This window comes from Roseibium litorale (assembly GCF_014842915.1).
Taxonomy (GTDB): domain Bacteria; phylum Pseudomonadota; class Alphaproteobacteria; order Rhizobiales; family Stappiaceae; genus Roseibium; species Roseibium litorale.
Genome location: NZ_JACYXI010000021.1, coordinates 1 through 51,129 on the forward strand (window position 1 = coordinate 1; position 51,129 = coordinate 51,129).

The 51,129-nt window shown below is 57.6% G+C and carries 42 protein-coding genes and 1 pseudogene; 16 read left to right on the forward strand and 27 right to left on the reverse strand.

The window, feature by feature from the left end; translation table 11 throughout:
• Nucleotides 1-111: 111 nt before the first annotated feature.
• Nucleotides 112-747, reverse strand: coding sequence for a hypothetical protein (locus tag IG616_RS21415; protein WP_192150760.1), 636 nt, complete (start codon nt 745-747; stop codon nt 112-114).
• 140 nt (nt 748-887) lie between these two features.
• Here IG616_RS21415 and IG616_RS21420 point away from each other — a divergent pair, with 140 nt between their 5' ends.
• Both IG616_RS21420 and IG616_RS21425 read left to right on the forward strand, forming a co-directional pair.
• On the forward strand, nt 888-1,163 hold the full coding sequence (locus tag IG616_RS21420; RefSeq protein ID WP_192150762.1) for a ribbon-helix-helix domain-containing protein: 276 nt from the start codon (nt 888-890) through the stop codon (nt 1,161-1,163).
• 6 nt (nt 1,164-1,169) lie between these two features.
• Nucleotides 1,170-1,487, forward strand: coding sequence for a type II toxin-antitoxin system RelE/ParE family toxin (locus IG616_RS21425; RefSeq protein ID WP_192150764.1), 318 nt, complete (start codon nt 1,170-1,172; stop codon nt 1,485-1,487).
• A gap of 497 nt (nt 1,488-1,984) precedes the next feature.
• Here the strand turns inward: IG616_RS21425 and IG616_RS21430 are convergent, their stop codons facing one another.
• From IG616_RS21430 to IG616_RS21475, 10 genes are all read right to left on the reverse strand, one after another.
• The gene (locus IG616_RS21430) at nt 1,985-2,458 is read right to left on the reverse strand and encodes a hypothetical protein (RefSeq protein WP_192150766.1); all 474 of its coding nucleotides are present in this window, start codon (nt 2,456-2,458) and stop codon (nt 1,985-1,987) included.
• Nucleotides 2,459-2,478: 20 nt separating this feature from the next.
• Nucleotides 2,479-3,564, reverse strand: coding sequence for a Gfo/Idh/MocA family protein (locus tag IG616_RS21435; protein ID WP_192150767.1), 1,086 nt, complete (start codon nt 3,562-3,564; stop codon nt 2,479-2,481).
• Nucleotides 3,565-3,583: 19 nt separating this feature from the next.
• The gene (locus IG616_RS21440; RefSeq protein WP_192150769.1) at nt 3,584-6,316 is read right to left on the reverse strand and encodes an SUMF1/EgtB/PvdO family nonheme iron enzyme; all 2,733 of its coding nucleotides are present in this window, start codon (nt 6,314-6,316) and stop codon (nt 3,584-3,586) included.
• The gene (locus IG616_RS21445) at nt 6,309-7,478 is read right to left on the reverse strand and encodes a carbohydrate kinase family protein (protein ID WP_192150771.1); all 1,170 of its coding nucleotides are present in this window, start codon (nt 7,476-7,478) and stop codon (nt 6,309-6,311) included. The genes IG616_RS21440 and IG616_RS21445 overlap by 8 nt, the downstream gene beginning before the upstream one ends.
• Entirely contained in the window at nt 7,444-8,115 is a 672-nt protein-coding gene (locus tag IG616_RS21450; RefSeq protein ID WP_192150773.1) for a pentapeptide repeat-containing protein, read from the reverse strand. Before IG616_RS21450 ends, IG616_RS21445 begins: the two co-directional genes overlap by 35 nt.
• A 6-nt stretch (nt 8,116-8,121) precedes the next feature.
• Entirely contained in the window at nt 8,122-8,577 is a 456-nt protein-coding gene (locus IG616_RS21455) for a pyridoxamine 5'-phosphate oxidase family protein (RefSeq protein WP_192150775.1), read from the reverse strand.
• 280 nt (nt 8,578-8,857) lie between these two features.
• Nucleotides 8,858-10,156 carry a relaxase/mobilization nuclease domain-containing protein gene (locus IG616_RS21460; RefSeq protein ID WP_192150777.1) on the reverse strand — a complete coding sequence of 433 codons (1,299 nt, stop codon included), beginning with the start codon at nt 10,154-10,156 and terminating at the stop codon, nt 8,858-8,860.
• Nucleotides 10,153-10,593, reverse strand: coding sequence for a hypothetical protein (locus IG616_RS21465; RefSeq protein WP_192150779.1), 441 nt, complete (start codon nt 10,591-10,593; stop codon nt 10,153-10,155). Before IG616_RS21465 ends, IG616_RS21460 begins: the two co-directional genes overlap by 4 nt.
• The gene (locus tag IG616_RS21470; RefSeq protein ID WP_192150781.1) at nt 10,590-10,781 is read right to left on the reverse strand and encodes a hypothetical protein; all 192 of its coding nucleotides are present in this window, start codon (nt 10,779-10,781) and stop codon (nt 10,590-10,592) included. The genes IG616_RS21465 and IG616_RS21470 overlap by 4 nt, the downstream gene beginning before the upstream one ends.
• Nucleotides 10,782-10,850: 69 nt before the next feature.
• A complete protein-coding gene (locus tag IG616_RS21475) occupies nt 10,851-11,297 on the reverse strand; it encodes a hypothetical protein (RefSeq protein ID WP_192150783.1) in 447 nt (148 codons plus the stop codon).
• A 289-nt stretch (nt 11,298-11,586) separates the two neighbouring features.
• On the opposite strand from IG616_RS21475, the gene IG616_RS21480 reads away from it, so the two are divergent.
• From IG616_RS21480 to IG616_RS21510, 7 genes are all read left to right on the forward strand, one after another.
• On the forward strand, nt 11,587-12,315 hold the full coding sequence (locus tag IG616_RS21480; protein ID WP_192150785.1) for a hypothetical protein: 729 nt from the start codon (nt 11,587-11,589) through the stop codon (nt 12,313-12,315).
• A gap of 268 nt (nt 12,316-12,583) precedes the next feature.
• Nucleotides 12,584-13,954: an ABC transporter substrate-binding protein gene (locus IG616_RS21485; protein WP_192150787.1), complete on the forward strand. Its 1,371-nt coding sequence runs from the start codon at nt 12,584-12,586 to the stop codon at nt 13,952-13,954.
• A 75-nt stretch (nt 13,955-14,029) separates the two neighbouring features.
• The gene (locus IG616_RS21490; protein ID WP_192150789.1) at nt 14,030-15,334 is read left to right on the forward strand and encodes a carbohydrate ABC transporter permease; all 1,305 of its coding nucleotides are present in this window, start codon (nt 14,030-14,032) and stop codon (nt 15,332-15,334) included.
• A 9-nt stretch (nt 15,335-15,343) separates the two neighbouring features.
• Nucleotides 15,344-16,171: a carbohydrate ABC transporter permease gene (locus IG616_RS21495; RefSeq protein ID WP_192150791.1), complete on the forward strand. Its 828-nt coding sequence runs from the start codon at nt 15,344-15,346 to the stop codon at nt 16,169-16,171.
• Nucleotides 16,171-17,229 (forward strand): ABC transporter ATP-binding protein, encoded by a 1,059-nt coding sequence (locus IG616_RS21500; RefSeq protein ID WP_192150793.1) that lies wholly within the window; start codon nt 16,171-16,173, stop codon nt 17,227-17,229. Before IG616_RS21495 ends, IG616_RS21500 begins: the two co-directional genes overlap by 1 nt.
• Before the next feature lie 32 nt (nt 17,230-17,261).
• Nucleotides 17,262-18,710, forward strand: coding sequence for a glycerophosphodiester phosphodiesterase (locus IG616_RS21505; RefSeq protein WP_192150795.1), 1,449 nt, complete (start codon nt 17,262-17,264; stop codon nt 18,708-18,710).
• Nucleotides 18,711-18,719: 9 nt separating this feature from the next.
• Nucleotides 18,720-19,724: a LacI family DNA-binding transcriptional regulator gene (locus IG616_RS21510; protein ID WP_192150797.1), complete on the forward strand. Its 1,005-nt coding sequence runs from the start codon at nt 18,720-18,722 to the stop codon at nt 19,722-19,724.
• Between the two features lie 108 nt (nt 19,725-19,832).
• Here the strand turns inward: IG616_RS21510 and ftsY are convergent, their stop codons facing one another.
• The 5 genes from ftsY to IG616_RS21535 all read right to left on the reverse strand — a co-directional run bounded on the left by ftsY (nt 19,833) and on the right by IG616_RS21535 (nt 25,366).
• Nucleotides 19,833-21,236 carry a signal recognition particle-docking protein FtsY gene (gene ftsY / locus IG616_RS21515; protein WP_192150799.1) on the reverse strand — a complete coding sequence of 468 codons (1,404 nt, stop codon included), beginning with the start codon at nt 21,234-21,236 and terminating at the stop codon, nt 19,833-19,835.
• 126 nt (nt 21,237-21,362) lie between these two features.
• A complete protein-coding gene (gene mtaB, locus IG616_RS21520; protein WP_192150802.1) occupies nt 21,363-22,634 on the reverse strand; it encodes a tRNA (N(6)-L-threonylcarbamoyladenosine(37)-C(2))-methylthiotransferase MtaB in 1,272 nt (423 codons plus the stop codon).
• Nucleotides 22,631-23,566, reverse strand: coding sequence for a diaminopimelate epimerase (gene dapF / locus IG616_RS21525; protein WP_192150804.1), 936 nt, complete (start codon nt 23,564-23,566; stop codon nt 22,631-22,633). The genes mtaB and dapF overlap by 4 nt, the downstream gene beginning before the upstream one ends.
• Nucleotides 23,567-23,836: 270 nt before the next feature.
• The gene (gene ypfJ / locus IG616_RS21530; protein WP_192150806.1) at nt 23,837-24,724 is read right to left on the reverse strand and encodes a KPN_02809 family neutral zinc metallopeptidase; all 888 of its coding nucleotides are present in this window, start codon (nt 24,722-24,724) and stop codon (nt 23,837-23,839) included.
• Between the two features lie 108 nt (nt 24,725-24,832).
• Complete coding sequence (locus IG616_RS21535; protein ID WP_343072412.1) at nt 24,833-25,366, reverse strand: L,D-transpeptidase family protein; 534 nt, start codon at nt 25,364-25,366, stop codon at nt 24,833-24,835.
• A gap of 214 nt (nt 25,367-25,580) precedes the next feature.
• On the opposite strand from IG616_RS21535, the gene IG616_RS21540 reads away from it, so the two are divergent.
• On the forward strand, nt 25,581-26,264 hold the full coding sequence (locus tag IG616_RS21540; RefSeq protein ID WP_192150808.1) for a response regulator transcription factor: 684 nt from the start codon (nt 25,581-25,583) through the stop codon (nt 26,262-26,264).
• Between the two features lie 25 nt (nt 26,265-26,289).
• Nucleotides 26,290-26,793, forward strand: coding sequence for a Crp/Fnr family transcriptional regulator (locus tag IG616_RS21545; protein WP_192150810.1), 504 nt, complete (start codon nt 26,290-26,292; stop codon nt 26,791-26,793).
• A gap of 27 nt (nt 26,794-26,820) precedes the next feature.
• On the opposite strand, the gene IG616_RS21550 is transcribed toward IG616_RS21545, so the two are convergent.
• From IG616_RS21550 to IG616_RS21565, 4 genes are all read right to left on the reverse strand, one after another.
• On the reverse strand, nt 26,821-27,690 hold the full coding sequence (locus tag IG616_RS21550; RefSeq protein ID WP_192150811.1) for a protein-methionine-sulfoxide reductase heme-binding subunit MsrQ: 870 nt from the start codon (nt 27,688-27,690) through the stop codon (nt 26,821-26,823).
• Nucleotides 27,691-27,969: 279 nt separating this feature from the next.
• On the reverse strand, nt 27,970-28,575 hold the full coding sequence (leuD, locus tag IG616_RS21555; RefSeq protein WP_192150812.1) for a 3-isopropylmalate dehydratase small subunit: 606 nt from the start codon (nt 28,573-28,575) through the stop codon (nt 27,970-27,972).
• A 46-nt stretch (nt 28,576-28,621) separates the two neighbouring features.
• Nucleotides 28,622-29,572, reverse strand: coding sequence for an N-acetyl-gamma-glutamyl-phosphate reductase (gene argC, locus IG616_RS21560; protein ID WP_192150813.1), 951 nt, complete (start codon nt 29,570-29,572; stop codon nt 28,622-28,624).
• Between the two features lie 92 nt (nt 29,573-29,664).
• Nucleotides 29,665-30,234, reverse strand: a complete 570-nt coding sequence (locus IG616_RS21565; RefSeq protein ID WP_192150814.1) for a peroxidase-related enzyme — start codon at nt 30,232-30,234, stop codon at nt 29,665-29,667.
• Nucleotides 30,235-30,340: 106 nt separating this feature from the next.
• Between IG616_RS21565 and IG616_RS21570 the strand changes: the two genes are divergently transcribed.
• The 4 genes from IG616_RS21570 to IG616_RS21585 all read left to right on the forward strand — a co-directional run bounded on the left by IG616_RS21570 (nt 30,341) and on the right by IG616_RS21585 (nt 39,881).
• The gene (locus IG616_RS21570; RefSeq protein ID WP_192150816.1) at nt 30,341-35,152 is read left to right on the forward strand and encodes an NAD-glutamate dehydrogenase; all 4,812 of its coding nucleotides are present in this window, start codon (nt 30,341-30,343) and stop codon (nt 35,150-35,152) included.
• A 118-nt stretch (nt 35,153-35,270) separates the two neighbouring features.
• Complete coding sequence (locus IG616_RS21575) at nt 35,271-36,632, forward strand: MFS transporter (RefSeq protein ID WP_192150819.1); 1,362 nt, start codon at nt 35,271-35,273, stop codon at nt 36,630-36,632.
• 379 nt (nt 36,633-37,011) lie between these two features.
• Entirely contained in the window at nt 37,012-37,992 is a 981-nt protein-coding gene (locus IG616_RS21580; protein ID WP_246476356.1) for a dienelactone hydrolase family protein, read from the forward strand.
• A gap of 197 nt (nt 37,993-38,189) precedes the next feature.
• On the forward strand, nt 38,190-39,881 hold the full coding sequence (locus IG616_RS21585) for a methyl-accepting chemotaxis protein (RefSeq protein ID WP_192150823.1): 1,692 nt from the start codon (nt 38,190-38,192) through the stop codon (nt 39,879-39,881).
• Nucleotides 39,882-40,097: 216 nt separating this feature from the next.
• Here IG616_RS21585 and IG616_RS21590 read toward each other — a convergent pair whose 3' ends face one another.
• From IG616_RS21590 to htpX, 6 genes are all read right to left on the reverse strand, one after another.
• Nucleotides 40,098-42,206, reverse strand: coding sequence for a methyl-accepting chemotaxis protein (locus IG616_RS21590; protein ID WP_192150825.1), 2,109 nt, complete (start codon nt 42,204-42,206; stop codon nt 40,098-40,100).
• Nucleotides 42,207-42,402: 196 nt separating this feature from the next.
• Nucleotides 42,403-44,019 carry a bifunctional phosphoribosylaminoimidazolecarboxamide formyltransferase/IMP cyclohydrolase gene (gene purH / locus IG616_RS21595; protein WP_192150837.1) on the reverse strand — a complete coding sequence of 539 codons (1,617 nt, stop codon included), beginning with the start codon at nt 44,017-44,019 and terminating at the stop codon, nt 42,403-42,405.
• A gap of 164 nt (nt 44,020-44,183) precedes the next feature.
• A complete protein-coding gene (locus IG616_RS21600; protein WP_192150827.1) occupies nt 44,184-45,470 on the reverse strand; it encodes a Tad domain-containing protein in 1,287 nt (428 codons plus the stop codon).
• Nucleotides 45,471-45,946: 476 nt separating this feature from the next.
• A complete protein-coding gene (locus IG616_RS21605) occupies nt 45,947-47,749 on the reverse strand; it encodes a heparinase II/III family protein (protein ID WP_209007989.1) in 1,803 nt (600 codons plus the stop codon).
• 133 nt (nt 47,750-47,882) lie between these two features.
• On the reverse strand, nt 47,883-49,298 hold the full coding sequence (locus tag IG616_RS21610) for an RsmB/NOP family class I SAM-dependent RNA methyltransferase (RefSeq protein ID WP_246476357.1): 1,416 nt from the start codon (nt 49,296-49,298) through the stop codon (nt 47,883-47,885).
• 168 nt (nt 49,299-49,466) lie between these two features.
• On the reverse strand, nt 49,467-50,492 hold the full coding sequence (htpX, locus tag IG616_RS21615) for a zinc metalloprotease HtpX (RefSeq protein ID WP_192150831.1): 1,026 nt from the start codon (nt 50,490-50,492) through the stop codon (nt 49,467-49,469).
• 142 nt (nt 50,493-50,634) lie between these two features.
• Between htpX and IG616_RS21620 the strand changes: the two genes are divergently transcribed.
• Nucleotides 50,635-50,925 carry a DUF1674 domain-containing protein gene (locus IG616_RS21620; protein ID WP_192150833.1) on the forward strand — a complete coding sequence of 97 codons (291 nt, stop codon included), beginning with the start codon at nt 50,635-50,637 and terminating at the stop codon, nt 50,923-50,925.
• A 55-nt stretch (nt 50,926-50,980) separates the two neighbouring features.
• Here the strand turns inward: IG616_RS21620 and IG616_RS23235 are convergent.
• A pseudogene (locus IG616_RS23235) lies at nt 50,981-51,129 on the reverse strand (IS110 family transposase); the annotation flags it as partial.

Genomic DNA, 51,129 nt, shown 5'->3' on the forward strand with positions numbered 1-51,129 from the left:
GCACATGAGCCCAAAACGAAGAAGGAGAAAGCCAAGAACTTGACCGAACCCACAGACCCGTAACATACCTAAAAGGAGGGTCAATTCTCGGTGGAAATGCCGGGTTACTTCTCAATGGAAATCAACACTGATAGGGGATGATTGCTCAAATTCTTGCCGTGCGGCTTGCATGCGCGCTTCCATCTCAGCCTTTAGAGGCGCGTATTCCTCGATTTTGTAGCGGAGCTTTCGAACCGCGCCCTCGCACTTCCAAATCTCGCGCCCGAGTTGGGCGTGAACCAGCGCCTTCGTATCTCCAAGCGGATCAGCGGCAGACCTGGCAGACGCGATAAACTGTGAAGGAAAATCGCCGTTCGCATTCTGGGCGGCATCGGCGGTCTCCGAGAACGCAGCGGCAATCGTTATATTGCCGTCAATCTGATTGTTCTCGTAGCGGTGGAGTAGGAGCCCAAAACTGGCCTCAAAACGATATTTCTCAAGCGTCTCGACGATCTTTGCAGGCTCGTATTCCCAAAGCCGCGCGGCATAAGTGCCATATTCCTCAACCTCGAACATCAGACTTTGCGCTTTTGAGACCAAGGACAGGCAAGACAGAAAATCGTCTTCGCTCGGGCTCGCTGCATAGGCCTGCGATGTCATGACCAATGCCGCAGCCATAGCGATCGGTTTGAGACGCTTTGCTGTAAATCTGGCCATCTCGTTCCCCTCGAAAAGTGTTGATTTGCAATCGGCACTGATCGTCCACATTCACGGAATCCGCGTCAATACATGCCGAGCTGATTTCTGATTGCGGATCGAAATACACATATTTGCGCGCTAGAAGCGCGTTTAATTGACGTATGGCGCGCAAATATGAGAAAATGGAACGAGAATGATAGGAGATCGACATGGCGAACACACATGACACAAAGATGGTCAAACGCCTGAACACAACATTGCCGGACCCGCTTGCACTCTATGTCGGCGAGATCACTGGCAAAGGATCGCTTTACGAGACACCAAGCGAATTCATCCGCGATCTGGTCAGAAGACACATGGAAAAGACGCTGGAACAGGAACACGGCGAAATACGCGCACTGCTTTCCCAATCCTTGCGGGAGAACGACTATTCCGAATTATCGGATGACGATCTAGCCGACGCCCGTAGGGCAGCAGTTGAATAGGTTCTTATGCCCAGAATCATACGAAGCGCGCTATTCAAGCGCCAGCTCATTGACATCACATCCGGCTATCGCACACGTGCGGGATCGAAAATCGCCCTAAAGTTCGTTAACCAGATCGAAGCTGCAATCGGGTTCATCGCTGCGAAACCCTTGGCTTGCTCAGTCTACACACGTCTTGAGAGCAAGGAATTTCGCAAGTGGGGCATTCAGGATTTTCCTGTTTCGCTTTTCTTCCGGTTGGATGGTGAGGACACTATCATTCTCGAGGCACTTTATGCCCACCGCATGAATATCGCGGCGCGGTTGCCTAAAGACACCGAGTAACCCTCACTCCGCAGCATGTTCGTGCTCCTTATCACGTCCCCAAATCCGGACTGCTCTGTTTCGGAACCGGCGCTGTCTGTGCGGTCTCTCTTTTTTGACTTCTCTGGGTTCATGTCAGGTGACTCGATCAGACGCTTTACATCGCCGCGCAGTTCTCTGATAGCATCGAGATGTTGCCGACAGCAGCGCACAGGCTGCTTTCAAAGCGCAGCTAACACGCATCGTGGCCTTGCTGGACATCGGCGATGACGCAGAGAGACCATTGATCGATCTCTACCCATAATATTGGCGCAGGCTGATGGTTTCAGACATCTTTGTAAAACTCATAGTAATGAAGGACTACCAGGTCTTGGGAATTCTGACTTATCTTGTCGCCGAACTCTTGGAGAGTGGCAGCGCCTTGGTCGAGGGCCTTGGGAGTTATGTTCAAGACCGATACCGCCAATAACTGGATAAAACTAGGTCATGATTCATAAAAAATACTCTATAAACTTTATCTATATTACTTCCGATTTCCACCCCAAGAAGAAAAAAAGGCGCTCTTTAGAACCTTCAATTGGCGGAGTGACTCTGTGTCTCAAATCTGCCCGAAGTAAATTTACCTGATTTCCTTTGCACTCAACATCGTGAATGACGCCCATGTCATCCATATAGTCAAGTGTTGCTCGACCACTCAATGTACATAAAAAAAGTGGTATCGACCTAAATTCTGGCGGATCGATATGGAAATCGTAGGCTCCGCTACGATATACGTCAGACGTCCGATACCATTTCAGAATTGAAAAGTTGAATTTTAGTCCGAGCGTGTCTTCCGCGTATTCTTTTGCATCCATTATCACAGTTGGCGAACTGTCGCTATCATTAAGGAAAAACTCCAGTTTTCTGATTTCACTATTCGAAATTAGTTCAATGAGTTCCTCAAGAATTTTTTCAGGAAAAAAATCCTGATAGACTAGGCAATCTTCGGTCATCGAATCACCTCAATCCAGTTTTAAAACATCTTTGATCTTTGTGATTTCTTCAGGTTGTAATCTTTCATCGCCTTATCGAGAATCTGCAAAAGTTGAACGCCATCATCAACAGATGCGGCGTCACCAATCGAGCTATCCTTTCCGGACAATGACTTGGAGATTTCTTCAGCTAAGACACTTAGGGACTTCCTAAAAATCGAGGATCCCGGACGATTTTGATACTGCGCAATTTGCGCTTCAGTGAACCATTTTGGTTGAAGCGCCCCTTCCACGAAGTAGGATGGATTTCCAAGTCCATCAAAATAAAGGCATCCTTTAGAGCCAAGTATTTCTATCTCGAACATTCCTGGTCCGTGTGATGCAGCACTTGTTGTGACGTATCCCTCAAAACAATCGTAGTCCAATGAAGCTGAAAAGAAATTCGAGACATCGACCACCCGTTCAGTTTCAGACCCATTCGGACGACGAAGTTCGTGGACAGGATCCATGATTACGCTTGCTGTGATAGGCATTCTTCCGCTTAGAAAGTTCACAAGATCGATCAGATGTGTTCCCATGGCTAATCGGACGCCACCGCCACGATCTTTCTCAAACTCCCAGGTCCAAGGCCTGTCTGGCGAAGCGAACGCCCCCCCTCGCTGTCTAACAACGATAGAATAGACCTTACCAAAAGCGCCGTCGCTCCATTGCTTTCGAATAGCACGCAGAAATGGATTGAAACGGAGTTGGTGCCCCACTATCGTGAGCAAATCTGGTGAACGTCGGGACATCGCCTGCTGGACCTTTACAGCTTCATCAGCCGAGTTCGCCACAGGTTTTTCTAAATAGAGATGGCATTCGGTATTTGCGGCAGCGATCATGTGTTCCGCATGAAACTCGTTTGGGGACGCAACGCAGATCAAATCGAGTTCCGACATATCAAGTAGTTGATCGAAGGTCACAGCGTTAGCATCTGGCAAATGCTCATTTGCAACCACTTCGGCTCGCGCCGTTGAACTGCCAGAAACAGCCACTATCTCAAAATGGTCAGTGCTTAGTAGTGCTGGCGCTATGGTTCGAACACCATGACCTGTTCCGACTATTCCTACCTTAAATCTCTCGCGCATCACCTAGTTCTTCCCGTGCTTAAACAACCTCAGATGTTGGCCTTTCGAGAAAAATGGAAATCTCTCGTGGCAAACCTAAAACCAAGCGTATTCCATTCTGAAATCCACGATTGGCTGGCAAATTACTATTTCTATAGGTTGGAACAAGGTTCGCCGTATTCCAGTCAAAACAGCCTCCGCGCAATACTTTGCTAGCGCCTTGTGTAGGGCCGACGGGATTCTCCGATTCTATATCTGTGCGATCGGCGTACAGGTCTTCCTGATACCAATCAGAACACCACTCGCGAACGTTACCTAGCATGTCACAGATCCCCCAAGAATTTTCCCTTAAAGAACAACCAACATGGGTCGTATTCTCAGCATTTTCTGCGAACCAAGCGTAATCAGGAATAGAGGACTTCGAGAAGAGAACTGAATCGTCCTGACCGCCTGATCGGCAGGCATATTCCCATTCGGCCTCAGTCGGCAATCGACAGCCGTACCAGATAGCTGCCATTTGAGCTTCATACCATGTTACCCATATCACTGGATGTTCGGGCGACGGAGATCTGGAAGAGTCGGGGCGCCCCACTAGAAACGGAAGATCTGATACGTCTCGATTGCGCAATGTGATCTTACTAATACTATAGGTATCTAAAGAGACTTTGTGGGCGGGACGTTCGTCCACTGTCCGATCTTCTCGATCAGTTCCCATCATAAACGTACCTGATGAAATATCGATGAATTGGAGCTGTTCCTGGATGCGCTTGCGACGCTGTTCAACACTATCAAGCGCAAGCGCTTCAACAATCAGGGCCCTAGACTCCTCAGTACGGTCTTGAATAAGTATGAGCGTTGAAAGGATTTCCCAAATCACCTCTGCAGATTGTGTTCTGGGTAGAAGTTCTCTGATGGTGTCAAGAGCGACCCGCTCCGATCCCGCCTTGCCTTCCCGTTCGACAATGAGCGATCTCAGATCACGAACGAGATCTGAAAGCTCATCAGGTGTCTTTTGTTGAAGGTTTCTTGCAATCAGTGCTTCTGTCTCGAAGGGACTCTCAGACAGCGCTCGAAGTGCTAAACCGGTATTTACTTGCCACACATCTGTTGTAAATTTAACTAAGTTTTCTTCGCTTATCATTCCTGTGGCTAGTCGAATTGGTTCTTCCCATGCCTTTTGTAACGCTATTTCAGAAATGGTGGGGCCGGGATCGTTTGCAAGAAACCTGGCTACAAAGAATTCCCAAACTGTACGATGTACGAATTCAATCGATTTTCCGGTTCTCTGAAGAAGTCCAGTGTTCTCAATAACCTCTTCAAGAATAGCAGCGGCAGCTTCGGAAGGATGATTGGGGGCAGCCGAACCGTTAAGGTGACTAGACAGAAAGCCTTGAATGGCAAACAAAAATTCTTGTTCAGCATGAATTTTCGTTGGATCAATTCTGAACAGACGGTGTGCAATCACGGTCAAACACTCAACAAGCTGATCCTCTTCAAGCCTATCCTGAGTACGTATTCGCCGCCTTTCCAATACAGCTAAAATGCATTGGCTAATTAATTGAGCACGTTGCCTCGGCAACTCGACGGCTTCGCCTGCATAGTTTGCCATGAGGGCCAACATGAAAGGTACTTCGGCGAGCTCGCGTATGGGCTCTGACGTCTTGATTAACTCTCGAAGCGCAGCTGCCGTAGTCGGGTTTCCATGTTCTCCGACGTATTTAAGCGCCTGCTCGGTCGACAGCGGACTTATTCGATACAGAGTATAATCTGTCCAACGGCCCTTATCGAAAGCGCTGGGCCGCGCCGTTATGACGATGCTACAGCGAGGGTGAAGAATCTCGAATGCCTTAATGAGGCGCCGCACGTCATTTCTTTCATCTTCATCCAACTCATCAAGACCGTCCACTAATATGGTTGTCAATGTCGCAGGAAAGCAATCTTCTCCCATAATATAGTCAGAAGTTAATTTTCCTGCTGTTCTAACCATGCCCTTAATCGCGGCTTTGATCCTTTCTGATAAATCCTTACAGCCAGATTCCGATATTGACTTCGCACGCAAGATAATTGGAACTCGCAGCGAATTATCGGTATTAGCGCCGGTCATATAGAATGCGATTAAACGCGCAAGCGTTGATTTTCCGCTGCCTGGCACCCCTGTCACAAAAATACGACGACCGTCGTCTTGAAAAAGTCGGTCTACGATATCAAAGTCTGCAACAACCGACGGTATTGCCTTGCCTTTTAAAGACAAAGGCACATACGCATCAACCAGTGGCTTCTTTTCCACACCATGCATACCATTTAGAACTTCCGTAGCCTGCAATCTTTGGCGAAATTCTTTGTTGTAGTGCCGTATAGCTGCTTCAAGACTGTCGATTGTTGGGCCTTGGTACTCTGCCTCGTCAATCTGGAGAACATCGCGGAGCAACCATTCCTTTAGGGTAACTTCGCCATCAAAATTATGTATCCCCCTAATAACTTCAGGAGAGATGCAATCAACTTTGGGACCACGTAGGCGACAGATGAAGATATCAGTATTTGCACGAGAATCCCACGCACCAAGTTCACGAAAGAAGTCAGCGTCAGTTCTAGTACCGTCTGCCCAAATTCCAATTGCTATGTCTGTGTGGGGATTCGATGGCTTGGGCCCGGGATCCGCGTCGATATCAAGTGGAATGTCCAAGTCATTCAGGATGTCGGTCACTTGCGGAGCAAGGTCACGGCCTCTCTTGCAATAGAAAACACGAACCTTCCGTAAGGTCACATTATTCATCACTCAGCCCCTCGTGACCCGAAGTTTTTTGACCCAGAGACAGATTTAATGGGCCTAACTTCTTTGAGAACGCTCTGCTGAGATCTTCTTCTTGTATCGCTCCCGGATGCTTCAGTTTCTCAACTGTTGCACTCATCGCTAACGAGGCGGCCAATGAGGTTGTCATGATTTCCGACTCCGAAATCGCTAACAACAAACCAGTAAGCGTATCTCCCGCACCAGTTGGATCAACGACGGCGCTATCACTTAGTAGGTGATGATTTTCCACCACAAAGGAATTCATCCTTCCAGAGGACATGTTGAAGACCGTGACTGACTTGTGCTTCCGCAGCACAATTGTCTTTTCGCCATCTCGCATCATGCGGGCTATTCGTTCAGCGACACTTTTCTCGCGTTCGTCCCTGAGCCGGCCACCTAGAACAGCGAACTCGCGCTCGTTCAAATGAAGCAATGAAGCCGTGGCAATCACTCTTTTTGCAGCATCAGAGAGATTGTTGACCCACACCGCCCCAGGATCAACCGATATGCGCAGTGGAACATCTTTCTGCAGAGTTAATTCGATTAATTCCGCGAGCTTTTCTGTTGTTTTTACATCAAGAAACGAAGTAACATGAACTTTTGAGAAAGTAGACAAATACTCACTGATCTCATATCGCTTAATATCAAAATATTCCGCAGCTAAGCTATTAGCGCCTGTAGTCGTCAATAAAGTCCTATCCCCATCATATGAAAAAGACATTGAATTTGCGCATGGTCTATTTTCTTTTTTTAGAAAATCGACCTCAATATTCTTTTCATTTAGAAAATTCCAGTGGGGATAAGTCCCATCAACATGACCTACGACGCCAACGAAACCAAGTCGAAGCAATGCTCCCAGCAGGGCGGCCGACCTAATCGCGTTAAAGCCAGAACCACCCAACTCTGATCGGCAAGAGTCTTGCGGTAGATGGTGCAGTATTTCACTATTTTCGTCTTCCGAGATCGCGGTCTCCGAAAAGTCGACACTCTTGCCTGGTCGCGAAGCAAGAACCATATCACGAATATTTGAATCTAGTCTGGACAAGCAAACATAGTCACGGTTCATTGCGCCGATAAAACAAATGCCATTTGGCGAATTTGAAACCACCCTACCTGACATCAGCTGGTACACCCACGCAGCCAAGATAGTCTGCGCCCGATTTCGGAAACTTATTCTTGTTCATTGCAAAGAAATGGCAATCAGAGAAACGAGTCTCACTACAATGTGCTTGTGCTATATTTGAACTCTGAAAATCGCATCTAACAAAAAGGCAGCGGGAAAGATCAACTGCCCTCATTATCACACCATCAAATTTAACATCCTCGAATATTGCACCTTTGAGAGAAACGCCAACTATTTCTACACGATTTAACTCACAATTTGTGAACTGCGCCCTAGAGAGGTCCGCAGAATCCCATTTGGACTCTTCGAATATTCGACTCGTAAAATCCTGCCCCGAGAGCTTGTGATCAGAGGTTAGTTCAATCGAAATTTTACCGTCAACTTCTAGCCGATCTAGATGCTCGTTCACGCCTGACTTTAAATGTCCTGCAGCAAGATTAAGATCAACCTGCGCTTGCCTGATGCTCTCTTTGCGCTTTTCATGATCCCCTATTAAGTAGTCTACAAGCACAAATAATACTGCGGTCTTCAAACCCTCTGTACCGAGCGACAATAAAGCTTGCTGCAAGCTTATGTTTGGATCCGTATAGATTGAAAACGCAAACGATACGACGCCGACAAAAAACAAGCAGCTAAGGATAAAAACCTTGCGAGTCATTCCAAATCACCAGGTTCGATACTCAATATCAGCGATACCTGCTGCGGAGTCTGTATATTTGAAACTACTAACCTGAAAGCGGTACAAAGTGCTCGACGCAGCGCTGGAAATCAATTCAGCGACTGGTGAAAACTTTTCTAGTGACCCCTCGAATGACTTCCCATATTGAACGATATAATCACTCATTCGGCTGAAGTCTGTGATTCTACTCACTACACCCTTCAACTGTACGCCAGTTTTTTCTTTGTAGTTGCTTTCATGATCATAAACCGCAACCGCTGCTAGGCTGTTTTTTTCGAGACCAATGATGTGTTCACTTGTCGCTCTCGACTTGAAAATCAGTCCACCTTCATTGTCGAAAATGTAGAAAATTGTAGCCGCTTGAGGGGAGCCATCGGCAGCGAGTGTAGCCAAGACTCCCACACAATGACTTTGGAGAAAGTCCGCCACCTCTCTTTTCATGCCGTAAATTCCCCCATTTCGATGCTGTTATTGCAGGCCATAGTTGCAAATATGTCAACAGTGTTAAATTTGGTTATCGGAAATTTTTCTAAGCGTCTCTCTTCGCAGTGCCCTAGCCCAGAGCCGATACAAATACTCATTCATATATGAATAAATTTTTATGTAGATACCCCTAATAAGAAAATATTTCAAATTTAATTACTTCCATAAAATAATCTATATTTATAAAATCGGAAGTTTGGCAAATTACACATTTCGTATCTTGCGATATATTCTATATTTACCGTTCTAAACTAGAATCAAACTGGATTCGAGAACGACGGCGAGGTCGACTTGTCCTTGAATGAGTGGACTCTTTAGGGGCAACCTGCATTAGGCGCTTTGCATCGTCACGCAGTTCCCTAATCCCCTCGAAATGTTTCATGCGTTCCAAACGGGATTTTTCATCCTGCGCTTTCATTACGGTAAGACGTCGGTTTCTTTGGGCGCGTAATTCTTCGCGGCGGTGGTTCGCCATCTTCGCAGCTTCAGCCTTGTTGAGCTCAAGCGTTCGCTTTCGCTTGCCTGTAAGCCAGTCCCAAAGACCGGGAAGACCTTTTCTCAAACGGGCCTCGCGGATAAGTACTTCATGAGCTTGCTGCCTTCTGTGGCGCTCCCGAACGCGTACCATTTGTCGCTCGTGCTTCAATTGCAGCTTCTCTTTGAGCTCCAAAGCACCGGCGCGGTTTGAAGCAATCTCCTTGAGCTGCTCCACACGCAACGCAGTAAGGCGTTCAACGAGTTGCCGAGCAGCGCGTGTTTGGGCCTCGACCACTGAAGGCTGCCGATCTGGCGTCCCTAGCTTTTCCTGGATTTCTTTCGAAGTCTTTCCCGTATAAGTGCGTACCGCATAGACTTCGCCTCTAAAGTCAACAGCAACATGGCCGCGCTTGCCCTTGGCAAGAATATAACCTCGCTCTTCGAGAGCATGGGTAAATGCTGCTGCGGAATCCGAGATCGACCAAGCGTCTCTGAAATCCTCTTGCAGCCGATGAATATCCTTTTTGGCGCGCTTGCATTGCTGCCACTGTTCCAGCGTGAAATTGCGCGGATCTCTGTCCTTCGAGTTGATCAGACCCGGCGGCATATTAAGATCATGATGCAAGTGCAATTCGCGCGAGACCTCACGAAGCTTTCTTTTTGTGAAAGGGAGATGAACGGCTTTCATTTGATCTACGTCGATCCTGCACCACACGGCATGGGCATGAGACCGGACAACACCGTCATCGCCGCGTTTCCAGTGACGGACAATAGCGCGGGGCTGCCTTGTCAGACCAAGCTCTTTCTCAACGCGATCGGCAGCGTCAACATAGTCCTCATCCTTGATATCGGCACCTGCCGGTGGATTGATGCTCAAAGAGAATAAATGCTGCCGACAGCGTGTCGCTTTGCTGACGGCATACGATTCGACAAACGCATCTTTAAGATTGTCGGCGATGAAGCCGCGCATCTCCACAAGCTCAACCCGCTCGTTTTCCGGCTTCATAAGATGGGCAGCGAGATCACGCCCGCCGCCCCGTTGATTGCCGTGAAGGATCATTCGCCTTTGCCTTCACGCGGACCGAGAAAGGCAACAAGGTCACGGCGCATGGCGATAGCCGCAGCACAGGCTTCTTCGATTGTTTCGACAACTTCATCATCGACAGCCAAATTGCCCTTGGCGGCCAGCTCGTAGATTCTCCGCAATGAGGAATGAAGTTCCGAACGCCCGAGTTCCCTGAGTGTGCGAGCAACGATCTCAACGTCACTTCTGCGCTTCCCATTCGCTCCCGACGTTTCAGCTTCATGCCCTCGCAGCACATAGTCTTTGATGTAGGGGCCAAGCGCTTGCCCATTTGCACGTTCCTCCAATTCAGCACGTTCTGAATTCGAAAAACGGATGGACACAGGTGACGGGCGTTTCGCCTTAGAGCGACGTATGCCGACGGCAGACGCAAATGCCGGCTGCACGTTATCTACTTGAGGACGATTTTTCATAGGCCCGGCTCCATCGGCGCAGGCTTCTCTTGTTCCTCAATCCAGTATTCGAAATCACTTTGGCGAAGCTGGTGGTTCCAATCGGCAAATGTCTCGAACAATTCCTCTATCTGATCGCTGGAAAATTGTTCAAACTTTTGATCTTTGGCAGCACCATTTTTATGAAGCTTGATAAGATCCATTTTCATAGAAAATCCACTATCATTATATTTCATTCATGCGACTATAATGTCGGCATTAAGCCCTGATTATTGGCGTCAATTGGCGCAGCTTTGCGCGTCATCTAGTGACGACAGCGCCTCCAGACAGCTGATGACATCACCATACTTTCCCCTCAGTTCGGACACTTCTCTTTTAAGAACTCTCACTTGCTCTTCCGAATACTCAGCATCCCTCTTGAGATCATTCGCTATAGAAACGAGCCTATTATACTCCCCCACCAAACCATCGTAATCTTCATTTAGATTGTTGAAGTCAGACTTACAAACAAAGCCGTTGTAGTCACAAGTGTAGGAGTTGAAACAGACAGAATCATTCGCAACGCACTTCGCGAAGCTCGAACAGACCTTGTCTCCATAATCCAAACATGCACCTTCGCGCCCCCAAGGACAACTAAAGCTCTGCTGAGACTGCGCGGTCTCAACAGAACCCACACCAACAGATACTAAATAAAATAAGCAGGTAGCCGCCTTCATTATTTTCATCACCAGCTCCCATGAAGTGATTCTACTTATCGGACCAAAGGCGAAATATTCCAAGTCTAAAATAAAACATAAGCTGCCGATCCTAATCTATCAATCGCCCTTTCCAAGAGCATACAACCAAGCTCACCCGGCCCTCAGGTTGCATCCCGCAAAGTTAGGAGCGGCAACTCCGAGCCTGTCAAGTAGAGCTTCGACAGAACCGCCGCGAGTTTGTTCAAGCTTGCCGGAACTCATGAAGCTGCCTATGCATTTGCCAGAATTGTCCCTTCCCCGTTTCCGGAGCCCCCTGATGCCCTTGTCTGACGCTATTTCCCTGCTCGTTGAAGCACGCACCTCTGGCAATGTCCTGGACAGGCTGCCAGAGAGCTGCCGCCCGCAAACCAATGCGGAAGCCTACCGGATCCAGAAAGAGGTCGCAGACCGTCTCGGGCTCACGGTTGCCGCCTGGAAAACCGCTGCTGCCGGCCCGACCGGTCCCGTGGCAGCACCGATTTTCGCAGGCACCGTTCACACCGCTCCCGTTCAGTTAAAAGCCGCCGCTCTGGAAACCGAAATCGCCCTGCGCGTTTCGAAGGATCTGCCGTCCCGCCCGGACGCGCCCTACAGCCGAGAAGAGATCCTGGCCCATGTGGATGCCATGGCCATGGCCTTTGAACTGGTCGACTGGCGGCTGACCTCGCCGGACGTGAGCCCCACCGAAAAGGCCGCTGACTATTTCGCCAATGCCGGGCTCGTCATCGGCACGCCGGTCCCGATTGAAGGCGACATCAGCTCCCCGCTCGCAGACATCATCCTGACCTGCAACGGCGTGGCGGAAACCTACGTCCCCAACGAGATCGACCCTGTCGAATCCCTTCGCGCCTATGCCAGCACCGGCGGCGACCAGTTTGGTGGCCTGAAAGCCGGACAGTGGGTCACGACCGGCTCCATGACTGGCCTCCAACGGGCACCAGCAGCCGGAAAATGGCACGCAAGCTGGAAAGGTCTGACTGCTGTCGACCTGGAAATCACAGGCTAGACAACTCATATCTTAGCCTAATTTCTGCCCCCGCATAAAATCGTCGTGCATTGCAAAATTACGGGTACTTCCCCGCAGAAGACTGTCATTGCTGCAAGGCAATATCCTGCCTTGCAGCCACATTTTCCGCAGATCCCCCTGCGTCCGCAGCTGTCATCCCATCGTTGTGAAAGCACGGTAAAAGAGCTCTTGCACATATGTGCAAAGCCTAGTTACCGCCTGTTTCCGGGCCTCCGGCGACAGCGTTTCAATGAGCGGGGATACCTTGATGACCATTCTGTCTGCGAAGCTCCGGCAATCGACGGCTGCTGCCGTTCTTGCCCTCACTGCCACTGCTGTTTCCGGCGCGGCGCTTGCCAAGGACCTGACCATTTCCGTGTGGTCCGGCGGCACCAACGAAACCGAATCCTACCGTATCGAGAACATCGCGATCGCGGCTGATCTGCTGGAGCGCGAATATGCGCTGCGCGGCGAAGAGCTGCACATCAAGGTCGAAGGCAAATACGACTTCGCAGGCTGGGCCGAATTCAAGCAGGCCGTGACCCTGGCCGCGGAAGCAGGCACCGCGCCGAACATCGTCGTCAGCTCCCACCTCGACCTGGCGCCGTGGAGCCAAGCGGGCCTGATCGTGCCGATTGAAGATTACGTCGATCTGGACGCCTGGCCGCTCAACGACATTTACGAAAACCTGATCGACATCACCTCCTACAATGGCCAGGTCGTCGGTCTGCCGCAGGACGCCGAGTCCCGCCCGTTCTTCTTCTGGCGCGATACCTACAAGAAGATCGGCTACACCGATGAGCAGCTGGATGAGCTTCCGGCAAAGATCCAGTCCGGCGAATACACGCTGAAGAACGTCTTCGAAGACGCCAAGAAGGCCGTCGACATGGAGATCGTCGAAAAAGGCTACGGCTTCTACCCGCGCCCGAGCAACGGCCCGGACTACGCTCAGTTTTACCAGTCCTTCGGCGGTGAACTGATGGACAAGGAAACCGGCAAGCTGGTTCTCGACAAGAAAGCCATGACCGAGTTCTACCAGTTCTTCGTTGACTGCGTGAACGCTGGTCTGACCCGCAAGAACCACCTAGGGACCGACTGGAACCAGTGGTACAGCGAAGTGGCAACCGGCAAGGCAGCCACCTGGCACGGCGGCACCTGGCACTATGCCCGCTATACCGGCAAGGAAGGCCTGTCCGATTTCTTCGGCAAGATCCAGTTCTCCCTGATCCCGGCGGGCAATGCGGAAGGCCGTGCCAACACGATCACCCAGCCGCTGGCCTATATGATCACCAAGCAGACCGACGAAGAAGCGATGGAAATCGCCGCTCAGCTGGTGAAGATCGCTTCCGAACCGCGCCTGAACTCTTACCACGCGATCAAGTCGTCTCACCTCGGCATTTCCCATCAGCAGTCCAACATCGGGTTCTACGCGAACGACCGCTGGGCAGCTGAAGCGACCGAGCGCCTGCTTCCCTTTGCCAACGCCCAGCCGAACCACCTGAAGTACGGCCAGTTCTCCGAGCTGATGTACAAGGGCCTGGAAACCGCATGGACCGGCACGAAGTCCCCTGAGGATGCCGTTGCCGAAGTCGAAGTCGAAATGAAGGCCGCTCTTGGCGACGATCTGATCGTCCGCTAACCGCCTTCCCTGATGCCGGGTGGGTTACTCCCTTTTCTCCCACCCGGCATTCACCCTCAGCCAGGGAACAATTTCATGCGGCGCTCCCATCTGCTTGGGCTCGGCTTTATGACGCCGGCCATCCTTCTCACGCTCGCGCTCTTCATCATCCCGGTTCTTCTGACCGGCGTGTTCTCCTTCACCAACATGAGCACATCCACCGGCATCACCGGCGGCGCCTATGAGATCAACCCGCGCTCCATCCGTCTGATGAAGGATGCAGGCCTGCGCGAGGGCCTGATCGGAGATCTGGAAGAGAATCTCTACAAGGTTGACGCGGACGGTCTGGCTCTGGTGGAAAAGGACTTCGGCAAGAAACTCGCGGAAGAGATGAAGGGCGCCTATGACGGCCAGACCTTCAAGGACCGCCGTGAACTCGTCCGCGCCATCAAGGATCTGAAGTCCCGCCCCCGCTCCAGCCGCGACCTGAACAAGGCGGCCGATCTGTTCCAGAAGTCCATTCTAAATGTGCGCTACGACAGCGAAACCGCCTTCCTGAGCGGGCTGGGCAACCTGGGCATCACGCTTCAGGACGGGGAACAGGCGGAGGTCACCCGCTTTGCCTATACGGGCTGGATCTGGACGACCGGGAATTTCAGCAACATGGCGGCCATGCCCTCCACCTACCGGGCGGCCTTCAACACGGTGCTCTACATTGCCTTTACGCTGACGTTCAACATCGCCTTCGGTGTCTTCCTAGCGGTCGCCACCTTCTACCTGCCTTCCGCCGCGGCCTCCACATTCCGGACCATCTGGTTCCTGCCGCGCATCCTGCCGCACGTACTCTATGTCATCCTGTGGAAGTGGTTCACATGGGACACCGGTTTCCTGTCGCAGGTGCTGGAGCCCTTCGGCGTCACCCCGCGCAACTGGATGATGGACACGGAGATCAATGCCTGGGTTTGCGTGGTGCTGATCAACGGCTTTGTCGGCGCCTCGCTCGGCATGATCCTGTTCTCCAGCGCGATTAAGGCGATCCCCTCCTCCATGCTCTATGCGAGCGAGGTGGATGGTGCTTACCGTCTGCAACAGGTGCGCTACATCATTCTGCCGCAGTTGCGCTGGCCGATCCTGTTCACCTCGATCTACCAGACGCTCTCGCTGCTCACGTCCTTTGACTACATCTATCTGGCGACGGACGGCGGGCCCGGCAGTTCGACGACCGTCTGGGCGCTTTATGCCTTCAAGACCGCGCTGAACAATTATGGCGGCAACCTGCAATACGGCTACGGCGCGGCGCTCGCGCTGGTGCTGGTCGGTATCGGCATTCTCGCATCGGTTCTCTACCTGCGGCTCTTCGACTTCAAGAGCATGAACGCCGCTCCGCGGATCGAGCAGTAGGACACTCCCATGACCAAGAACTTCAAGACCTGGCCGGTCTACATTCTCTTGAGCGTTCTCTCGCTGCCCCTGGTCATCATGTATGCCTATCTGCTGATAGACACATTCACGGTGACCACCCCCGGCTCGCTTGTTCCGGGGCCCTTCACGCTGCAGAACTGGCGCTTCCTCTGGCAGCCGCCGCAGCCGGGTCAGGCGTCCATCTGGGCGGCAACCCTGAACACGGTCCTCTTTGCGGGCGGCACGATGCTGATCGTGCTGATGACGTCTGCCACCGCAGGCTACGCCCTGTCGCGGCTCCGAATGCCCATGCGCAGCTTCATGCTGGCCGGTCTGATCATGCTGCACGCGTTTCCCACCGTGACGCTGATCATCTCGGTCTTCCTGATCCTGCAGATCATCGGGCTCTATGACACGTTGATCGGCGTGATCCTGGTGCGTGCGGCGCTGGACCTGCCGCTCGGCGTCTGGATCATGAAGGGCTTCTACGACAATGTGCCGTGGGAAATCGAAATGGCCGGGGTTCAGGATGGCGCCAACCGCTTCACCGTCTGGTGGCGGCTGATCCTGCCGCAGATCCAGCCAGGCCTTGCGGCCCTCGGCATCTTTTCCTTCCTGCAGGCCTGGAGCGAGTTCATCCTGCCGCAGGTTCTCGCCCCCGGCGCCAATGCCCAGGTCCTGTCTGTCTACATGCAGGCATTGATCAAGAGCGAAACCCAGATGGATTTCACCCTGTTCAAGACCATCGGGCTTTTCTACACCCTGCCCGTGGTCATCATCTATCAGATCTTCAACAAGAAACTCATGAACATCTATGGCGGAGGCACGAAGGGCTGATGCGTATCCTGATCGACAATTTCACAAAGACATTCGGGACCACCACCGTCATCCGCGATATGACCCTGGAGATTGAGAGCGGCGAAATGCTGGCGCTCCTCGGCCCTTCGGGATGCGGCAAGTCGACGACGCTGTTCGCAGTCTGCGGCATTCACCGGATGAACGGCGGACGGCTTCTGTTCGGCGACAGGGACGTTACCACCGTCTCCTCCCAGGACCGGAACGTTGGCGTGGTGTTCCAGAACTATGCGCTCTATCCGCATATGAACGTCTTTGAGAACATCTCCTTTCCGCTGAAGATCCGGAAGGAAAGCAAGGCGGATATTGATGCCAAGGTGCGCGAGATGGCCAACCTGGTCCATATCGAGGACCTGATGGAGCGCAAGCCCGCTCAGCTCTCCGGTGGCCAGCAGCAGCGTGTCGCACTTGCCCGCGCCCTGATCCGCAAGCCGGACGTCCTGCTGCTCGATGAGCCGCTCGCCAACCTCGACGCCAAGCTGCGTCTGGAGATGCGCTCGGAAATCCGACGCATCCAGCAGGAGACTGGTATCACCGCCATTCTGGTCACTCATGACCAGGTGGAAGCCATGTCCATGTGCGACCGGATCGCGATCATGAACAAGGGCCAGATCGTTCAGCTGTCGACGCCGAGCGAGATGTACAACGAACCGGCCTCCGCCTTCGTGGCCGGCTTCATGGGTAACCCGCCGATCAGCTTCCTTGAAGGCACTGTCGAGGGAACGTCCCTGTGTCTCGACCAGTCCAGCATCCTCCTGCCCCTGCCGGAAAGCCGCCGTCCCGCAAGCCCTGCGAGCCGGGTCAAGCTCGGCGTCCGTCCGGAGTATTTCCAGCCGGAGAACCCGGACAAGGTGGAAGGAAAGATCAGCTTCATCGAGATCCAGGGCCGCGAGACCCTTTATGACGTGACGCTTGAAAACGGCGCCGTCCTGCGCTCGATCCAGAGTTCCGGTCCTTTGCACAAGCTGGGTGACACGGTGCGTTGGGGTGTCGACCACAGCCGCGTGCTGGCCTTTGACGAAAGCGGTGCCCGGCTATGATAAGCCCCTTCCCGACCGCATCCAGAGTGGACATGGCCTGGCTGACCTCAGGCCGCCCGCTCGCCATCGCCCACCGGGGCGCCAGCGCCTATGCGCCGGACAACACGCTCGCAGCCTTCGCCCTTGCAGATGTGCTGGGCGCGGACATGTGGGAAGTTGACATCCAGCTGTCTTCTGACGGTGTTGCGGTTGTCTGCCATGACAGCGATTTGAACGCAGTCGCAGGCCTTGACGAGCCGGTCTCCTCCCTGCCCGCAGAAGCTCTGACGGCGCTTGCCACGCTTTCCGGCGAGCCGGTCCCGCTCTTCGGGCGAGTGGTGGAGCTGGCCCAGGCGAAAGGCGCGGCGCTTTATCTCGATGTGAAGAACAGCGCGGCCTATGAGGCGGCTCTAAGCGTACTTCAGCAGGCAGACTTCACGCGTGCCGTCTTCGGCATCAACGACGCAGCCTTCTGCCGCAAGCTGATCGATGAGGGTTGCCCCTATCCGGTCTCCATCCTCTTCGGTATCGGCAAGGATCCGTTCGAGATGGCGGAGCTTTCCGGCGCGGATATCCTTCACCCGTGCTGGGAGCGGGCGGGCGGCCGTCCGGACCAGCTCCTGACGCCAGCCTTCTTTGCCGAGGCACAGCGGCGCGGACTGCCTGTGGTGACCTGGCACGAGGAACGTCCGGATGTGGCAGCAGCCCTGCTTGAGCTGCCCGTTGCCGGGATCTGCTCCGACACGCCGCAGCTTCTGAAATCCTACAGGCACCGGTTCCCGGAGGCGCCCAAGGTTGTCTGCCACCGTGGAGCGTGTGCCATTGCGCCGGAAAACACGCTTGCCTCTGCCCATGCGGCCTTCGCAGCCGGGTTCCATGTGGTGGAACTGGACGTGCACCAGCTGGCCGATGGCAGCCTTGCGGTCATTCATGACGGCACGCTAGACCGCACGACCGATGGCACTGGTCCGGTCGCAGAGCAAACTTCCGACAGCCTTCAGGACCTGGATGCGGGCTCCTGGTTCTCCCGCCATTACACCGGCGAACCGGTACCGTTCCTCTCCGAACTTCTGACCTGCGCCTCTATCTGGTCGGGCCAGCTCTATATCGAGCTGAAGGAGACCGACCCGGCGGCGGTTCTGGCCGAAGTCGATCGTCATGATTTCTTCGAAAGCTGCTTCTTCTGGTCCTTCAACGCCAGCTATCTGCGGCAGATGAAGGCTCTGGAACCCAGAGCAAGATTCATGGCACGGCGGGAGGATTACAACAGCATCGAAGCCTGTCTGGAAGACCTCTCCCCTGTCATCGTCGAGTTCAACCAGGATAACCTTGATCCCGTCGACCTAGACAAGGTGCGCGCTTGCGGCAAGAAGGTCATGATTGCTTATATGGGCCGGGACCGGGAGATACAGGAGCGGATTCGCGCGCTTCGCCCGGATCTGGTGAACATCAACGATCTGTTCGGCTGGTCAAAGCTGATCGAAACCGCCGCGGCAAACTGACAGGGCAGCATGAGCGACACCAAGCCGCCAAAGCGCAAGGCGAACTCCATCGACGTTGCCATCCTTGCCGGGGTGTCCCGCTCAGCCGTCTCAAGGACCTTCACCGACGGCGCCAGCGTTTCGGAAGAAACCCGCACCAAGGTGATGCGTGCGGCGGAGCAGCTTGGCTACCGGGTCAATGCCCTTGCCCGCTCCCTGCACAAGCGCTCGGAGCTGGTGGGGCTTGTCACGGCGGACATGCACAATCCCTTCCGCGCTGAGCAGATCGACTGGCTTTCCAAGCTGTTGGGCGAGCGCGGCTTCAAGCCCATTTTCCTGCGGGGAGAGCGCCACGCGGATGTGTCCGACATGATCGGATCGCTGCTGGAATACCGTGTGGCTGGTGTGATCGTGACGTCAGACACCCCGCCTCAGGAAATCTGCGAGGAGTGCCAGCGCTATGGCGTCCCGCTGGTGACCATCAACAAGCAGGATACGGGCGCGCCGCTGGACCGGGTGATCTGTGACTTTGAAGCCGGTGGACGAATGGCTTTCGAGCACCTGAGATCCTCAGGCTGCAAACGGCTGGGGCTGGTTCTCCCGGAAAGCCCGTCCTACACCATCGCCGGACGGGCGGCCTCGTTCCGCGCAGCCTGCGGAGAAAACGGTCTCGATCTGTTGGAGATCCGGCACGGTGGCCAGGACTATCAATCAGGCCTGGAAGCTGCCGGTCTGGTGGCGGACCGGCGGGATCAGATCGACGGGCTCTTCTGCGTGGCCGACTATCTTGCCCTAGGCCTGCTGGATGGCTTGCGCCGCAAGCATGGCGTCAGACTTCCTCAGGACATGCGCCTGATCGGGTTCGATGACATTCCACAAGCAGGCTGGGACGGCTATCAGCTCACCACAATCCGCCAGAGCCGGGAAACCCTCGCCCGCCTCGCAATCGACCTCCTCTGCCGGAGGATCGACAGCCCGGAACTGGACCATCAGGAACTGATCTGCCCGCTGGAACTGGTCCTGCGCGAGACGTGACGAGCTCAGGATTGTCATGAGACGGCAGCCCATCCTTACCTGATGAGGATCTTCCTGGACGTTCCCTGGCAGAGATCGGCACGAAGCGGCGGGTTAAGGCCGGGCCGGTCAGGCCAGACCGGCAATTGCCTTGGCGAAATCGGAGGCGGAGAAAGGCTCTAGGTCTTCGACGCCTTCGCCAACACCGATGAAATGGACCGGCAGCTTATGCTTGGCGGCGATGGCGACGAGGATGCCGCCACGGGCCGTGCCGTCCAGCTTGGTCATCACCAGACCGGTGACGCCAGCCACGCGCCCAAAGATCTCGACCTGGCTGAGCGCATTCTGGCCGGTGGTTGCGTCCAGGGTCAAAAGCACCGTATGCGGGGCTTCCGGGTCGTGTTTCTTGATGACACGGATGACCTTTTCCAGCTCATCCATCAGCTCGGTCTTGTTCTGGAGACGGCCCGCCGTGTCGATCAGAAGAACATCAACGGCCTTTTCCTTCGCCCGTTTCATGGCATCAAAGGCAAGACCCGCCGCATCCGCGCCGGTTTCCCCGGAAATCACCTCGGCTCCCGTGCGCTGGCCCCAGATCTTGAGCTGTTCGACGGCAGCGGCGCGGAAGGTATCGCCAGCCGCCAGCATCACGCTCTTGCCTTCGCGGGCGAGTTTCTGGGACAGTTTGCCGATGGTGGTGGTCTTGCCGGTACCGTTGACGCCGACCATCAGCACCACGTGCGGCTTGCGGCCGCTGTCGAGATCCAGCGGCTGGGCCACGGGCGCAAGAACCTTCTCGACTTCCTCGGCCAGAACCGAACGGACTTCCTCCGGCGAGATTTCCTTGTCGAACCGGCCATCTGCCAGCCGCTCGGTGATCGACATGGAGGTGGTAACGCCAAGATCCGCCTGGATCAGAACGTCCTCCAGCTCCTCCAGCATCGCAGCGTCAAGCTTGCGCTTGGTGAAGATGGATGTGATGCCCTCGGTGAGGGCAGAGGAAGACCGGGAAAGGCCCTGCTTCAGGCGCTGGAACCAGGACTGCTTGCGGACAGGTGCGGGCTCTTCAACCACCGGCGCAGAGGCGGCGGGCACCTCTTCAATGGCAGGCTTGAACGCGGGCTCTCCGGCAAGCCCGGCCATTTCCGGTTCCGCTTCGGGTTCCTGCGCCGTTTCCTCTTCGCTCTCAAAGCTTTGAGAGGGCGTAACAGAGGTGTCTGGAAGTCCCGCGGACACGGCGGCTTCTTCGGCGCTTGTACCCGTCTCAGACTGGGCGGGAGCTGCAACGAGCTTTTCCGGCTGATCCTCATCCGCCGCTGGCACATCCTCAGCAGCTGAAGATCCCTGCGGCTCCGCTGGCCCGGCAACGGGAGAACTGCCCTGCTCAGGGGTTGCCGGCTCAGGGGTTTCCGGCTCCGGAGCCCCGGCTTCAGGCTCGGCGGCCTGCGTCAGCGGCGCTTCGGTCTCCGGTGTCTCCGGAGCGTCCTTGCCCCCGAACAACCGGCCAAAAAACCCGCGCTTCTTTTCGCTCATAAACCTGCCCCGATGCCGGATCCAGGATCCGGCTCTGCCATTGCCCCGTCTGGGCCTTGCCCGTACGGTGCCTGAATTATCGAACTTCCGGCTTTCCGGCGCCCCATGCGCCTCAAGAAACCCGGATCAAGCCGCAGCGGCTGCCACCGCCTCGCCAAGAAGGTGACGGCCCGTGTGGCCCGTGATGCGGACGTTGAGAATTTCACCAGCGGTTCCGCCGGAAATCTCCGTCTGCGTGAACTGTTCCGTGCGGCCCAGACCTTCCTTCTCGATCAGGACCGGACGCAGCTTGCCGACTTCGCTGACGAGATAGCTTGCCAGCACTTCTTCGCCCTTGGCCCGCAGGCGCGCGCCCCGCTCCTTGATCAGGTTGCGCGGCAGCTGCGGCATACGGGCCGCCGGCGTGCCGGGACGCGGAGAGAACGGGAAAACGTGAAGATGGGTCAGCCCGCATTCATCGACGATGCGCAGGCTGTTGGCGAACATCTCTTCGGTTTCCGTCGGGAAACCGGCGATGATATCGGCGCCGAACACCACATCCGGGCGCATGCGGCGCACGTCTTCACAGAAACGGATGGTGTCAGCGCGCAGATGGCGGCGCTTCATCCGCTTGAGGATCATGTCATCGCCCGCCTGCAAAGACAGGTGGAAATGCGGCATCAGACGCTCGTCTTCCGCAATCACCCGCATCAGGTCGTCATCCGCCTCGATGCTGTCGATGGAGGATAGCCGCAGACGCTTCAGGTCCGGAACCATCTTCAGGATCTTGGCCGTCAGCGTGCCAAGCTTCGGCAGTCCCGGCAGGTCAGAGCCATAGGACGTGATATCGACACCGGTCAGAACGATCTCGTTGTAGCCATTCTCCACCAGGCGGCGGATCTGGTCGATGACCACACCCATCGGCACGGAACGGGAATTGCCCCGGCCATAGGGAATGATGCAGAAAGTGCAGCGGTGGTCGCAGCCGTTCTGGACCTGAACGAAAGCGCGCGCGCGGCCTTCCAGCCCGTCGATCAGATGGCCAGCGGTCTCTTCAACGCTCATGATGTCGTTGACGCGGACCTTTTCGCTGTCGTCGATGCCGAAAGCGGCGACCTGGGCGTAGGACTTACGCTCCAGCTTCTCGGTGTTGCCGAGAACCAGATCGACCTCAGCCATTTCGGAGAAGGTGCTGCTTTCCGTCTGGGCGGCGCAGCCGGTGACGATGATCCGCGCATTAGGATTGTCGCGGCGTGCCTTCCGGACGGCCTGGCGGGCCTGGCGCACGGCTTCATTGGTCACGGCGCAGGTGTTGATCAGGATTGCGTCCTTGAGGCCGGCAGCCTCCGCCTCCCGCTTCATCACTTCCGACTCGTAGGAATTCAGCCGGCAACCGAAGGTGACGACGTCAATGCTCATGCGGAGACACCTGCCTGCTTCCCGGCAAGGTTCATGGCGTCCTGTTCTGCATCGCCCGGGCCGGTTTTTTCAAAGGCAAGCGTTCCGAGATCGATCTCGCCTTCGTACTCAACCTCCGTGCCGCCGGTCATCATGACGTGGTCGTCGCTTTCGCGCCACTCTATGCCGATGGCCCCGCCGGGCAGATGAATGGTGGACTTGCGGCCCGCCTTGCGGTCACGCGCGGCGGCAACGCCGACGGCGCAGGCGGCAGTGCCACAGGCCAGCGTCAGGCCAACGCCCCGCTCCCACACCTTCACGCGGATCTCGTCCGGCGCGAACACATGGGCCAGAGAAATGTTGGCGCCTTCCGGGAAGACCGGATGATGTTCCAGCAGCGGGCCAACCTTGCTGAGGTCATAGGCATCCACATCCTTGACCCAGAAGATGCCATGCGGATTGCCCATGGAAACGGCGGCAGGCGTGTGCAGGATCGGGTCGTCGATCGGCCCGATCTGAAGTTCAATCGCGCGGGTGTCGGCAAATTCTTCGGCCAGCGGGATCTGATCCCAGCGCAGGCCCGGCTTGCCCATGTCCACGGTTACCACGCGGGCATCATCCGTCGCAAAGGCGTGCAGCAGGCCGGCATTGGTCTCGATGGTGACATGATCCTTGCCGCTTTCCTCCATCAGGAGGCGGCCGACACAGCGGGTCGCATTGCCGCAGGCATTCACCTGCGAGCCATCGCAATTGTGGATACGCATGAACGCGTCCGCGCCGGCGGGGGACTTCTCTACCGTGACCATCTGATCGAAGCCGATCCCGGTCTCGCGGTCGCCAAGCTTGGCGATGACATCCGGCGTCAGGCGCAGCGGGGTGTCCCGCGCATCCCAAACCAGGAAGTCGTTGCCAAGACCGTTCATCTTCAAAAAGGGCCTGCGTGCCTGGGCCATACCAGAGACCATCATGTTCATGAGAGTGGAACAACAGCTCCGCCTTGGAGCTTTGCCCCTATATGGCGGAAAACAGGTCCGATTACCAGTCCGGGGCGAGGATTCGGAAGAATGAGCCTGATGGTGAGGGCAAAACCCCGCGATCTTGCTCCGTGCTGTCCCGGCCTTGAGCCGGGACCCGCCTCAAAAGCGCGTCATCCTATCAGATGACAGTTCCCGGATCTCCGCTCCGCTTCGTCCGGGAAGGCGCGGCAGCAAGATCTCGAAACTCTAAAGCGAAGCCGCATCAAAGGTGTTACAAGCCTCCAGGTCACCTGTCTTGAAACCCTGACGGAACCAGCGGGCCCGCTGGGCGGAGGTTCCGTGGTTGAAGGTTTCGGGAACCGCATAGCCCTGCGCCTGTTTCTGCAAGGTATCGTCGCCGATCTTCGAGGCGGCATTCAGTGCCTCCTCGATATCGCCATCCTCGATGAAGTCCCGTTTCTTGGCCGCGTAGTGCGCCCAGATCCCGGCGTAGCAGTCCGCCTGAAGCTCGACGCGCACGGACAGCGCATTGGCTTCCTGCTCGCTCATGGAGCGCCGGGCCTTCTGGTATTCCGGCAAGACGCCCAGCAGGTTCTGAAGGTGATGGCCGACTTCATGGGCCAGAACATAGGCCTGGGCAAAATCCCCCGGCGCGTTCAGCTGGCCCGCCAGCTGCTTGTAGAAAGAGAGGTCGATGTAGACCTTCTGATCCGCGCCGCAATAGAACGGCCCGGTGGCCGAGGTGGCATGGCCGCAGGCAGAGGGAACAGAGCCAGAGAAGAGCACAAGGGTCGGTTCGGGGTAGTTCTCGCCGTATTGGCCAAGGATATGACTCCAGGTGTCTTCCGTGTCCGCCAGGATCACCGAGACAAACTGGGCCTGCGGGTCCTCGGGCGTGCCACGGGAGGCCGGCTCGGAGGTCTGATAGGATCCGCCACCGGAGGAGCCGTCCAGCCCCTGAAGCAGGGTCATAGGGTCAATGCCGGTGAACCAGGAAATGGCGAGCACAACCAGCACGCCAGTGAGCCCGAGCCCGCTACCCACTCGCATGCCGCCTCCACCGCTGCCCCGGGAATACCTGGCAGACCTGCGGTCTTCGATATTGTCACTCGTCCGGCGGCCTCTCCAGCGCATGGCATTCCCCCAATCTAGCAAAGCGGCCGCTGGCAATCGCAGCCCTGTCAGATCCCCATAACCGGATCGTCTGCCGGGAACAACGCTGCAAGTGCCGCTGCGTTCCCATCAAAGACCGGCAATCTCCATCACCGCCCCGCGCTTCAACCGGGACAGGATGAGACGCATGTGCCGGGGAGCGACAGCGACGCAGCCTTCCGTCGGGGTGTAGTTCTCCCGCGCCAGGTGGAAGAAAATCGCACTGCCCCGCCCCTTGATGGCCGGTGCCATGTTGCAATTCAAGACCACCACAATGTCGTAGAGGTGATCCTCCCGCCACATCTTTTCGTGGCTGGCAGCGAAAGGCAATTTTACCGGCCTGTTGTACCGGGAATGGCCGGAATCATCACACCAGCCGTCATCAGGCTGAAGCGGAACGCAGGGGACACCGCCCGCGGTCCGGGCCTGCCGGTCAGGCCGGTAATAGGCGCCAAGCAGGGCAAAACGGCCGACCGGCGTTGCGCCATCGCCTTCCCGTTTCAACCGCGTCAGACCCGACCTCCCGATGGCACACGGAACCGTGATCGGGCCGAGCTGCAGAATTCCCTTCGTTTTCTGACCAGGACGGACCCGGACCACAAGTCTTTCCGCCGCTTTTCTCACTCAGTCATTCCCTGAAACCTCTTCATGCGCTCTGGACGCAGGATCTCTTGATAACCCTCCGCTGAACCTGCCGTGAAGAAGAATTGACGCGGAGCATCTTGTTTGGCGATGATTTCCCTCGCACAAACAGGTCACACGACCCATGTTGATCACATGAAGCTGATCGGGTCTTTAGAAGAAGCCGTTGGCACTAGGCCGGAGCGAGGAGCCAGAGATGACAGCCCGTACCATTCTCATCGTTGATGACGACAATGATCTGCGTGAGGCATTGGTCGAGCAACTGTCGCTTTACGACGAGTTCGTAACCATCCAGGCAGACAGCGCTGCAAGCGGGATCGCCAGGGCCAAAGACGAAACCATCGACATGCTGCTGATGGATGTCGGTCTGCCGGACATCGACGGGCGCGAGGCCGTGAAGCTTCTGCGCAAGAACGGCTTCAAGGCGCCAATCATCATGCTGACCGGCCACGATGGTGACAGCGACACGATCCTCGGGCTGGAAGCCGGCGCCAACGACTATGTCACCAAGCCGTTCAAATTCGCGGTTCTTCTGGCGCGCATGCGCGCCCACCTGCGCCAGCACGAGCAGAGCGAAGACGCGACCTTCGCGATTGGCCGCTACTCCTTCCGCCCGGCCGCCAAGCTGATGCTGGACGAAAAAGGCTCCAAGGTGCGGCTGACGGAAAAGGAAACCTCGATCCTGAAGTTCCTGTACCGGGCGGGCGAAAAACCGGTCACCCGGGACATCCTTCTGCACGAGGTCTGGGGCTATAATTCCGGTGTAACCACCCACACGCTGGAAACCCATATCTACCGGCTGCGGCAGAAGATCGAACGGGACCCGTCCAACGCGGAACTTCTGGTCACAGAAGCCGGTGGATATAAGCTTGTGCCCTGAAACCGTGCAGCGTAAAGCTTAGGTCATGAGCCTCATTCAGGACATTGCCATTCTGCAGCAGATCCCGATGTTGTCGGACTTCGCCGACGACCAGTTGCGCCTGCTTGCTTTCAGTGCGGAAAGCCTCGACTACCGCAATGGCATGGTGCTGTTTGATGAAGGTGAGCGGGCCGATGGCGGTCTTGTGATCGCCGACGGCGAAGTGAGCCTGCAAAAGCGCGGACCTAACGGGTTCGACGAAGTTGACTTGGCCCCTACAGGCAGCCTGCTGGGGGAAAGTGCCCTCCTGGCGGACACCCAACGCCCCTGCCGTGCCGTTGCCATTGGTGCCGTGCGGGTGATCCGGATCCGCCGCGCCCTGTTCAAGCGCATGATCCAGGAATATCCGGAACTCGCCCGGCGCCTGTTCGAGGCACACGCCAACCGTTTCCGCGCCACAGCTTCTGCTCTCGCCCCGCTCGGCGACACATTCGAGCAGCTGGAAAAGACCCTCGCGGCCCGCAGCCAGCGCGGAACCGCCAAGTCCTGATCCTGCCCGGCTCTAGAAGCCCCCTCCTCAAGCAGCTTTCAGCCTACCCCGGATCATGGGCAGCAGCATCTGCAGCACTCTGACGGCTGCAACACACAAGCCCACTATCCCCACCCAGACGGCGGGACGGAATTCGTATTCCACATTGAAGTTGGCCAGGAACACCAGCTTGGCCGGAATGCCGGTCGCCAGCGCATACCAGGCATATTCGATGCCTGCGGTTGCCGCAGCACCGCCTGCCGCACAGCCAGCCAGAACTCCGGGATTTGCCAGCGGGCATTGCAGCCGCACAACGAGGCGGTAGATCATCAGCAGCGCAAAGAGACCCGCCAGCAGCACGGCGGAGGTGACATCGGACTTGGACTGCAGGAAATAATGCCACAGAGCCAGAACGGCGATGGGATAGACCAGCATGTGAAGCTGGTTCCACCGGCGGCCCATCTTCCGGATCATCCGGTCAAAGGACGTGACACCGAGAGCTGACAAACCCAGCAGCGCGACGAACCCGATGGTGAGATAGAAACGCAGTGCGATTTCGCTAATGACCTTTGCAAGGTTCCAATGCTCGGAAGCTGTGTAAAGCAGCAGGTGCAGCAGCACATAGAAGAGGACGGAGACACCGATCATCCGCCGCACTCCGATCAGCTTGTTCCAGGAAAAGATCCGCCGCGCCGGTGTGACCGCAAGCGAGAGAACCAGGAACCGGACCGCCCAGTCACCGCTTTCATGCAGCGAAAGCTCGTAAGGCTCCGGAAAGACCGGACCGAAAAACAGAAAGAAGAGCAAATCCGCGGCTGGAGCCAGCAGGATCAGAAAGACGATCAGCCTGAGAACCGACAAACGGCCCTGCCGGTCCGTCCAGGGCATTGCCGCCAGAATTGGGGAAACGTGGGTCATAGCTTTTGACCTAAAGCGGAAATGCGCCTTGCGCATCCCAAATCTGTTCAAGCCGCTGTGAAGGCCGCGCGAGGCTCACAAGAAAGCCGGGCACGTGGCCCGGCTAGACTTGAGGTGACCGCGTTATCCGGCATTCACCGGGCCGCCCCGGCCTTGAGCCGGGGCCACCCCTGAAATGTGCGCCGCTTCACGGTGAACAGATAGCAGGTCCCGGATCTGCGCTACGCTTCGTCCGGGACGGCGCGAAGAAAAGGACCAACCAGCCCTTTCACTAAGGCCTCACGCCCAGGGGCGGCTGTCTGCCGCCTTGGCTTCGTAAGCGTCGATCTTCGGAGCTTTTTCCATGGTGAGACCGATGTCGTCGAGACCGTTCATCAGGCAGTGCTTGCGGAACGGGTCGATCTCGAAGGAAATCGAGCCACCATCCGGGCCCTTGATGGTCTGGGTTTCCAGATCCACGGTCAGGGTGGAGTTGGCACCGCGGGAGGCATCGTCCAGAAGCTTGTCGAGTTCTTCTTCAGACACGCGGATCGGCAGAATGCCGTTCTTGAAGCAGTTGTTGTAGAAGATGTCGGCGAAGGACGTGGAGATCACGCAGCGGATGCCGAAATCAAGCAGTGCCCACGGTGCATGCTCTCGGGAAGAGCCGCATCCGAAGTTGTCACCGGCCACCAGGATCTGCGCGCCCTTGTAGGCCGGCTGGTTGAGGACGAAATCCGGATTGTCGGACCCGTCTTCATTGTAGCGCATCTCGGAGAACAGCGCGGTGCCGAGGCCTGTGCGCTTGATCGTCTTCAAATACTGCTTCGGGATGATCATGTCCGTGTCGATGTTGATGATCGGCAGCGGAGCGGCGACACCGGTGAGCGTGGTGAACTTGTCCAAGGCGATAACCTCCAAAGGTCTCTGGCTTGTTGTTTTATCTTGATAATCAGGCAGCGAGGCTGGTAGCCGCATTGACCCCCAGCATCAGGTTCAGGTTCTGGACAGCCGCGCCGGACGCGCCCTTGCCCAGGTTGTCATAAACGGCGATCAGAGCGGCCTGAGCGCGGGCGTCATTGGCAAACACATGCAGACGCAGCGTGTTGGTGCCGTTGTGCGCTTCCGGGTTCAGGTCCTTGGAGGAACCGGTCTCCGCAAGCGGGGCCACTTCAACGAAACCATCCTGGATGGCTGCGAAGTGATCCGCGATAGCGGCATGAAGCTCGGCGCCCGTCGGGACCTTCGGCAGAACCGAAAGCTGGAGGGGTATGGCCGTCAGCATGCCCTTGTAGTAGTTGCCGACAGACGGGGTGAACAGCGGCGCCTTGGTCAGGCCGCTATAAGCCGTCATTTCCGGCAAGTGCTTGTGATTGAAGGTCAGGGCGTAAGGCGCAAAGGTGTTCGCGCCAGCGCCTGCTGCTTCATAGTCGGCAATCATTGACTTGCCGCCGCCGGAATAGCCGGAAATGCCATTGTAAGTGAGCGCCAGATCCGCCGGCAGAAGACCGGCTTCAATCAGCGGACGGGTCAGGGCGATCAGGCCCTGCGGCCAGCAGCCCGGATTGGACACCCGCTTGGAGGCCGCGATCTTTGCGCCCTGGTCCTTGGCCATTTCGGCAAAGCCATAGTCCCAGCCTTCGGCAACCCGGTAAGCGGTCGAGGCATCAATCACCCGGGTGGTTCCGCTGGTGATCAGCGAAACGCTTTCCTTCGCCGCATCATCGGGCAGGCAGAGAATCGCAACATCGGCGGCATTGAGCAGGTCCGCGCGGGCAGAGAGATCCTTGCGCAGATGATCGGGAATGGACAGAAGCTCAAGATCCCGGCGCGCTGCAAGGCGCTCGCGAATCTGGAGTCCTGTCGTTCCAGCTTCACCATCAATGAATACGCGCGCGACCATGGTCCCGGCTCCCTCTCCTGCCTGTCACGGAAAAACCCGTGCCTCTTACACCCAAATGCAGGAGATGTCACCGCATCGCAAGCGCCGCAAACTCAACGGGCCATTGAATGATACTCATGATTGGGCCGCATATCGGTCGCCGCCGCATGCCGGTTGGTCATGTTGAAGAAGGCCGCAACGGACGAAATGTCCCAGATATCCCGGTCCGTGAACCCGGCCTTGCGCAGGTCCTCCCGGTCCGCCTCGACAATTTCCGCCGGGCGTTCGGTCAGCTTGACAGAGAAATCCAGCATCGCCCGCTGGCGCAGCGTCAGATCGGCGGCCCGGTAATTCATCACCAGCATCTCGCCCAGCACCGGATCGCCGGACAGCTCACGCACTGCGGCTCCATGAGCCGTCAGGCAATAGAAACAGCGGTTTACGGAGGACACAACAACCGCGATCATTTCCCTTTCAAGTTTTGTCAAGTCGCTCTGGCCGAGCATTAAATCGTTATAAATGTCAGTAAAGGCCCGCAGCTTCTTGTCGTCGAAAGAGTATGCCCGTAGGACATTCGGGACCAGGCCAAGCTTTTCCTGGCACAGGTCAAAATACTTCTGGGTTTCGGAACTTAGCGGCTCGCTATCACCTACAACCAGGGCGATCACCCTCTCATCAGACATGCACCCTCCCAGTTGACCAATTTGTCATCATCTCATTCACTATCTCACGCTAGCATGAACACAATCCAGCTGCATGCTCAGACCAATGGATTGGAAAGGGACGGAAATGCCGGACAAAAAACAAGCGGCGAAAAACGCACTGATAGAGTCCATTCACCAATCCCTCAAAAGCGAGAGTGAAGCGCTTGCCGACTTCACCCGCGAGTTTTATCTCCGGGGGGCGGCCGAGGATCTTGTCAACTACAGCCAGGACGAGCTGACAGCCTTCGCGCGTCATGCCTGGAGCGACTTCCAATCCCACCAGAAGGGCACGCACCGGGTTTCCGTGGTGAACCCGTCCTTCAAGGCGGATGGGCAGCTGGCCGGAGAGCTCACCGTCGTCGAAGTGGTGAACGACAACATGCCGTTCCTGGTGGATTCGGTTATGGCCGAGCTGCAAGAGAGCCGCCTCGAAGTCAATCTGGTGCTTCATCCGATCTTCAACGTCGAGCGTGATACCAAGGGTGGTCTCATTTCCGCGACAGGCAAGAAAAAGGGCGCCCCGCGTGAGGACGACCAGGAAAGCCTGATCCATATCCATATCGGCCGGATCGATTCCGAAGAGGCCCGGCAGGCGCTTCAGGCCCGGCTGAATTCCGTTCTGAATGATGTCGGCGCAGCCGTGCAGGACTGGAATGCGATGAAGAAGCGCCTCGTCCGCGCCATCAATTCCTACAAGACGGGTCAGGCTGCCGGCGGTGGCGACGATCTTTGGGAAGCCATCCACTTCCTGGAATGGATGGCCAACGACAATTTCATTTTCCTCGGCATGCGCGAGTACCGCTTTGAAGGCGGCGTGGCCGATGGCGAACTCTCTCCCAACGACGGCACCGGCCTTGGCCTGCTCGCCAATCCGGATGTGCGGGTTCTGCGCCGTGGCAACGAATTCGTCCAGATCACCCCGGAAGTCCGCGAATTCCTGATGAAGCCGGATCCGCTGATCATCGCGAAAGCCAATGTGAAGTCGAAGGTCCACCGCCGGGTCCACATGGAATATGTCGGCGCGAAGCTGTTCGATGAAGATGGCAAGCTGGCGGGTGAGCTGCGCATCGTTGGCCTGTTCACGTCCACGGCCTATACCGAGCCGACCAGCACCATCCCGTTCCTGCGCCGCAAGGTTGCCAGCGTTCTGGCTAAGGCGGGCTACGACCCGGAAAGCCATTCCGGCCGTGCTCTGACCAACGTGATGGAAAGCTTCCCGAGGGACGAGCTGTTCCAGATCGACAAGGACACGCTGTTCGACTTCGCCATGACGATCCTGCAGCTGGACGAGCGGCCGCGTATCCGGGTTCTCGCCCGTGCCGACCGCTTCGACCGCTATGTCTCGATCCTCTGCTTCGTGCCGCGTGACCGCTACACAACCGAAGTCCGCCTCAACATCGGCACCTATCTCGCGTCCGTTTTCGAAGGACGGCTGTCCGCCTGGTACGTGACCTATCCGGAGGGCCCGCTCGCCCGCGTCCATTTCATCATTGGCCGGGACAAGGGTCAGACCCCGCAGCCGGACCAGGAGGAGCTGGAAAAAGCCGTCGCCACCATGGTGCGGACCTGGCCGGACGGCCTGCGGGACGCCCTGAAAGCGCGCTTCGATCCGGTAAAGGCCCGTGAGCTGTCCGATCGCTATGCTCTCGCCTTCCACGGCGGCTACAAGGAAGTCTACAGCGCAGAAACGGCCCTGACAGACGTTCTCAAGCTTGAGACCCTGTCCCGCGAGCGCCAGACAGCCATCACTTTCTTCCGAAACTCCGGCACTTCAGGCGATCGTCTGTCACTGAAGGTCTTCCATCTGGATGCTCCGATCCCCCTGTCAGCCCGCGTTCCGCTGCTGGAGAATATGGGCTTCAAGGTCATCAATGAACGGACCTACCGCATCACGCCGACGGACCAGGATCTGTCCTATCTGCACGAAATGACGCTTGAGTCGAGCCGCGCCGGGGTTGTTGCGGATCTTGCCGATGACCTCAGGGACCGGCTGGAAAGCCTGTTCATGGCGGTCTGGATGGGCCGGGCGGAGAACGATGGCTACAACGCCCTAGTGCTGAGTGCTGGCCTTGCCTGGCGGGACATTGCCGTCATCCGTGCCCTGTCGCGCTATCTGCGCCAGGTCGGCATCCGCTTCTCAGAAGACTACATGTGGACCACGCTGAACAACTATCCGCAGATCGCGGCCAAGCTTGTTGACCTTTTCCACGCCCGCTTCAACCCGGCAGCCAGCGACCAGGACCGCGACGTTGAAACCGCCCGTCTGGAAAGCGAGATCGCCGCGGCGCTCGACACCGTTTCGAGCCTGGACGATGACCGCATCCTGCGCCGGTTCCAGAATGTGATCGACAGCATTCTCAGAACCAATTTCTTCCAGCTGGACGGCAATGGGCAGCCCAAGCCGGTCTTTGCGTTCAAGATCAACTCCCGCAATATCGAGGACATGCCGCGCCCGCGGCCCTTCCGTGAAATCTTCGTCTACAGCCCCCGCGTCGAAGGCGTGCACTTGCGCTTCGGCATGGTGGCCCGAGGCGGCTTGCGCTGGTCCGACAGGCCGCAGGATTTCCGAACCGAAGTCCTGGGCCTGGTGAAGGCCCAGCAGGTCAAGAACGCTGTGATCGTGCCAGTTGGCGCCAAGGGCGGCTTCGTGCCGAAGTTCCTGCCCGACCCGGCGACCGACCGGGAAGGCTGGTTCCAGGAAGGCACCGCCAGCTACAAGATCTTCATCAACGCTCTGCTCGACGTCACGGACAATCTGGTTGACGACAAGGTCGTCCCGCCTGCGGGTGTACAGCGTTACGATGGCGATGACCCCTATCTGGTCGTCGCCGCCGACAAGGGCACGGCCACCTTCTCCGACACGGCCAACGGCATTTCCGAAGGCCGGGACTTCTGGCTGGGCGATGCCTTCGCCTCCGGCGGGTCGGCTGGCTATGACCACAAGAAGATGGCGATCACCGCCCGTGGCGCCTGGGAAGCGGTTAAGCGCCACTTCCGCGAGATGAACCGGGACATCCAGACAGAGCCCTTCACCGCAGCAGGCGTCGGCGACATGTCCGGCGACGTTTTCGGCAATGGCATGCTTCTGTCCAAGCAGACCCGGCTCGTGGCCGCCTTCGACCACCGCGATATCTTCCTCGATCCGGATCCGGATACCGCAAAATCCTGGAAGGAGCGCAAACGGGTTTTCGACCTCGGCCGCTCGTCCTGGAAGGACTATAACGAGAAGCTGATTTCCAAGGGTGGCGGCATCTTCCCGCGTTCGGCCAAGTCCATTCCGCTGTCTCCGGAGGCACAGGCCCTGCTGGGTATCTCCCGGCCTCAGGCAACGCCTCAGGAGGTTATGACCGCCATCTTGCGGATGAAGGTCGACCTGCTGTGGTTCGGCGGCATCGGCACCTACATCCGTGCCTCCACGGAAACAGATGCGGATGCAGGCGACCGTGCGAATGATGCGATCCGTATCACGGCCAGCGACGTGGGTGCCAAGGTGATTGGCGAGGGCGCAAACCTCGGCATGACCCAGAAGGCCCGTATCGAGTTCAACCGCAAGGGTGGCCGCTCCAATTCGGATGCCATCGACAACTCTGCCGGCGTGAACTCTTCCGATATGGAAGTGAACATCAAGATCGCCCTCGGCGCGGCCGTCAAATCCGGCAAGCTGACCATCGAGGAGCGCAACGAGCTTCTGGCGCAGATGACCGATGAGGTTGCCGGTCTGGTGTTGCGCAACAACTATCTCCAGACCCTGGCGATCTCCATGACGGAGCGACGCGGCATGGAAGACTTCGGTTATCAGGGCCGGATGATGCGCCAGCTGGAACAGGCGGGTCTTCTTGATCGGACCGTCGAGTTCCTGCCGGACGACACGACACTTACCGAAATGGCGAAGACCGGGACACCTTTGACCCGCGCCGAATTGGGTGTTCTGCTCGCCTACGCCAAGCTCACTCTTTATGATGAGCTGCTGTCCAGCACCGTTCCGGATGACAGCTATCTCAGCCGCGAGCTGTTCCGCTACTTCCCGGACCAGATGGCAGAGGCTTATAGCGACGAGATTTCCGGCCACCGTCTGCGCCGGGAAATCATCGCCACCATGCTGGCAAACTCCATGATCAACCGGGGCGGTCCGACCTTCATGACCCGGCTGATGGACCAGACCGGCGCAAGCCCGGCGGACATTGCCCGCAGCTTCGTCGCAGTCCGCAATAGCTTTGACCTGACGGACCTCAACACCGAGATTGACACCCTCGACAACAAGGTCGATGGCGGCATTCAGCTTGAGCTCTATTCGGCAGTCGAAGACCTCTTGATCGAGCAGGTCGTGTGGTTCAAGCGGAATCTTTCCTTCGAGGGTGGCATCTCCGATGTGGTCGAACGCTTCGGCACTGGGATCAAGGACCTTCGCGCGCGCCTTGCCGGCCTGCTTGGCCCGGACCATTCGGCGGAGTTAGAACGCCAGACGGCCCGCTACATTGAATGCAAGGTTCCGGAGGCGCTCGCCCGCCGGATTGCCTGGCTTCCGGTGGAGGCTGCAATCCCCGACGTGGTGATTGTCGCGGAAGAAACAGCGGCCAATCTGGACCTTGCCGCGAAAGCCTTCTTTGACGTTGCGGCCCACTTCCGCATCGGCGCGATGGATGCCCTCGCCCGCGAACTGACGATCTCCGATTACTACGACGGCCTTGCCCTCGACCGCGCCCGGTCGATCCTGGCCGCCGCGCACCGGGGCATCGCCAAGGAAGCCATCGCAAGCGGAAGCTTCGAGGCCTGGCTGTCCAAGCATGAGCATTCGGTTGCCCGCACCACGCGCACCGTCAACGAGATCCTGGATGGCGACCTGAGCGTCTCCAAGTTCTCCGTTGCGGCCAGCCTGCTGGCTGAGCTGACCAAGTAAGGGCAAGCGCGCAGCTGACGCGGCATGCACAAGCCCTCTCGAATGTGCTAATCCCCGGCCATGTGCCGGGGATTTCCGTTTCAGGCACTCGAAATGCCGCGTGGAGGAAGCTACAGCCATGAGTGAGACCGGTCTCCCTGCCAAGCGGATCGCCCTGTGGTCCTGGATCCTGTTTGACTGGGCGGGACAGCCCTTCTTCACCCTTGTGACCACCTTTGTGTTTGCACCCTTCGTCGCAACGGCCCTGGCAGCAACACCGGAACAGGGACAGACCCTCTGGGGATTTGCAACATCCGCATCAGGCCTTGCGATTGCCTTGCTCGCGCCTGTTCTTGGCGCCATCGCGGATGCAACCGGTCACCGGAAACCCTGGATTCTGGCCTTCTCAATTCCCTTCGTGATTGCCTGCATCTGTTTGTGGTTTGCCGCCCCCGGCAGCCCCCATGCGCTGACGATCGCCCTTGCGGGCTTTGCCGCCGCAACGCTGTGCATCGAGTTCGCGACCGTCTTCAACAACGCGATGATGACGGATCTGGTGCCACGCACGCATGTGGGCCGGCTGTCTGGCACCGGTTGGGCGATGGGCTACGCTGGAGGTCTCGTCAGTCTTGTGCTGGTGCTTGGGTTTCTCGCGGCAAGCCCGGACACCGGAAAAACCCTTCTCGGGCTGGATCCTATCCTTGGCTCCGATACGGCAAGCCGGGCCGGCGACCGGGCAACCGGGCCTCTCTCTGCCCTCTGGTATGTGGTGTTCGTACTGCCGCTATTCCTGTTCACGCCGGATGCGCCGCGCAGATCGGCCCTCGGACCAGCGATCCGAAGCGGTGTTGCGGCGCTCATTGCAAGCCTGCGCCTCGCACGGCAGAACAAGCGCATCTTCCTCTTTCTCCTGGCCAACATGGCCTACAAGGACGGGCTGGTCGCCCTCTTTGCCTTTGGCGGCATCTATGCCGCGAGCCAACTCGGCTGGGCAGCCTTCCAGATCGGCAGCTTCGGCATACTTCTGACGGTGACAGGCACGATCGGCGCAGTGATCGGCGGCCGCATGGATGACCGCTACGGCCCCAAGCTGGTGCTCTATGCCTCGCTCGCCCTGCTGATCGCCTCCGGCCTCGGCCTGATCTCCATCGACCGGGACACGATCCTGTTCGTGTTGCCCGTTCCCGCCTCCACCACGCCTGGATTGACGGGATCCCTGCCAGAACTCCTGTTCCTGTCTCTTGGCGGCGTGATCGGATTTGCGGCAGGCCCTTTGCAGTCAGCGTCCCGCAGCCTTCTGGTTCACCTCGTTCCGGAGGAAAACATCGGCCAATATTTCGGTCTGCTCGCCCTCTCAGGCAAGGTCACCAGCTTCCTGGCGCCGCTTGCGGTCAGCATTGCAACCATCATGACCGGCAGCTTGGCTGCGGGCATGTCGCCCATTTTGGTGTTCTTTGCCCTTGGCGCTGTGTTGCTGACCCAGGTACGGCCAGAAAAATAAACAGAAAAATCACTAGGCAGACGGGAAACTGTGCAGTGCCTCAGATCCCTGGCTTTGCCCTCAGGGCAATTCCACTACGGATAAGATGTATGGACTTGATCCCGCAACGTCCGGACTCCTCTTGCCTGTTTTTCAATTGGTTCACCGGACATAGCCAGGACGGCCATAAACGCTGACCCAGTGCCTAGAAACTGCTGCTCAGTCCCGCCCAGAGTGGCATCAACACTCTTGCGCAGCTTTTCCGGGTTCCTCATAAGAAATCTCGAAACCTCTTTTCAAACAAAGCCTTGAACCAGTTTCAAAGCAGGTTTCAGCACCATCTCAAACTTGAAATCTCCTGATGCCGCCTCCCCGGCAGCAGGAGATGAAAAGGAGCATCATGCACATCAAGACGATCGCCACCCTGGCCATATTCCTGTCCGGGTTCGGCTACGCCATGGCCGAACCAGTTTTAAGCCCGGACATGGCTGTCCGAGAGGAAATCTACCCGTTCGCGACACAGACCCTTTCCGATGAACAGTTTCTGACCGGTACCAGCGGAAAGGCTGAGCAAATCGGCGGGATCTTAAGCCTTCCTCAGGGAAAAGGCCCCTTCCCTGCTGTGGTGCTGATGCATGGCTCAAGCGGCGTTGGCGCCAACATTGAACCCTGGGTTCGGCAACTAAACGGCAAGGGCATCGCAACCTTCACCATCGATTCCCTCACCGGACGCGGTTACAAGCAGCTGGGCGACAAGCAGGCCGCCCTTGGCCGTCTGAACTACATTGCCGACATCTACGGCGCTCTGGACATTCTCGCTCACCACAGCTCGATTGATCCGAAGCGTATTGGCCTTCTGGGCTTCTCACGCGGCGGCCAGGCCGCGCTTTACGCAAGCATGACCCGTTTCAACAATCTCTGGAACAAGTCTGGCGCCCGGTTCGCAACCTATGTGCCGTTCTATCCAAACTGCGTCTCTGTCTATAAGGACGATGACAAGCTGGAGGCGGGTCCAGTGCGAATCTTCCACGGCGGAGCAGACGACTACAATCCGGCGGGGGTTTGTGAAGACTACACCCAACGTCTGAAAAAGGCTGGCGTGGACATCGAAATGACCGTCTATCCGGAAGGAGAGCACGGATTTGACGTTCCAACCCTTTTTGGAAAGTCATTACAGTCCAAGACCGCGCAAACAGCCAGGAACTGCAAAATCAGGGAAGCTGAGAACGGTATTCTCATGAACCTCGACACCAGCGCGCCCTTCACCTACGAGGACCAATGCGTCGTGCTGGGCCCCCACGTAGGCGGAAATGCCGCTGCGGCTGAAGCAGCTTACAGTGCAGTTCTTGCTCATTTCGTGAAAACCTTTGAGCTGAACTGACCTAACGTCAGTAAAATTGACGACGCCCGCTCAACCAGCGGGCGTTTTTTTGTTCAATGAGGAGAAAGTCACCTTGGCGGATCGCGGACCAGATAAATTTAGTCCAGTACCTGAACTTTTGTAAGTCTTAATTTACTAGTCGTTAATTTGCAAGTGGTTGATTATTGATAGAATAACAACCACTTAGGTCTCCCGTTATGCTCAATCGCATTGGTCTCGGCGTCAAGTTCTGGCTCCCGGTCATTACCCTAACCATACTCTCAATCATCGTCGCAACCGTTAGTCTGTCGGCGTTGAGCAGTGCCTTGTTCGATGAACGGAGCAAGCAAACACAATCTGTGGTAGAAGTAGCCCTGTCTGCAGCGGACTTTTATCACAAGCTCGAGCTTGCCGGTGAAATGTCCACCGAGGAGGCACAGACCCGCGCAAAGGCGGCGATTGCTTCCCTGCGCTATGATGGTGACGGCTACGTATTCATCTATACCCTTAACGGGATCCGCGTGATTTCTCCCAAACCAGAGCTGGTCGGTCTGAGCGGCTGGGACACGAAAGATGCCAAGGGCAAGTATCAGATCCGCGAGATGATCGCCGCCGCCAAGGCGGGAGGCGGAAGCGTCGACTATTTCGTCTCGCGGCTTGGGGGCGAGGAGCCCATGCGAAAGATTTCCTGGGCCCAAACTTACGAACCTTGGGGCTGGGTCTTCGGAACGGGTATGTATGTCACAGACGTTCAGAAAACCTTCTGGAGCAAGGCGCTTCAGTTGATCGCTATCATCCTTGCCGGCGGCGCGATCGCTGTTTCCATCGCCTATGCCGCGATCCGCAACATTTCCCGTCCGCTGAAGGCCCTGACCGAGAACATGCGCCAGCTGCATGATGGCAATACGTCCATCGTGGTTGCCGAGACTGACCGCGCAGACGAGATCGGCGAAATGGCAAGGGCAATGGAGGTATTCGTCCAGAACGAGCGCGACCGCAAGCAGCTGGAAGTCGGCGACGCCGCACGTCAGCAGAAGGACCGGGAGCGTGCACACAACATCCAGAACCTGTCCGGTGACTTCGAAACGCAAGTTCATGGGCTTCTGGAAACGATTACCAGCTCCGTCTCTGACCTGAAGGCAGCCTCTATGCAGCTGAGCAGCGGCGCGGAGCACACGTCGGAACGCAGCCGCTTTGTGGAGCATGCCGCCGCCAACGCCTCCCACAACGTGGAGACCGTTTCCGCCGCTGCAGAAGAGCTGTCCGCTTCCGTCAATGAGATCAACCGTCAGGTTGTCACCTCTGCCGAGGTGGCGTCCCGCGCAGCGACTCAGGCCAGCACAACCAACGAGCGTGTTCGCGGTCTTTCAGAGGCAGCCAGCCGCATCGGCGACGTCGTGAACCTCATTCAGGCCATCGCGGAGCAGACCAATCTCCTGGCGCTGAACGCCACGATTGAGGCGGCCCGCGCCGGGGAGGCTGGACGCGGCTTCGCGGTCGTTGCCGCGGAAGTGAAGGAACTGGCCAACCAGACCTCAAAGGCAACAGAAGAAATCTCCACTCAGATCTCCAGCATTCAGTCTGAAACAGGCGCAGCAGTGGAAGCCATCAACGAAATCACCGAGACTGTGGCCAAGATCAACGAGATCACCTCGACCATCTCCGCCGCCGTTGAACAACAGGGCGCAGCAACCGCCGAGATCGCCCGCAATGTTCAGGAAGCCGCGGAGGGGACCAACAACGTGTCCCTGAACATCGCGGAAGTTTCCCAGGCCGCGGAGCAGACCAACCAGACCTCAAACGCCGTTTCCACTGCGGCGCAATCTCTCGACCAGCAGGCGGCGGCTCTGCGGCAGCAGATCGCAGACTACATTGGCGGGGTCAAGGCGAACAGCATCGAAGCGGCCTGATCCCCCAGCGCCTCCACCGAAATGGAAACCCGCCAAAGGCAGGCAAGCCTTTGGCGGGTTTTCTGTTTGCTCCGCTCCTGCCGGACAGTGAACCCTCTCTTCGGGCTGTGAAGGCAGTCCAGGCAGAAGTCCTCTGCCTTTGGTAGAAGCGCAAAAGCCCGCCCCGGCTAAAGCCGGAGGGGGCTTTCTATTGTTTCAGAGCCGCTGTGAAGCTGGTCAGGCGACTGAACGGACACCGGACAGGAAGTGCTCGACTTCTGCCTGGAGGTTCTTTGCTTCGCCTTGAAGAACCTCCGCAACCGAGTTCACCTGACGCGCGGTGCTGCCGGTTTCATCGGCAGAAGAGGCCACGGTCACGATGCTGCGGGCCACTTCCTGGGTTCCATTCGCCGCTTCCTGAATGTTGCGGGCGATTTCCTCGGTGGCCTGACCTTGCTGGTCGACCGACCCTTGAATGCTTGTGGCGATCTCGTTCATCTTCTCGATGGTCATAGAGATGCCCTGGATCGCACCGACAGCGCCTTCCGTCTCGCTCTGAACCGACTGGATCTGCATGGAGATCTCGTCCGTTGCCCGGGCGGTCTGATTGGCCAGCTCCTTGACTTCCGCGGCCACGACCGCGAAGCCGCGTCCAGCCTCGCCGGCGCGGGCCGCCTCGATCGTGGCGTTCAGCGCCAGGAGGTTGGTCTGCTCGGCAATGTCGGTGATCAGCTTGACCACTTCGCTGATGCGGTTGGCCGCCTGTGCCAGCCCTTCGATCTTCTGGTTCGTTGCCTGGGCCTGATCCACGGCCTGACCGGCAATGGTGGCAGACTGTGCCATCTGACGGCGGATTTCTTCCACAGAGGCCATCAGCTCTTCGGCGGCGGAGGCAACCGTTTCCACGTTGGAAGAAGCTTCCTCAGACGCCGCCGCCACCATGGTGCTCTGGGCGCTGGTTTCGTCCGCGCCCTTGGTCAAAACAATCGCCGCAGAGTTCAGGTCCGAGACCTGGCGCAACACCGTCTCCGTCAAGCTGCTGACCTTCTGGTCAAAGGCCTGGGACAGATTGCGGATCTGCTGGGCCCGCTCGACCTGGCGCTGCTGCTGTTCCTTCTGCTCCGCCCCCAGCGCTTCTGCCTGCTGGGACTTGTCGCGGAAGACTTCCAGCGCACGGGAAATCCGGCCCATTTCATCGCCGCGTTCCGTATCGGCAATCGGCTCGTCGTATCGCTGATCGATCAGAGCCTGAATGCTGCCGACCGCCCGCTCCAGCGGACGGCGCACCACCGATGTGCTGACGAAATAGATGGACACGGCAACGACCAGCAGCAGAACAAGACCGACGCCGATGATCATCACGGTGATGTGGTTGGAGGCAGCACTCAGGGTGCTGGCCGGAACGTTGACGACAACTGACATCGTGGTGCCGGAGTTGCCGATTTCAACCGACTTGATAATGCGCAGCACTTCCGTACCGAGAGTATTGGAGTACCCGGTATAGACGAAGTCCTTGCCATCCTTGACGGCCTTCAACAGCGTGTCCTTGACGGCGAGATCAGCCGCGGAACGGCCTTCCGCCCAAGGCTTGCCAAGCAAGGCCGCGTCCGGGTGAGCAACCCACTGCCCTTCCTGCGAAAGCAGATAGACAGATCCTGTCCCTAGCGGAACCTGCTTGCCCAGTGCCTCGGAGAGTGGCGTCAACAGAATGTCGCCACCCGCGACGCCAATGATTTTACCTTTTTCGATCAGGGGTTCACTGAAAGAAACGCCAGTAACCGTCTTGCCGTCCGCATCCCAGCTGTAGGGCTCCGTGACAAATGTCTTGCCCGTTCGATAGGGAACGTTGAACCAGGCGCCCGTCGTTTCAGATCCCACCTCCAGGTCGTCGATAGGACGGTATCCGGTCTTGCCGTCGGGAAGACGGAAGAAGTAGGGCGACCAGCCACCCGATCTCGAGTCGTATTTCTCGTTGCCCTTGAACTCTGCGTCTTTCCCGTCAAACATGTCATTGACAACCACGCCCCAGGCACCCGACATGGCTGGATTGGCAAGAAGATTTTCTTCTACCACAGCCATCCACTGTTCGCGATCAGCATTTCCGGCGCGCTTGAGACCATTCAAGGAATAGGCAAGTCCCTGAGCTGACTTCAGGCCGTTTTCCATGGTTCTGCGGACAAATTCCGCCTGTTCGCGCGCAACCGCTTCGGCCTGGGACTCCGCCTGTTCGTCGGCGGTGAGTGACGCCTGCCAAGCAATAAAACCAATGCCAATTACCAGCGCCATAGCGAGTGTCAGGACACTTACCGCCACCAGTTTGGTGGTGATTGTCGCTTTCTGAAACATCCTTCGTCTCCATCGGCGCCCAGCATCGTGGGGAGGCGATGCCCGGAAACTCAACCGTGAAAACAAAAGTAGGCGACAGATCTTAATAAGTTCTGCCGCCCATCGCTGCTTTTCTGAAACTCAAGTAAGCAATTAATACTACAACTCAGGCAATTAATCGCACAGACTGACGCAGTATATCATTGATTGCGACTTGTCAGTGACGGAAGTGACGCATGCCCGTGAGGACCATGGCCAGACCAGCTTCATCAGCCGCCGCAATCACCTCGTCATCCCGCATGGAGCCACCCGGCTGGATGACAGCCGTAGCGCCCGCTTCCGCGGCAGACAACAGACCATCCGCGAAGGGGAAGAACGCATCTGAGGCCACAACGCAGCCCTTGGTCAGCGCTTCGCTAAGACCAGCTGTTTCGGTCGCATCCAGCGCCTTGCGGGCTGCGATGCGGGCGGAATCCACGCGGCTCATCTGGCCTGCGCCAACGCCAACCGTTGCGCCGTCCTTGGCATAGACGATGGCATTGGACTTGACGTGCTTGGCAACGCGGAAAGCAAACTTGAGGTCGCTGAGCTCCTGAGCCGTCGGCGCACGCTTGGTGACAACCTTGAGATCCAGATCATCAACGACACCATTGTCGCGGTTCTGAACCAGAAGGCCGCCGGCAACCGACTTGACGAAGAGGCCCTTGGCGCGCGGATCGGCAAGACCGCCGGTCAGCAGCAGGCGCAAGTTCTTCTTGGCAGCGATGATCTCGCGGGCAGCGTCATCCGCATCCGGTGCAATGATCACTTCCGTGAAGATCTTGACGATTTCCTCGGCAGCAGCCGCGTCCAGCTTCTGGTTCAGGGCAACAATGCCACCAAAAGCCGACACAGGGTCACAACGCAGGGCCAGCTCATAAGCGTCCTTGAGCGTCTTGCCTTCAGCCACCCCGCAAGGGTTGGCATGCTTGATGATGGCAACGGCTGCGGTGCGGGCCGGATCGAACTCGCTCACCAGCTCGAAAGCTGCATCGGTGTCGTTGATGTTGTTGTAGGACAGGGTCTTGCCCTGGATCTGCTTGGCCGTCGCCACGCCCGGACGAACCTCGCCGGTCTTGTAGAAGCCCGCGGACTGATGCGGGTTTTCGCCGTAGCGCATGACTTCGGCGAGCTTGCCGCCAACAGCACGATAAGCTGGCGTGGCTTCGTCCAGCTGATCGGCCAGCCAGTTGGAAACCGCAGCGTCATAAGCGGCGGTGCGGGCAAAGGCCTTCAGCGCCAGCTTCTTGCGCAGTTCGATCGGAGACCGGCCGTTGTTCTTGTCCAGCTCGTCGATGACCAGATCATAGTCCGCCGGGTCGGTCACCACGGTCACATAGGCGTGGTTCTTGGCGGCAGCGCGGGTCATGGCCGGGCCGCCAATGTCGATGTTCTCGACGCCGGTTGCATAATCGGCGCCCTTTGCCACCACATCCTCGAACGGATAGAGATTGCCGCAGAAGAGGTCGATGCCGGTGATGCCGTGCTCGCTCATGGCGGCCTGATGGTCCGCATCGTCACGGATCGACAGCAGACCGCCGTGAACCGCCGGATGCAGGGTCTTCACCCGGCCATCCATGATTTCCGGAAAGCCGGTGACTTCCGAGATGTCCATCACCGCAAGGCCCGCATCCTTCAACGCCTTGTAGGAACCGCCGGTGGAGACCAGCTCGACGCCGCGCTCTGCAAGAGCCTTGGCGAAGTCAATCAGGCCGGTCTTGTCGAAGACGGAGAGAAGAGCCCGCTTGACGGGAACGAGCGGCGGAACAGGAACGCTCTTGGACACAATGGCCATCTGGGAATGCCTCACGATTTGGAAGGTCCGGAAACTGGCGCCGCCCTATCACGAAAGAAGAGCAAGGGAAAGGTCTCAACGGCCTCCCTGCCGATCAGTAAGGTCGGAGACTCCCTCTGACGGTACGCCGTTCCAACGACATTTCTGCAGCTTTTCCTGCCTGCTCACCGTAACAGATAGGCATGAGCGGAACCGGCGCCGGTTGAGCGAGCACCTTGCTCGATCTGAATTTTCCCATCCAGGCTCAATTTGTTTAAAACAATAGACAATTTCCGCCCAACGAGAACCCCGCTTCCATTCAGGTGCAGGTTCCGGCTCGGGAGATAGAGAAGGCCCTCGACATTCATCATTCCATCGAGATTGTAGCTGCTCCAGGCCTCGCGCCTTAATCCGGGAGCCTCGACAAGGGCAAGATCCTTGTAGGGGCCTGACACAGGAGCCGTCAGATCGAGCTTCGAGCTGCCCTGTACGGTCAGAAAGGCTGAGTCCTTGTCGGCCAGGTAAATCGTCACCTCGTGTGCGACGACTTTCTGGTTGTTGAATGTTATCCGAGATCCATTAGAGAGAAGGTACAGACCAGATCCCATGGTTACATTGTACACTGACCCGTTAAAGTTGAAGCCTGCCTTGTTGAAAACATAGGTTCCGCTGCCGAATTCAACTGCCGCTGAGTTGAGAGAAAGTCCTGCCTTGAAGACATAGTTCCCTGGTAAGAATCTGACCAGGCGCACATGCCCGTTGATGTTCGGCCACCAGCAATAGGTCCCCGGCTTAAAAACCATTTCTTCACGCCGTTCGTCGGGAAAGTCTGATTTTTGCATACAGCGGCTTTCCGATACAACACCCGGCGAAAGCACTGGTACGGCGTTTTTGAACGGATCCGCCATCGCGTCGCAATGCTCTTCCCATTCGGCCCGCCAAGGACGTGCATTTCCTCCAAGTTTACCTGCAACGCACATGTGTTTTGTTGTGATATTCCGGGAGTCTACCCATGTCGCAGGGTTACCTGTTGCCCGGACATGCATTTCACAATTCGGCATCGAAATAATCCCGCTGCCGTTTGCCTTGAACCCTTGTTGGTCACGTTCGTCGGTCACGAGAATGCAAGCTTCGGAAGTCGAGATTCCGACCGCGGACCGAACGCTGACGGGAAGCGTTTGCACGCCGAAGATCTGCAGGAAACTGCTGCGGATTTCCGTTTTCGCAGTACCCGTCAGCTCTCCTGGCTGCTCTTGGAAGCCGCTGGTGATCTCCACATTTTCAGAGCTCGAGAAAACACCCTTGAAGAACTGAGCGGCGGCAGCTTCCTTGTCGCCTTCGCTGACAGCCCCTGCAAGCACTGCGGAATCCAAAGCGCTTTGAATTTTGTCACGCAAAGAAACGCCTCTGGCGAAATCAACCCCGGCTCCGGCACAACACACAACGACCGCGCCCAAAAGTGCGAAAATCATCGTGACATTTCCGTTGCGGCATCGCGAGAACCTTCCCGACAAGTTGGTAATCTTCGCAGGAAAGTTTGATGCACACCTCATATCACCTCCAATGATCGTATTTGACGCAAGGTACAATTATTAATACTTACCCGGCGAAGGGCTTTTCATTGCTAAATGAGGTGAAATTATTAATAAATATATAAATTCGAAATCAATCTAAGATGATTACGTAGAGTAATGCACTGGAAGGTTGAATACTTTTCCGTCACACCCAATATTCATAAAGTCATAGTTACAATTTTATCGAAAATTGCTGTCACTCCGCAGGAGCTGCGCTCCAGCAGGTGTTCAGGAAAGAGGAGTTTATAGGGAGTCTGCCCGGCAACGAGAGACCTCTCATCGCGAAAAGGCAGATGGAGCGATCAGGGGCGCTGGGGAAATGAGCAGCCCCGCTTTCAAAGGAAGTAAATCAAACCGGTCGGCCACGCGTCAGCTTAATCAAAGCTGAAGCCATGCTCCGTGGTGCCGCCGTCATCTTCTGGCATCTCGAACTGGAACTCTTCTACGGGCTCCTCGACACCTGCGGGAATAGCACGGCGGGTGAGCTTGGCGCTTGCAGTGCGGCGGAACTGCCAGGAGACGGTCTGGTTCTCACGCGCATGGCCGTAGATGACCATCTGCATGGTCTTGCGGTGGCCGTAGACGTCCGAGAGATAGATGGATTCTTCCAGAGCCAGCTCAGACCCGGGGGCATCAAATTCCCAGGCTTCGCCGTCACGGCAGACCAGCAGAACCGCCGTGCCGCCGCGCAGAAAACTGCTTTTGATGGCTGGATGAAGATGGAACCGGACCGCGTAATAGCCTTCACGGCCAGGATTGCGCTGGAGGACAAAACTGTCGATCCCGTCGAGCACCGTGCCGTCCGAACTCAACCGCAGATCACGGGCATGCACGAGACCGAAATTGGCCACATAGCCATCATGGGACGCGCTGACACGGGTTCCGAAATCATCGTCGTTGCGCTCCACCGGCACAACCTCCGGACCGGAGATCACTGGCGTCCCCAGCCAGCGGGTAAAGGGACGTTCGGTCAGGAAGCGGCAAGAGGATGTTTCCTCGATCGTCGCCGTGGAATGGGCAGGCGTGGACCGGCTGACGCGGCGCCAGGCCTCGTTGGAGCGTCCCGAGACACCGCAATTGACGACAATCCGGTTCAAGCCGGAGGAAAACTCGAAAGACAGACAGCCGGCATGGGCATTGCCGCTGACCGCCAGCGCGGGCGGCTTGCCGGTGTCCACCAGTACGACCGACTTGCCGCCGGTGAGCCGCTGGTAGCCGGTATGCGGCGCGTTGCCGGGGGCCGCTCCACGGGCGTCGTCATAGGCCATGATAGTGGCGACGAGATCGTTCGGCGTGGAGCCCATGCCGTTGAAATGGGCGAAAGCCCCGTCTCCATGACGGAAGAAGCGCATCATCGGCATCATCCGGTCGACGGAGAGCATCATGGTTTCCGGCAGTTCCAGCCCTTGCGCGATGAAGGCCTGCCGGACGGGCAGAAGATCGGCAAGGATCTCGATGATCGCACGGGGATTGCGGGAAATATGGCCGCCATCGGTGAGGATCTGGCGCATCAGCTCCTGATCCAGCCGCCGGATGCTCTGGCGCGCATAGCGCCCCTGCCCGGCCATGGAGACACATGCCGCCGCGATGGCAAGTGCGGCCTGCAGCCGCTCGACACCGTCCTGGGTCTCGTTGATCGTCTTGCGCAGAAAGCGGACCTGACGGGCAAGGGACTTCAGAAACCGGCTGTAGAAGTCGTGATCGCCGTCCTCGAGAATGAACGGCGAATGGGCAAGCCAGGACATCACCCGCCGGGTGACCACCGGCACATCCCAGCCGATGGGATGCCGTCTGCCGCAGATCCTCATCCAGTCGTCGACCAGCGCGCGGGCATTCTGGCCCGCGATCCGGCTGTCTGCAGCCCTTAAATCCCGGAGCCAGGCAAAACCATGCAACTCCCGCTGCCAGTCCGGATGGGTGCCGCCAATCTCGAACGGGCTGTCGCCATGGGTTTCCACCAGATGGCCGGAAAACAGGAAGCGTCCGCCGTAGATATCAGCGGCATTGGTCTGGTCAGCGGTTCTCAGATCCTGAGGCGCAATCAGCAAACGCGACGGCGCGCCCGGCTGCGGGCGCAGCCGGAATAGCGGGCCCCCATGGACCCACTTCAGCGTCTGTTGCCAGGCATGGCCAGCCAGCAGGCGCCAGATACGGCCCTGTTCTGCAAAGGCTCCCATGGTCAAAGCACCATTCCGCCGCGTGGACGCGCTACCCGAAATATGAGTGTTTTCCTTCACCACAAGCCCGGAACCGGGCTGTTAAGGTTAGCAAATTCTTTCCAGAATAGTCTCAACAACAGTTTATGTGCCGTTAAAGACGGCGGATCCTTGCTGCGAAAAAGCCATCCAGGCCGGTTTCTACCCCATCGATTGTGGCCGCATGGCACGGCAGGGTGCGCAGATAGCCTTCCGGCGTGACCACCGCCTCAAGCCCGCCAACCTCTTCCGGAAGCACGGGAACCAGCTCGAAGCCCGGTTGATCGGTCAGGAAGGATGCGATCTGGTCTTCGCCCTCGGCCCGCTCCATCGAACAGGTGCAATAGACCAGCGTTCCGCCCGGCTGCAGCCACCCGGCAACACGGCGCAGGAGAACGGACTGGACCTCGGAGAGCACGCCAACGTCATAAGCCTGCTTGATCCATGGCACGTCCGGATGACGGCGGATGGTGCCGGTTGCGCTACAGGGCGCGTCCAGCAAGATCGCATCGAAGGGGGCTGAGGGCTCCCACTCGCGCAGGTCCGAGGCGATCACCTCTGCCTCCAGCCCGAGACGGGCGAGATTCTCGGTCACGCGCTTCAAACGGCTTTGGGAGATATCGACGGCGGTCACTTTCGCGCCCGCTGCAGCAAGCTGAGCGGTCTTGCCGCCGGGAGCAGCGCAAAGATCGGCCGCCCGTTTGCCGGAAAGGTCTCCCAAGAGACGGGCAGGCATGGAAGCGGCGGCATCCTGAACCCACCAGTTCCCTTGCGCGAAGCCTTCCAACGCATCGACAGCGCCCTTGCGGTGAAGACGTACGGACCCGGCGCCGACGACAACTCCGCCCAGACGCTCAGCCCAGCCCGCAGGATCATCCTTGACGGTCAAGTCCAGCGCGGCTTCGTTCTGATGCGCACCAGCGATCGCAAGCGCGACGTCCTCACCATAGGCGGCCGTCCAGCTATCCAGAAGCCAGCCAGGCGTATTCAGACGGTTCCCGTCCAGGTCTCCCGTCACATCTTCCCGCTCACGGCCAAGGCGCCGCAAAACGCCATTGACGAGCCCCTTATACGGCACGGCGCGGCGGTCAACACTGGCATGATCCACCGCCAGAGACACAGCTGCGCGATCCGGAATGTCGAGATAGAGCATCTGCGCCATGGCGACATGAAGGATGTCGGTTACCCGGCCGGTCTTTTCAGGAATGCGCCGGTCCAGCAGGCGGTCCAGCAGCTCGTTCAGCTCGCCCCGGTGGCGCAAGCAAGCGCCGAGAATGGCGCGGACCAGGCCCTTGTCATTGGCAGCAAGTTCCCGGAACCCGGAATGGCCGGAATTCGCGTCCAGCTCGCCGTCGAGAGGACGGCGCTTGTGAACCACGTTGCCAAGTATATCCGCAGCCACCTTGCGGGCGAGAAAGCCCGGTTTGTCCTTCATCAGCGGGCGTTCCTGTCCGCCTTCAGCTTGCGGACCGGTTCCCGGCTTCTTCGGACGCCCCTTGGAGGGCAGGTGGGGACGCGACGGTTTGGCCAAGGCTGGACTCCGTGGATGCTCAGATTTCTTGAGGGGGCGAAGAGAAAAAGCGAGCGCCGCAGACCGATATGGTCAGCGGCGCGTTTAACGGACAGTTTAGATGGCACCGGCCTGAGGGAAAAGCGATTTCTCCCGCACCGGTTCCGGGGCCTTCTCAGGCTGCGGCTCTTACCCCCATGGCCCGCGTGGCCGACGAGGCTCATCGCCTGCATCATTGCGGGGCCTCTCGCGCCGCGCGCCTCCCCAAGGGCCAGACGGAGCAGGCCCGCTGGCGGACTGGCCATAAGGCGCACTGCGGTAGGAGCTCGCCGCAGCCGTTGCCTGCGGACGGTAACCACCACCACTGCCCAGACCGGATTGAGCCAGTTTCTGCAATTCGGCAATGCGGTTGGCGGTTGCCGGGTGGGTGGAAAAGAGATTGTCCATCCGCTCACCGGATAGCGGGTTCATGATGAACATATGCGCAGTTGCCGGGTTCGCTTCGGCATCCGGATTGCGAATATGCTCAACGCCGCCGGCAATCTTGTTCAACGCGGAGGCCAGCCACATCGGTTCGCCGCAGATCTGCGCGCCCATGCGGTCGGCGGCATATTCGCGGGTCCGGGAAATGGCCATCTGCACCAGCATTGCCGCCAGCGGCGCCACGATCATGGCGACCAGAACACCAACGAAGCCGAAGGGATTGTTGTTGTCCCGATTGCCACCAAAGAAAAAGGCAAAGTTGCCGAGCATGGAAATGGCACCGGCGATGGTCGCCGTGATGGTCATGATCAAGGTGTCGTGGTTCTTGATATGCGCCAGTTCGTGCGCCATCACGCCCGCCACCTCTTCCTCGCTCAGCATGTTGAGCAGGCCAGTGGTGGCTGCCACCGCAGCATTTTCCGGGTTCCGGCCCGTCGCAAAGGCGTTCGGCTGCGGATTGTTGATGATATAGACCTTGGGCATCGGCAGGCCCGCATTGGCGGAGAGCTGGCGGATCATGTGAAACAGCTCCGGCGCGGTGCGCTCGTCAGCTTCCTGCGCATGATGCATGCGCAGGACCATCTTGTCCGAGTTCCAGTAGCTGAAGACGTTCATGCCGGCGGCAATCAGCAGTGCGATCATCATGCCGCCCTGGCCGCCGATCATATAGCCAATCCCCATGAACAGCGCGGTCATGGCCGCAAGCAGCATGGCTGTACGCAAATAGTTCATCTCGGGCCGTCCACCAGTCCTTTTGCAATTCGGGATGAGGCTCTGTATAGCCTCTGTCAGACAGAAATGGGGTGGTTGCGCCAGCGCTTCAAGCTTTCCGCGCCTCAAGACCGCCCCTCAGATCCAAGCGGGAGCCAGACCCATGGCCGGTGACAACAGCAACACCCCGGATCAACCGCAGGCGTCCAACGTGGTCGCCTTCAAGGTGGCAGCAGACGCGCCCTCTCTGGCGGTGGAAGTCAAGGAAGCGCCCAAGCGCCGGTTTGAAGACCTTCCGCCCGCCGCCCAGCGCGCCCTGAAGGAAGCCGAAGCCCGCCGAGCGGAGATTGACGCCCGCCAGGAGACCCTGCCTGCTGAAGTTAATGGCCGGGGCGGGCTGGAGCCAACCCGCTATGACGACTGGGAAATCAAAGGCCTGACCTCGGATTTTTGAGCGGCGGGCCAGCCTCTGAACGTTTTGCTTTCCGGAAAACTTGCTCCGTTCGTCATCAACTCTGTTTTGCGATGTCATCTCTGATTCTGGCATTGAGGATGACGATGATCTTGCGCATGAGAGCCGAGATGGCAACGATTGGCTTTTTGCCGTTCTGTATAAGCCGTTGATAGAACGCCTTTAATGGACCATTTGCCCGGCTCG

Excerpts from the sequence above, each read along its gene's own strand:
- IG616_RS21415 (WP_192150760.1), bottom strand. The coding sequence starts at position 747 with ATGTGGACGATCAGTGCCGATTGCAAATCAACACTTTTCGAGGGGAAC.
- IG616_RS21420 (WP_192150762.1), top strand. The coding sequence starts at position 888 with ATGGCGAACACACATGACACAAAGATGGTCAAACGCCTGAACACAACA.
- IG616_RS21425 (WP_192150764.1), top strand. The coding sequence starts at position 1,170 with ATGCCCAGAATCATACGAAGCGCGCTATTCAAGCGCCAGCTCATTGAC.
- IG616_RS21430 (WP_192150766.1), bottom strand. The coding sequence starts at position 2,458 with ATGACCGAAGATTGCCTAGTCTATCAGGATTTTTTTCCTGAAAAAATT.
- IG616_RS21435 (WP_192150767.1), bottom strand. The coding sequence starts at position 3,564 with ATGCGCGAGAGATTTAAGGTAGGAATAGTCGGAACAGGTCATGGTGTT.
- IG616_RS21440 (WP_192150769.1), bottom strand. The coding sequence starts at position 6,316 with ATGAATAATGTGACCTTACGGAAGGTTCGTGTTTTCTATTGCAAGAGA.
- IG616_RS21450 (WP_192150773.1), bottom strand. The coding sequence starts at position 8,115 with ATGACTCGCAAGGTTTTTATCCTTAGCTGCTTGTTTTTTGTCGGCGTC.
- IG616_RS21455 (WP_192150775.1), bottom strand. The coding sequence starts at position 8,577 with ATGAAAAGAGAGGTGGCGGACTTTCTCCAAAGTCATTGTGTGGGAGTC.
- IG616_RS21460 (WP_192150777.1), bottom strand. The coding sequence starts at position 10,156 with ATGATCCTTCACGGCAATCAACGGGGCGGCGGGCGTGATCTCGCTGCC.
- IG616_RS21465 (WP_192150779.1), bottom strand. The coding sequence starts at position 10,593 with ATGAAAAATCGTCCTCAAGTAGATAACGTGCAGCCGGCATTTGCGTCT.
- IG616_RS21470 (WP_192150781.1), bottom strand. The coding sequence starts at position 10,781 with ATGAAAATGGATCTTATCAAGCTTCATAAAAATGGTGCTGCCAAAGAT.
- IG616_RS21475 (WP_192150783.1), bottom strand. The coding sequence starts at position 11,297 with ATGAAAATAATGAAGGCGGCTACCTGCTTATTTTATTTAGTATCTGTT.
- IG616_RS21480 (WP_192150785.1), top strand. The coding sequence starts at position 11,587 with ATGCCCTTGTCTGACGCTATTTCCCTGCTCGTTGAAGCACGCACCTCT.
- IG616_RS21485 (WP_192150787.1), top strand. The coding sequence starts at position 12,584 with ATGACCATTCTGTCTGCGAAGCTCCGGCAATCGACGGCTGCTGCCGTT.
- IG616_RS21490 (WP_192150789.1), top strand. The coding sequence starts at position 14,030 with ATGCGGCGCTCCCATCTGCTTGGGCTCGGCTTTATGACGCCGGCCATC.
- IG616_RS21495 (WP_192150791.1), top strand. The coding sequence starts at position 15,344 with ATGACCAAGAACTTCAAGACCTGGCCGGTCTACATTCTCTTGAGCGTT.
- IG616_RS21500 (WP_192150793.1), top strand. The coding sequence starts at position 16,171 with ATGCGTATCCTGATCGACAATTTCACAAAGACATTCGGGACCACCACC.
- IG616_RS21505 (WP_192150795.1), top strand. The coding sequence starts at position 17,262 with ATGGCCTGGCTGACCTCAGGCCGCCCGCTCGCCATCGCCCACCGGGGC.
- IG616_RS21510 (WP_192150797.1), top strand. The coding sequence starts at position 18,720 with ATGAGCGACACCAAGCCGCCAAAGCGCAAGGCGAACTCCATCGACGTT.
- ftsY (WP_192150799.1), bottom strand. The coding sequence starts at position 21,236 with ATGAGCGAAAAGAAGCGCGGGTTTTTTGGCCGGTTGTTCGGGGGCAAG.
- mtaB (WP_192150802.1), bottom strand. The coding sequence starts at position 22,634 with ATGAGCATTGACGTCGTCACCTTCGGTTGCCGGCTGAATTCCTACGAG.
- dapF (WP_192150804.1), bottom strand. The coding sequence starts at position 23,566 with ATGGCCCAGGCACGCAGGCCCTTTTTGAAGATGAACGGTCTTGGCAAC.
- ypfJ (WP_192150806.1), bottom strand. The coding sequence starts at position 24,724 with ATGCGCTGGAGAGGCCGCCGGACGAGTGACAATATCGAAGACCGCAGG.
- IG616_RS21540 (WP_192150808.1), top strand. The coding sequence starts at position 25,581 with ATGACAGCCCGTACCATTCTCATCGTTGATGACGACAATGATCTGCGT.
- IG616_RS21545 (WP_192150810.1), top strand. The coding sequence starts at position 26,290 with ATGAGCCTCATTCAGGACATTGCCATTCTGCAGCAGATCCCGATGTTG.
- IG616_RS21550 (WP_192150811.1), bottom strand. The coding sequence starts at position 27,690 with ATGACCCACGTTTCCCCAATTCTGGCGGCAATGCCCTGGACGGACCGG.
- argC (WP_192150813.1), bottom strand. The coding sequence starts at position 29,572 with ATGGTCGCGCGCGTATTCATTGATGGTGAAGCTGGAACGACAGGACTC.
- IG616_RS21565 (WP_192150814.1), bottom strand. The coding sequence starts at position 30,234 with ATGTCTGATGAGAGGGTGATCGCCCTGGTTGTAGGTGATAGCGAGCCG.
- IG616_RS21570 (WP_192150816.1), top strand. The coding sequence starts at position 30,341 with ATGCCGGACAAAAAACAAGCGGCGAAAAACGCACTGATAGAGTCCATT.
- IG616_RS21575 (WP_192150819.1), top strand. The coding sequence starts at position 35,271 with ATGAGTGAGACCGGTCTCCCTGCCAAGCGGATCGCCCTGTGGTCCTGG.
- IG616_RS21580 (WP_246476356.1), top strand. The coding sequence starts at position 37,012 with ATGCACATCAAGACGATCGCCACCCTGGCCATATTCCTGTCCGGGTTC.
- IG616_RS21585 (WP_192150823.1), top strand. The coding sequence starts at position 38,190 with ATGCTCAATCGCATTGGTCTCGGCGTCAAGTTCTGGCTCCCGGTCATT.
- IG616_RS21590 (WP_192150825.1), bottom strand. The coding sequence starts at position 42,206 with ATGTTTCAGAAAGCGACAATCACCACCAAACTGGTGGCGGTAAGTGTC.
- purH (WP_192150837.1), bottom strand. The coding sequence starts at position 44,019 with ATGGCCATTGTGTCCAAGAGCGTTCCTGTTCCGCCGCTCGTTCCCGTC.
- IG616_RS21600 (WP_192150827.1), bottom strand. The coding sequence starts at position 45,470 with ATGATTTTCGCACTTTTGGGCGCGGTCGTTGTGTGTTGTGCCGGAGCC.
- IG616_RS21605 (WP_209007989.1), bottom strand. The coding sequence starts at position 47,749 with ATGGGAGCCTTTGCAGAACAGGGCCGTATCTGGCGCCTGCTGGCTGGC.
- htpX (WP_192150831.1), bottom strand. The coding sequence starts at position 50,492 with ATGAACTATTTGCGTACAGCCATGCTGCTTGCGGCCATGACCGCGCTG.
- IG616_RS21620 (WP_192150833.1), top strand. The coding sequence starts at position 50,635 with ATGGCCGGTGACAACAGCAACACCCCGGATCAACCGCAGGCGTCCAAC.